This window comes from Gracilibacillus sp. HCP3S3_G5_2, assembly GCF_052063305.1.
Taxonomy (GTDB): Bacteria; Bacillota; Bacilli; order Bacillales; family Amphibacillaceae; genus Gracilibacillus.
Genome location: NZ_JBQHXU010000015.1, coordinates 1 through 57671, shown reverse-complemented (window position 1 = coordinate 57671; position 57671 = coordinate 1). Strand labels below are relative to the sequence as shown.

Below are 57671 nucleotides of genomic sequence, written 5' to 3'. Positions count from 1 at the left end.
CCAATTATTTGCCAAATCACTCATGTGGAAAAGATCACCAAAGCAAAAATACATGCTTTTGCCTGCTCGATGCCAAGCGTCCATAACTGACGAACGGTTAAATTTCCACTACGTAGCTGATAATTTCTTTTATTTTTCCGTCTTTATGCTTATTTAACTTATAAATATCACAGAAACTGTAATGACGTTGTTCACCACTTTTATCAGTTGAATGAATAATACCATTTACGGCTGCTTCTTTTCCGTGGGTAATTAAATGCTCTATTTCCAGTTCGAACTGGTTGCCGTTATCCATCCCTGTCAGCGCCTGCTCTAACGTTTCGATCCCTTTTATCGTATCGTTTCCTTCCATACGCCAAACGATATCATCGGTCACACTTTTCAATATTTTTTCACTGTTACCTTTTACAAAGGCTTCATTAAATTCCCGGAAAAACTGTTGATTTTTCGTTTCCATATACCACACTCTCCTTATCTAGAGTTAGTATACCACAGCCCTATGCTTATGTTATTGTTATAATAGACCGGAAAAATTTAGTAAAGGAGAGGATTAATTGATTCTAAAACCCCCAGAGAAAACGGGACAACTTCAACAATTAGAAGTGATGGTCCAACGTTATCTCCAGCCGCCACAGGATGTTACGGAAGCACACGGTCGCGCTTCTTGCAACTTTATCTATTATCATAACTATTGACCGTTAATCCATCTGATTCGGACCATTCGGCGTAGTATATATTCGATATGGTTTCATAACCACTTTTCTTCAACAGATCTCTTAACCATTTCTCGTCCTTTTTTAAAGAATCTAAAGTTGATTGCTCTATTTCTCCTTCATCTATTACTAAGTAAGAAAGTGTTTGCTCCTCTGGCTTTATTTTCAGCATTTTCGGAGTGACAACTGATTCTTGTTCTTTCTCCATCACACTTAAATCACCACTTGGTTCTAATATGGCATACTTGACATCTTTGATTGAAAATATCCCTTGAAGCCTTAACATAGACCTTAGTTGTTCTGACTCTAATTTGTTTTTCCTTAAGTTTTGTATATTTAATACACCATTTTCGATAATAATTGTCGCTTGCCCCTTTACTATGGGACGTAGCCATTCAAAATTACGAACGAGTAGCTCAAAAATATAAATGAGAAGAGACCACAAAGCTACTGCATATATTACCTCCCAGATAGAGATGGTATCGTCATATACAGCATTCTCCATTAGTCCACCCAGAACCAGCAAATAAACAAAATCGACCGGTGTTATTTGCGTTAATTCTTTTTTCCCCATTACACGCAGAACGATCATTAGTACAAGAAAACCAATCAATATTTTCGTTGTAATCGTTGCATCCATTCGTTTTTGTTCCTTCCTGTCTTTTTGTTTTATTTACCCGATTCGACCAAGGAAAAACATCCTTCTTGTTTAGCATTTTATTTATGTGGTATTTCACTACTGTATCTAAAAATGTAAACTGCAGGAGAGTGATTATGTTGAAACATTATGCAAGTAATCGAGGTTGGCGATTGATCGATTACCGAATTTTTCTTCCTTCATTACTTATTATCATCGCTATTAGCATTCCTTTTTCGCTCTTTGAATCTGAATCTTTACAGGTATTAAATGCTATTTTTAATAAAATTGTGGAGGTTTTTTAGTTGGGGATATATTTGGTATGCGCTAATTTTAGTTGGCGCTGGATTATACTTATCCTTTTCCAAATACGGTAAAATCGTACTTGGTAATCCAAATGAGAAGCCGAGATTTACCATGTTTGAATATGCATCGATTTTGATTGCAATGGGTGTCGGCTCCACCATTATGAGAACTGGAATGGTGCAATGGACAGAAGTAGCACTTGACCCACCATTTGGAGTAGCACCTGAATCACAGGAAGCTTTATTATGGGGAAATGCCTACAGTATGTTTTTATGGAGCTTTCAGGTATTTGCGATTTTTGTAATGGCTGCTCCTGCAATGGCCTATATTATTCATGTTAAAAAAAGACCGCTGATGCGAATTTCTGAAGCATGCCGCTGTATTTTTGGCGATAAATTCACAGATGGTATCGGCGGGAAAGTGTTAGATGTCCTTTTCTTGGTTAGTATTTTATCTGGAGCAGCAGTAACACTAGGATTAGGAACCCCGATAATCACCTACAATGTTGCCGCACTCCTAAATATGGAGGTAACCTTTGGGCTGACATTCATCATCACCATTATTTGGGTAATTTTATTTTCCGTTAGTGCCTATTTAGGTATTGAAAAAGGGATTAAACGGCTAAGTACGTTTAATATGTATTTAGCTGCTGGAATAGCTATATTTATTTTAATTGCCGGACCTGGTATTTTTATTTTAGACTATTTTACCGATACAGTTGGGCACTTACTTCAGCATTATCTGCAACTATCTTTTTATACTGATTCTGTCTCAATGGCAACAGCAACACATGTGCAAAGCCATATGGTTTTCTGGTTTGCTTATAGTGCAACATGGGCGATGCTACACAGTATTTTTGCTGCCAAAATATCAAAAGGTCGCACCGTAAAGGAAATGATTTTAACCTATTTATTAGCACCTACAATGCTGTCTTGGGTTGCAACAGGTATTTTAGGTGGATTTGGTGTAGAACGCTACCTTACAGGTAAAGTACCTGTTTTGGACATTGTCGCAGGTAGCGATCCAATGAACGCCATACCTGAGATTCTTCTTTCCTTACCTTGGGCGAGCATTGCGATTATTGCATTTGTGATCGTATCAATGATTTTCTTAACCACAACCTTGGATTCAACAACCTACACGATCGCAGCCTATACTAGTAAACGAGATATGAGTAAAATGGAACCGTCAAGAAGCCTCAGGATTATTGTGGCAGCAATTATTACCGGACTGGCATTAGTTTTAATGCAGATTGGTGGACTTGCTCCACTAGAAGTAATCTCCGGATTAATGGGATTACCGATTATCGTCATTCAATTCTTAACGATCTATGCCGCTAAAAAAATGATGGATGAGGATAAGGCTTGGAAGTATAATATTCGGAAATAGTGCATCATTGCCTGTAGTAAATAAAACATTAGACTTTTTGTAAAATTAAGGTATGATTACTGTACGGAGGTGTTTCAAATGGCAATGTCGAGATTATTGCCTTACTTTATGCTTACCCATGCAAAGCCTGGCAAATAAGGCGATACTTTGTATGGGGGATGTAAATATCGCCTTTTCTGCGCATGCTTTGCCCTTATAGAAAGATGAAAATAAGGAGCTGGCAAGTATGAAAACGACAAAAGCGCAAGAGATACTTCCTGAAGAACTGTTACTTGCTTTACAGGAATATGTTCAAGGTGAAAGCATCTATATTCCAAAGCAAGGAAAAAGAAAATGGGGAGTCCTCTCTGGTAATAGACACTATTATGATCAACGAAACCAAGAAATCCAAGAATTATTTCAAGAAGGAACAACAATCGAACAACTAGCGAATAGCTTTTGTTTATCAATAGAAACGATAAAAAAAATTGTCTATAAAGTGAGACGATGATCAGGGTGCTAGCGTCTGTTATCCCAAAACTTATCCTTGTCTGGAAGTGGGGGCTTACAGACGTTTTGCACTGTGATAAAGTTTGACTACCCTAAGTGGAACGAATTTACGGACAACATAATAAATGATTATATGGCAAGAATAGTTGGAAAACGTTCTTGCCATATCTTTTTGTGGAGAATTTGTTACACTAGGAAGGTAAGGAGTGTGAACAATGGAAGCATTTATTCAGCCCTATCAATTTAATCATATGAAACAACAAGCTAAAAAAATTGTCAGTGCGCAATCCAGTTCTAGTGATAAAGATGTCATACAAGCTGTAAAAGAAATAGCTGTCGAGGAACTGGAAAAACAATTACATGACATAACAGAAGAGCAGAAGCAGACACTATCCTCTCTTCAAACTATTAAGGACAAAGAAGACATAGCTCTTTTTATTCAGCAAATCAAGCAATATGTTATTCCATTTCCGATGGTTAGTGGAAATCAGATTCAAAAAGCATTTCCGAAAGTAAGGAAACTTCAAATGCCAGAACTCGACCAAATCGATAGAAAAGAAACTGTTTATTTAAGATGGTATGACTTAGGATCAGGCAAAACGTATATGCTTATCCCTAAAGAATCGAAACTAATCGGTATCCAAGGATATTTAGAAACCTCGCAGCAAAAAGGAATATGTACAATATGTAACGGCTTGGGAGATGTTGCATTATTTACATCAGAGAAAAAAGGGCAAATGCGTGGAACCTATACGAAACGGGGAAACTATATTTGTAAAGATCCGGTCGACTGTAATCAACAAATAATCGATATACAGCCACTCCACAATTTTATAGCTCACCTGAAAACATGAATCTTTAAATAGATTCATGTTTTTTTATCTTACAAAAATGTAAGGCAGATGAAAGAAAAATCGATAGGTAGTTTTGGTGTCTTCTCTTACACTATACACAGTAAAACAAATTTGGAGGTATGAAAACATGACTAAACCAGTTGTTAATGTAGAAAACGTTCAAAAAGTATTTGGTAAAAAATCAGAAAATCAATATAAAGCGCTCGATAATGTTACCTTCACCATCGAAGAAGGAGAATTCGTCGGTATTATGGGACCATCAGGTGCAGGTAAGACAACATTGCTAAATGTCGTTTCCACCTTAGATAAAGCTACTTCAGGCAAAATTGAAATCGCCGGTCAGGATATTACGGATATGAAACAGAATGCATTAGCAGATTTTCGTGCGGAGCAATTAGGCTTTATCTTCCAAGATTTTAATCTACTCGAAAATTTAACCATTTATGAAAATATCGCTTTACCACTTTCACTGAAAGGCGTTAGCTCTAAGAAAATCAAACCACTCGTCACACAAGTGGCAGAGAAACTAGGAATTAAGTCGATTCTTCCTAAATATCCGGTGACCGTTTCGGGTGGTCAAAAGCAGCGTGCTGCAGCTGCCAGAGCATTAGTTCACAATCCGGCAATTATTCTTGCAGATGAGCCAACAGGTGCACTCGATTCGAAAAATGCACACAGCTTGATGAAAACTATGGAACATTTAAATCAATTTCACGATGTCTCCATTATGCTCGTTACGCATGACCCCTTAAGTGCCAGTTATTGTGAACGGATTTTAGTTATACAGGACGGGACGCTTTATAAAGAAATTAAGAAATCCGGAGACCAACAACAATTTCACCAACAAATTTTAAATGTGCTTGCTGAATTAACAAGCATTCAATCGTCATAAGGAAAGGAGGTAAAGATCATGTTAGTGAAACTTCTATCTGGTAGTATGAAAAAAATGTGGAAGGATTATCTTGTATTATTATTTGGTTTAACCATATCGATTGCCATTTTCTACATGTTTGAAACATTGGCACAGAATAGAGCCTTTTTGGAAGCGAACGCCCTAATTAGTTCCATTGTATTTGTCTTCCATGTCGGAACATTTATTTTAGGGATGGTCACCATTTTTTACATTTTCTATGCAACATCGTTTATTCTGTCGCTTCGTCAAAAGGAACTCGGCATGTATATGACTTTGGGAGCGAAAAAAGGAAAGGTTACCCAAATGATGTTTCTGGAAACATTGGTAATTGGGATTACCTCTTTAGTAATTGGTCTCGTATTTGGCGTAGGACTTTCAGAAGGAATCGGGAGACTTTTGATGGCAAGACTGGATTTTTCCGGTGAAGGGTTCCATTCTTTCTATCCTTCTTCGCTTCTGACAACGATTATTTTCTATCTTATCTTGTTTCTTTTAACAGCAATTGTTAATGCCATAAGAGTAGCACGAAAATCAGTACTGGAACTGTTACATGCCGATCAAAAAGCAGAAACAAAAATAATCAAAGGCTGGAAAACTTTTATAGGAACCATATTCGCGATCATTTTAATTACTATCGGTTACTTTGCCATGATCAATATGGATAAACTCGCAATGTTTGGTGTAATCATTGCTGCAGCGACTATCACACCAGGGACATACTTCTTCTTTATGGCTCTGTTACCATTTCTGATCAAAAGAATCAAAGCAATCCGGGCGATTAATGAGAAAGGACTCAACGCTTTTACCTATGGACAGCTTGATTTCCGTGTCAGTCAATTATCTAAAGTACTTGGGACAGTTGCAATGTTGATTGCACTAGGATTAGGAGCAATGACTGCTGGTTTATCGTTTTATCATAATATTGAAATACAATCTTCGATGATGCATGCTTACGATGTGAAAGTACTCGAGCCAACAGAGGACGAATTAGCAGAAATGAGAAATTGGGAATTCGAGGAGAAACAGCTTTATTCCTATCGTGTGACAGATGATGGCGTCTATTTCTCCAAACATGACTTACAAGCAAATCCACCAATTATCAAAGAGTTTACCGGTAATCTTGATGAGTTGTCTAGAGAAGTGCGTGTAGCAGATGATTTGACTGCTCCAATTTACTCAACAGAGGAAACGGATGAAGCCGAAAGAATGTCTGAGCACTGGCAAACAGCATTAAGAACCGAATTGATGGCAAATTATTATATGTTCGGTGATCGTTCATTATATATTTTGGACCAGGATAAATTTGAAGAAATTAATGCAGCAACCCAAACTATTTTAATTGGTAAAGTAGAAGATTTCACTGATTACTCAGATACACTGGCAACAATCGATGAACGCCACTACCAGTTAGCAGTAGATTATACAGGGGAAGAGCCTACAATGACTGGAAGTAAATATGAAAATTATATCGCCTTAAAAAGTCTAGCGAATGGGACTATTTTTATGGGATTGTTTCTTGGGGTTGCTTTCTTAATGATGATGGCGAGTGTACTTATGTTCAAGCTACTCTCCAGTGCGACCGTCGATATTGAGCGCTATCAGATGCTTAGAAAAATAGGGGTACGTCAAGAAAAACTAAAAAGGTCGATTTATAAGGAACTATTTCTTGTTTTCCTTTTTCCAGGTATTATCGGTCTTGTCCATGTACTTATCGGTATGGAGATGTTCGCTTTTATTTTGATCGAACCATATACTAAAATATGGATCCCGATCACCCTGTTCCTCGTCATTTATGGATTGTACTATGTGTTAACTGTCAAAATGTATCAACGAATTGTGTTACCAAAAGCATAGGTTTCTGTGGACATAACATGATAACTATTCTCGTCTAGAGGGTGGTTATCATGTTTTTAAATTGATTTAGCTACGAGGTTAGTTTGCTGATAAAACAGTAATAATTATTGTAATTACAAAGATGATCAAGAAGACAGAAATAATTCCATAAAAACCCTTTCTCGTCAGTTCATTCTGATCATTACGGGCTTTTTTTGATATAAAATAAGTGGCAATCACTCCTGACAAAATTAGAACTATTCCATACCAACTATTCATATTGTATCTCCTCCTTACTAATATCGTTTAGATAATACAACCATTGATAAGAAAACTGTCATAATGGTTAAAGCTGCTAATATTGCAATTGCTTGTGAGGCTGTTATGGCTAATAAATTAAATTGTAATAGCGTAAGCAATAAAATCATATAGCCTAGATTAATAAAATAACTGTAAAACATACTGCGTTCTTTAATGGTTTTTGTACGTTCATCATTCTGGATAAATTGTGGTGCCAAATAAGCATTACAAAAACATATCACCGTCATAGCGATCAACATTAGATCATGGCCTACAGGAAACACACCTGTACTTATGGTTGCCCAATTAAATAATCCACTCATTAATAGAAACATTACACCAAAAATAATAAATAGTCTTCGGTCATATTGCTTTTTCACTCTCATCTTCCTTTCTATTTGATATCTTTCTCATCCAAAATAAATACTTCCTCTACACTCCGATTAAATAGCCTTGCAATTTGCATAGCTAATGGAAGCGAAGGATTATACTTTCCTTTTTCGATTGAAATAATGGTCTGACGAGAAACGTTCAATTTCATTGCCATTTTTTCTTGCGAGATGCTTTGCGACTTTCTTAGTTCCCTGATTCGGTTTTTCACACATAAATCACCCTTTCCATTTATTAGTATAATGTAAAGCTTCCTTTACTGTCAAGTTAACTTTACATTTTAGAAGTGAGTGGATCTCTTAGCGAGGAGTCTTTAAGGAGGATGTGCGCCTGCTATATTTATGAATTGATTATTTATTTCCATTTATTGAACAAATCTGAATTCTTCCCAAGATGATTTGTTCATTATCTCCGTTTATTCTACAAATCCTTACTACTCCCTATTAGATTTGTTGAAAATTCCCATTAATGACTCATTTGATCTAAAACATAAAAAACACTGGATGCTTATCACTCACCCAGTGCTGGCTTTTACTTTAAGAGAACCATCCCTTTATCGTATCGATAATTTTTTGAAAAAAGTTGCGCTCTTCCTCTTGCTCTTCCTCCTGCAGTTCTTGTTGAGTTGTTACCTCTATATCATTTTCCATGTCAGCTTCGAATGTTGTCATCTCTAACGTTGTTGCCTGCTCACCTTCTACAATTTCCACTAATTCTTCTCCATATTTATCATAAAGAAACTGCCTGTTATCCTCATTCAATGCATCAATTCCAATAACTACCTTACCGTTAATGATGTCTATGCTTGTATGATAAATGGTAAAGTTATCATATTCAAAGCCAGCATCGTCTATCTCTTTTTGCTTCTCGATTAATTGATCTTCTGTATAATCTACTTCTCTTATCTTGATATCTTCCGGCTGTTCAGCAAAGCCTTCCAATGCTTGTTGATGTTCCTCAGCAATAGGCTCGGTAAACATCAACACGACAACACCTGATAGTTGCCCCTCACGGTCAATATAGAGCCCAGCAAAACGGTCAGCTAAATATTCCTCGATATATTGTTGGGCTTTTTCGATCGTTTCAGTATGATTCACATCTTCTTCCAATTCGATCATCGATCTTTCCAGTTCTTCTACTTCTGCATCAGCCAAAACCACCGTTGGTAAAAAAAGTGTAACGCCTAGGATCACACTACAAATCCATGTTTTATTTTTCATGCTCATCCCTCCATTCTTATCTTTAATTGATTAGTCGTCCCTCTTTAGTAAAAGTTACAATTTTATATGACTATTTATTTCAATATTTTCTAAAGCCTTTGTAGCTAGCTGATGAGCTTCACGATTATCTTTTCTGGTGATATCCTGATAGAGCGGTTCAATTCCGATTGTCTCCAGTTTTTGTTCAATTCTATCAGCCCACTCATTTAATGTTTGCTCCATACACGGCCACTCTCCCAACAATTGGTTGATCACTACTTTAGAGTCTCCTTTAAATGTTACCTGCTGATGATGAACATTCAAATCTTCTAACTGTTTAATCCCTTCAAATAATGCGGCATACTCAGCCTCATTATTAGACGTCAACTCTGATACAGTTATATTTTTCCTGATGCGGTAATGCTGATGGTTTTGTGTGTAATATATCGCGAATCCTAACCCTGCTTTATTTGTTTGTAGATTAAAACCCGCATCGAAAAACACAGTAACATGATTGGGCTCCGTCACTATTTCCTCTGTGTAGGTGATCAACTCTTTTTTATTCCAGTGGTTGCCACGGTGATCTACAAATTCAATCGACTCCGTACGTTTCCATTGTTCCAAATCATTGGCAATTTCGAGCGCTTGTTCAGCTTCGATTTCATCAGAAGTAAATGTCGTCTGCAATCCTTTTGGCGAAGAATATACGATTTTGATCGTTACATACATAAGTTATCTCTCCTTTAGCTCATATCTCTACATTTTGTAAATAGAATAGTAATGGTACAAGCTTTTATTAGTTAGGGGGAGTGAAGACAATTGACTATTTTTCTTAGTTACATGTTTCTCGGTTTATCTTTAGCTGCGCCACTTGGTCCGATCAATGCGGCACAAATTAACCAAGGAATTAAAAATGGATTCCTGCATTCATGGATGATTGGATTAGGTTCTATTATAGCAGAGTTATTTTTTATCCTTGCTGTCTACTTTGGGGTTGTCCATTTTTTAGATACTCCTTTTATGAAGACGTTTTTATGGTCATTCGGTGCATTTGTTCTCTTGTATACAGGGATCGAAAGTATGGTTTCAACCCAAACCTTTCAGGAAAGAGGTGAACGTGATTCCTTACTCAAAACCTTTACTTCCGGATTTCTGATTTCGATTAGTAATCCACTCTCGATCCTGTTCTGGTTAGGCATTTACGGATCTGTACTGGCAAATACCATTCATAAATACGATACACTTCATTTGTTCTGGTACAGCTCAGCAATTATTCTCGGTGTGATGATATGGGATCTCTCCATGGCTCTTATTTCTAGTGGCTCTCGTCATTTACTTTCAGAGAAAACATTAAAAATCATCTCTGTTGTTACAGGAATTTCCTTAATTGGTTTTGCTATTTATTTTGGGTATCAAGCCATTACACTCATATTTTAGATCAGCTTATCCAATACTAAACATGGTTTAGTTCAAAAGGATAAGGAGAATGCTGTGTGAGTGAATCATCATCTGCATCAGAAAAGAAAATCGCCTGGTGGCAATTAGCATTAACAGGTGTCGGATGTACGATTGGGACGGGCTATTTTCTTGGTTCAAGTATTGGGATCAAACTTACCGGTCCTTCGATCGTATTTTCTTTTTTGATGGCGGCTATCGGCACCTATATTGTGTTTAATTTATTAGCAAAAATGTCCGCAGCCGATCCCCAGGAGGGTTCTTTTTGCTATTATGCTGAGAAAGCTTTTGGTAAATGGGCTGGCTTTAGCTGTGGATGGAACTATTGGTGTTCGAGTATTTTAATTATGGGCAGCCAATTAATTGCTTTGGCGATTTTAACAAAAACATGGTTCCCAGATATTCCGCTATGGGTTTTTGCTGCCATTTATGCCACCTTATCGATTTTTGTCATATTACTTGGCACAAGAGGATTTGACCGCATCGAGGATTTTTTAGCAGTTATCAAAACTGCAGCAATTATCATGTTTATTATTATTGCCATTGTAGCATTAGCAGGTGGGATAAATGGTGGTTCAAACGATGAACCAGGCATTCCAACTAATATAGGTGACACTTTTACGGGAGGGTACAAAGGCTTTTGGGCATCACTGATCTATGCTTTCTATGCTTTTGGTGGGATCGAAGTAATTGGATTAATGGCAATCCGGTTAAAGAAAAAAGAAGATGCACCGAAAACAGGAAAGGTGATGCTAGGGTTACTCGCTGTTATCTATATTGCTTCTCTTTGTTTAGCAGTAATGATGGCACCAGTTAATAAATTTGATCCAAATGAGAGTCCATTTGTAACAGCTTTAGCTGACTATTCACTACCTTTTTTTCCACATGTCTTTAACGCTGCTATCATTGTTGCTGGTTTTTCTACGATGACTGCAGCATTATTTGGGGTGGTCACCTTATTAGTAACCTTAGCAAAAGACGGCGATGCACCGAAACTGTTCTCAAAGAAAATAAAGAAGTTTAAAGAGTTACCTCTCCCTTCTTTATTACTTGCTACCATTGGGTTGATTGCTTCGGTGATTACTGCATTACTTTTACCCGAAAAGATTTATGAGTATATTACAACCGCAGCAGGGATTTTACTACTGTTCAATTGGGCATTTATCATCCTTTCCTCGTGGAGGGTATTGGAGGGAATAAAATTATTAAACAAGATGATTGCATGTGTTGGTCTTTTATTCATTATAGCAGCCGTATCGGGAACCTTAATGGAAGAAAGTATTCGTCCTGGATTTTGGATAAGTTTATTGCTAGTAGGCATAATTGGTGGTGTCACCTTACTAATGATCCGCCATTGGAAAAAGGTTGAGTAAGTATTGGCTTACTCAACCAGTTCATTATCCAAATACTTGCCCGCCATTAACATGAAGTGTTTGACCTGTCACAAATCGAGAATCATCTGAGGCAAGATAGACAAAAGCTGGGGCAATTTCAAATGGTTGGGCTTGACGATCCATTGGGTTACCTGCTAACGTCACTTCATCAGCAGAAAAACTGGAAGGGATTAATGGAGTCCAAAACCTTCCTGGAGCAATCGCATTTACTCGAATGCCTTTTTTGACTAGGTTTCTGGCAAGTGCACGTGTGAATCCGATGTTTGCTCCTTTTGTCGCTGTATAATCAATTAATTGATCAAATCCGTAAAAAGTCACAACAGAAGAAGTGTTTATAATAGAGCTGCCTGCTTTTAAGTATTTTAGTGCTGCTCTAGTTGTATAAAAATGGGAATAGATATTCACCTTAAATGTATCATCGAACTGTTCATCCGTTATATCTTCTAAATTTAATTGTTGAAATTGAATGCCGACATGATTACATAAAACGTCAAGCTGTCCAAACACTTCTACTGTCTTTTCAACTATATGAATACATTGTTGTTTATCCCTTAAATCTCCTGGTAATAACAGACACCTTTTTCCTAATTCTTCAATTCTATTTTTGGTTCGGTGTGCATCATCATGTTCATCTAAATAAGCAATGGCCACATTTGCTCCTTCTTTAGCGAATGCAATAGCAGCTGCTGCCCCCATTCCACTATCCCCACCTGTAATAAGTGCGACTTTATCTTTTAATTTTCCACTACCTTTATAATTGGGATTTTCAATAATCGGTTTTGGTACCATTAAATCTTCTACTCCGGGTTGGCGATATTGGCGTTGTTCTGGCACAGTCAGGGCTACCTCTTCATACTGCGTTATCTTTCCGTAATTAGGATGCATAGGGTACTTGTCATCATCTCGTCTATTATCAGACATGTGTAAGCCTCCTTTTAACTTTCGCTAGAAGTACTCTATGTTTCATAGGCGAATATCGTGTTTGTCTATCTAAGAAAATGCGTAAGTCAAAGGATCTGCAAAGGTCGTTGACCACTTTCTAAAAAGTGAACTAGCTCGTTGAGTAAAAGGGATGCATAGTCTACTAGCAGGGGGTGAAACGATGCGTTATTATTACAATCCGGAAGTTAAATACTTATTGATTCGCGAATCTCAAAAAAAGGAAAAAGTGTTGTACGCTAATAATCCGTCCTTTTGGCTGTTGCCTGCAATCGGACCTAGACCACCTTATTTCACGAATCCAAGGTACCAACCGTATTACCCTATCATCTAATAGGATGATGATCCACGCCATTCTTTATCTGAAGGGATGGCTTTTTTTATGACATATGCTCTCTATCAAAAAAATTCAAATAATCGTCAATCATTCTACATACTAATTAACTAGAAGGAGGGATAAAAAAATGACGGATGATCCTAAAATAAACAGTAACAAAAAAGACCATCAATTGGACCTGTTTCGAGTTGATGATAAAGGGAAAAAGCTGACTACAAATCAAGGATTAAAGGTATCAGTGGATGAGTTTTCACTCAAAGCAGGTAAACGGGGTCCCACATTAATGGAGGATTTTCATTTCCGTGAAAAAATGACCCATTTCGATCATGAGCGTATTCCCGAACGAGTTGTACATGCACGAGGATTTGCTGCTCATGGTGAATTCCAATTATATGAAAGTATGAAACATTTTACGAGAGCCAAGTTTTTACAAGATGTAACGATCAAAACCCCTGTTTTTGTCCGATTTTCAACGGTAGTTGGTTCACGAGGATCTGCTGATAGCGTTCGGGATGTACGAGGTTTCGCAACAAAATTCTATACAGATGAAGGCAACTTTGACTTAGTCGGTAATAATATCCCAGTGTTTTTTATTCAAGACGGCATAAAATTCCCAGATATCGTACATGCAATTAAACCGGAGCCCCACAATGAAATGCCACAAGCTTCCTCAGCACATGATACATTTTGGGACTTTGTCGCTAACAATCAAGAAACCGCTCATATGATTATGTGGCTGATGTCTGACCGGGCAATACCGAGAAGCTTTCGAATGATGGAAGGGTTTGGTGTGCATACGTTTCGTTTTGTAAATGAGCAAGGCAAGGCCTTCTTTGTCAAGTTTCACTGGAAGCCTATACTTGGTAGCCACTCTCTTATATGGGATGAGGCTCATGAACTAGCAGGTAGAGATCCTGACTTCCATCGCCGTGATCTATGGGAAGCAATTGAAAATGGCTTCTATCCAGAGTTTGAGTTAGGTGTTCAAATTATTAATGAGGAAGATGAATTTGCATTTGATTTCGACATTTTGGATTCGACAAAGATTTGGCCCGAGGAAGATGTACCAGTAAAGATCATTGGAAAAATGACATTGAACCGCAATGTCGATAATGTATTTGCTGAAACAGAGCAGGTCGCATTTCACCCTGGCCATGTAGTGCCTGGAATCGATTTTACCAATGATCCGTTATTACAAGCAAGGTTATTTTCTTATACAGACACACAGCTTATCCGTCTCGGCGGCCCAAATTTCCATGAAATACCGATCAACCGGCCAGTTTGTCCGTTTCATAACAATCAGCGTGACGGATATCACAGACAAACGATTAATCTTGGAAAAGTAAGCTATCACAGAAACTCTTTGGCAGGAAATACCCCCTCAGAAGCGAGTGTTGCAGAAGGTGGATATCAGCACTATCAGGAAAAAGTAGAAGGACGTAAAATACAAGGGCGAAGTGAAAGCTTTAATGATCACTTTTCTCAGGCGACTTTATTTTGGAACAGCATGAGTGAAACAGAAAAAAAACATATTATGGATGCATTTAGATTTGAACTAGGAAACGTGAAAAGTAAGTCTGTCAAACAACAAGTCGTCGACATGTTTGCTCACGTCAATTTAGATTTAGCGATTGCTATCGCTGTCGACATTGGTGTCGTACCTCCCAAAACTGGTGGTTCCAATGTTACAAAAGCTTCTCCAGCACTTAGTCAGATGAATACCACATATAGCGCCTTTTCACGTTCGGTTGCAGTTATTGTAACGGATGGCTTTAATGATGCGGATGTAAAGTATGTACTGTCCTCACTAAAAGCTTCTGGTCTACAGCCTAAAATTATTAGTGAGAAACTCGGTATTATCTCTGGCGTTAGAGGTACACACCTAGAAGTTGACTATACTAATTTAACAGCTGATTCTGTGTTATTTGATGCGGTTTATATAATTAGAGGAAGCAATACAAATAAGCAATTTAACAAGGATGTGGCATACTTTATTGACGAAGCATTTTCTCATTTTAAGACGATTGGTGCTACACATGAAGGTATAAAATGGTTAGAAGTATATCAATTTGATAGCAAGCCAGGTGTGGTGACTGGTAATAATATGAACACATTTACACCAGCATTTATAAAGGCAATCGCAAAGCATCGTCATTGGGATCGCCAAGTAGTGTAATCTTAGATGAGAAAATTCGATTCTCCTCCACTGCTAACATTCCAACTAGTATATATCTCCAATATAAGATATACGGAGCCAGAGATAATTATCTCTGGCTCTTTATTTTTATGGGAGATTCTTTCTCTCTGTACCCTCGAACATTTGTATAGAAACAGATAAAGTGGGGAAACAAAAAGAATAAGGATCGTGCAAATGTGGGGTGATTAAAATACACAAAAACTCATTTTTAAATCGTCATAAAAAAAAGGAAAGGAAGAAAAAGGACCAAACGATCATCCGATTAGTAAACAATTTGGATACAAACCTAGATAACTTAAAGAAATTATTAGATGAACCAAACGATTTAGTCATCCGAGAATTTACCATTCGGGGTTCCAATCACCGTTGTGCCACAGCTTATATTGATGGATTAGCAGATGGGGCATATGTTCGCAATAATATAATAGATAATATACAGCTTGAAACGGAAAGAATCCAAATACCTACTAATAAACAAGAACTTTTTGATGTGTTAAATATGGATATTCTCTCCACTTCTTCACTTAAAATAGGAGATTCATTAGATGACGTATCAAACGAAATTTTAAATGGAAGTACCGTTCTATATTTAGATGGGATAGATAAGGTATTCATTATTGGTACACAAGGATGGGACAAACGTGAAATCCAGGAACCTGTAACAGAATCATTAATTCGTGGCCCAAGAGATGGCTTTGTAGAAGATTTGCGTACCAATATAGTCCTAATACGCCGTTATATTCAAGATCCAAATTTACGATTCAAGACGTACCAAATTGGTAGACGATCCAAAAAAGATCTAGTCGTAACCTATATAGCCGATGTTATTCATCCGGATATACTAAAGGAAATTAACAGAAGACTTGAGTCTATTGACATGGATGATGCACCAGAATCTGGTTTTATCGAGCAATGGATTGAAGATAATTTCCTTTCTCCTTTTCCACAAATCCTAAATACAGAGAGACCCGACAAAGCCTCGGCCGCTCTTTTACAGGGGAAAGTTGTCATTATTCTTGATGGAAGTCCGTTTGTATTAATTGCACCAACAACATTAGCAAATGCTATGCAATCCCCAGAGGATTACTATGAACGATGGACAATTGGAACTTTACTTAGAATCTTACGATACATAGCTGCTTTTATCGCAATATTCTTACCATCATTATATATAGCATTAGTCTCCTTCCATCCTGGAATGATTCCATCCGATTTAGCATTCTCGATCGCAGCATCAAGGGAAGGTGTACCATTTACACCTTTAATAGAAGCATTTCTGATGGCGGTCACCATGGAATTATTACGAGAAGCAGGAGCACGCTTACCTAAGACGATTGGACAAACGATTGGAATTGTAGGTGGACTCGTTATCGGAGACGCTGCAGTACAAGCAGGGGTTGTTAGCCCTATCATGGTTATTGTCATTGCCCTTAATGCCATTGCATCATTTGCATTACCAGCATATAGTGTTGCGATTGCTTTTAGAATTATTTTGTTTGGGTTTATCTTCTTAGCTGGAACATTTGGGCTCTATGGAATCATTATCGGTTACATCATGGTAAACATTCATATTGTTAATCTTAAAAGCATCGGAGTTCCTTATTCTGTTCCTTTTGCACCTACCTTCTTTAAGGATTGGGAGGATCTTATTTTCCGTAAACCAATTCCACAGTTAACGAAAAGACCAACTTATATGCAAACAACTGATAAGCAAAAAACTGATAAGGAGAATAGGTAATGAAAACATTTGAATACGCTGATGAGAAAATTTCTGATAAGCAAATTTTGATTGCTGTACCTGCCTTTGTAATCGGTATAGGTATCCTTTCTTTACCACATAGCATTGCCTCCGTAACAATGGCATCTGACGGGTGGGTATCGTTACTATCCGGAGGATTGGTAACCATTCTCATCACATGGTCTGTTGCAAAACTTTCAGCAAGTTTTCCAAATCAGTCTTTTATTACCTATTCATCCGTAATAGTTTCAAGGCCCTTAGCAATCCTTTTAACATTTATGTTCGGAATTTTATCAATGTTTGTAACTGCATTGCAGATTCGCCAAATTGCTGACATTTCCAATCATTATTTGTTAATAGAAACACCGATTGAAATCATTTCCTTTACGTTTCTATTATTGATCATTTATGCGGTAGCCGGTTCAAGAATTGGCCTTTTTCGATTAAATACATTGTTCTTGCCTTTTGTATTATTTATTGCCGTAGTCGTGATGGTCTTTAATATTAATCTGTTTAATCCAAACTTCTTATTGCCCATGTTTCAAACGGATTTTAACGGATATGTGGAAGGATTCAAAAATGGCATATTATCTTATACGGGATTTGGTATTCTGTGGTTTTATATCACACTTGTAAGAAAGCCCGAAAAAGCACCACGAATGGCTGTTTTCGGTATATGTGTCACGATTGTATTATATTTATCACTTTACCTTACCTGTATCATGGTTTTCGGAAATGCGGTTACCTCCAATTTACAGTACCCTACTATAGAGCTTGCTAAAATTGTAGAAATTCCAGGCGGTGTTTTAGAAAGGTTTGAGTCGTTATTCTTTGTTATTTGGATAATGGCCATATTTAACACAACCGCAATGGCATTCGATATCACTGTTCTCGCAATTAATTCTATTTTCACAAATATGGTTAAAATCAAACTCATTTTAATCATTGCACCAATTATATACGTAACGAGTATGTACCCTCAAGATTTAATACAGGTTTCTACCTTTGCATCGTATATTGGTTATAGCTCCACCTTCTACACTTCATTTGTTGTGATTTTATTATTTGTCATTGCCAAAATAAGGAGAGTTATCTAACATGAAACGCGTTCTTACCATAATATCTTGCTCTATTGTACTATTACTTACAGGTTGCTGGGATGAATTACCAATCGATGATAGAGGCTTTGTTATTGGAAGTGCACTCGATATGGCAGAAGAACAAAAAGAAGGTACCTATAACATAACATTGACCAGTCAATTTGTAATACCAGGGAACTTACCGAACCCTAATCAAACGGGAGGTGGAGAACAGACAGCATTCACAAACTTATCAGCTACTGGTCAAAGTTCGTTTCAAATTTCCAGAGAGATGTTAAGCCTTACTAATTTGATCCCTAATTATGAGCATTTAAAAATTTTAATCGTTTCCCATGAAATTGCCAGTCAGCCTGATGTATTTTCTAGTGTATTAGACGGGTTTATTCGAGATCATGAAATGCGTAGAGGAATAAAAGTAATGATATCGGAAGGAAGCGCAAAAGAAATACTCGAAATTAAACCAAAAACAGATGAACTTCCTTCCCGAATCATCGATACTATAATGGAAAATAATATAAAATCTCTAGAATTAATTGAACCAGTTCCGGTTGGAAGACTACATCAATATTTGTTAAATAAAGAAAGCTACGTTCTCCCACTTATTTCCTTATCAGGGGATAATATCAGGTATAATGGTGTGGCAGTATTTGACGGACTAACAGATCATCAGGTTGGAGCACTTTCTGGTGATGACGTTAAAGGCTTTAGACTGATAGAAGGGGATATTAAAAATGGAATAATACCTTTTTATATAGATGGGGAACTTATGATATATGAGATAAATAATGCAAAGAGTTCCATCAACATAAATACTAACAATCCGGCTAATATAAAAATATCGATAGCTATTGATACAGAAGGAGCTATTGCCGAAATGTTCGGCAGTAAGTCACTTTTAGATCAAGCATATATGAAGAAAATAGAAAAGAATATAAATGAGAAAATGGAACAAATCGTTCTCAATACGGTGGAGAAGGCCCAGCAAGAGTTAGAAGTGGATTTTCTAGGGTTCAGTAACATTTTAAAACAAAGGCACTATAATGTCTGGAAAAAGATTGAAAACGATTGGGAGCAAGGAGAGAAATTATTTTCGCAAAGTACAGTAGAAGTAACAGCAAACGCCGCCGTACGAAATATAGGAGCTTCAGACAAAGCAAAAGATAATAGAATGGAGAGATAAATATGTGGGAAATTATCATTGGGAAATTACCTGATAAGTTAATTTTGATTGTCACCATATTAACTGTGCTTGTGCCTTATGTTATTTATAAAGCAAATCAAAAACTACACAAAAACGGCGACCCACCATGGAAAAAAAAGGGCTAGTTTACAAATTAGCGGGCTTTATTGAATTACCTTTCCTATATAATGAAATCTATCCAAAAAACAGCTAAGTATGATAAATCTTTATTATCTGACCTATCCTTAACGACCAATTTAAGAAGGTGTAAAAGTGACTTACCATATTAAACCAGCGTCTTTGCAAATAAGATACTCCCCCTGTTTCTTGATGACCCTATATTATTTTCTTACATTACTCAAAAAAAAAGGTGCAAGTGAAACGTGAAGCCATCTGAAGTATTGTTATGGAGCATTGCACTGCCTGGATTTGGTCAGTTACTTAATGGGAAAATAATTAAAGGGATTATCTTAATTGGATTAGAATTTATCATTAATGTACAAGCAAATTTAAACGAAATACTTATTTTTAGTTTTTATGGCCAAATGGAAATGGCTATTGACAAAGCAGACTACCAATGGCTTCTGTTCTATCCTTGTTTATACTTTTTTGCGATGTGGGATGCTTATCGAGATGCTGGCGGTGGTGGCAAGCCCTATTCTTCCTTGCCATTTGTTTTTTCCGCTTATTTTGTAACAGTGGGAACGATCTTTTCCTCAAGTTTTACGTTGTTCGGCGTATTATTAGGTCCTATTTGGCTACCAATAGTAAGTGTATTACCAGGGGTGCTTGTAGGGTTGCTTTTGCAAAAGCTCATCAGAAAAGCGCAGGGCAAAGATAAAAAATCATCCTGACGAAGGATGAGAAGCTGTTTTAAATCCAACCAATCTTTCTTCAACGATATCAAAGGAAAGAACATAAAATAATAAAGCTGGTATCAAGAAAAAGTTATGTAATTGCATGAGCATTTTTCCTTGTATATGGTGCTTTCATTTCTTTTACTCCTCCTCATTCTAATAACTTTGTGGTCTCTAGAATAGTTAATTAAAAAGTAGTTCATTTTGGTAAGCCTGCTCCAAAATTGAACTACTTTTTTTACTGATCAGTTTTCTTTATTTTCAGCTAATTTCTCACGATCTTCTGTTCCTGGTGGTTCCTCTAACCAATTGTTTTTAATCATAATATCCGCTCCACTTTTTGCAAGCTTAGACACTTCTAAAGATAGACGTTCATAATTCGCCATCAAATCACTTCGTTGACTGGCAGCAGCAGCAGTAGCATAATTGCCAATTCCAGCTGCCATGAGGAGTGACATATGAAACATCATTAACTTATCAGAAAATGTTGGAGTAGTCGAGTTACTTACTGCAACATCAGGAACTTGTGGAGCTTCTGTATCATTTTCTAATAGAGTATCAACAAAAACCTTAATATGTTTCTTGGCCACTTCTTTCCCCCGTAACATAAATTCTTGTACTTCTGGTGTTGGGGACGTTTGAGCAAATGATATACATAGCTTTAACCCTATGGAATTTGTCTGAATGTTCGTATATAAATGAGAAATCTCGGTAGCATTTAATGGTCTTTTTTGATTTAAAGGATTTAAGCCACTCATGTACTTTTTACTATCGACATAAGTTGATTCTTTTGGAACTCCAATATACGGATGCCTTGCATTTACTCCTTTGGATAGGCCGGTTTCGGTTGATTGAGTAAAAAGCTTTATTGACTCGTTAAGTCCTTGTATAAAGTAATCTCGTATATCCTCCCTAGCACTCATAGAGACAAATCCACTATAAGTTATCATTCCTACTTTCGCTATATGATTAATATAGCTTAAACAAAATAAATCTGTATAAAGCCACGGAGCATCCATGTTCACATCTTGATCAGTAAACCCGTTAGGTTTGGAATAATTATCTTGTTCAAAGATAGTGAGTAATGTATCAAGATTGTTAACGGAAATGTTATACGCAGACTGTACAACTGGCTTTATATCGGGATCCTCAACATGTTGCAGCATAAAACTTAATACTTTCGTCGTCATACTGTCATTCATATATCCCATCCATAATGAAGAAATTTCACCGGCTGTAAGGTGTATCTTCTTTTCACACATTATGCAAACCTCCTACATAAAATTAAACATACTTCTATTATGTACAAGATTAAGCATATTATGTTCAACATCTAAATAGTTTTTGCTTTTGATAACCGTAATGATAAGAAAATTAATGCTGCTAAAATTAGCAATAAACCTAATAATATTTGTAAAGTAATAGCTTCCTTTACAACCACAATTCCAAGAACAGATGCTGTTAGTGGCTCTGCAAGTGAAAGCGTTACGGCAGTTGATGCTGAGGTTCCTAATAACCCACGTGCAAAGAATAAGTACGCAATCGCTGTTGCTAATATCCCTAAATGTAAGGCCACTATTATACCATTGATCTGTAATAACCAGGAAAAATCATACAATAATAGCAGTGGTGACAAAAGAATAGCAGCACACGTAAACACAACCGCTACAACGTTTTCGGAACGATGGTTTTCCAATAACTTTTTACTAAATAGCGTATATGCAGCAAAGGATAAACCTGCGCCAACAGCCATTAAGATACCTAATGACGAAATCGTGACTGCTTGATCATTGGAAACTAACAATGAACATCCTATAACCGCTAGAATTGTAGCAACTAACCAACGCTTGTCTGGCGTTTTTCGGTATAATAACCATTCCAGTAATCCGGCTAATATTGGCGCACTCCCAATGGCTACCACTGTTCCAACTGCTACCCCTGTCCATGATACAGCTGAGAAAAACAGCGGTTGGTAAGCTGCCATCGCTAATGCAGCTAAAAATGTCGTCCGTTTTGGCCAACTTCTGATATAAAACTTTCCCTGTATGATGACAAATACTAATAAAGTTATTCCACCGATAGCTAAACGAATTGCACCTATTGCTACTGGATGTGCCGATAATGGCGCAAAGCTTTGAGCTGTTCCAGTTGTCCCCCAAAGTACTGCTGCAATTAATATAAACAAAATAGCATTTCGACTGCCCATCCAAACTCGCTCCCATTCTACATCTTTTATCATTCTCTATTTGGGTATCAGATTTCTATTATATACTAGATGGAAAAATCTTTTAAATGATCGCTTCCACAACATAAAGTGAAATAGACAAAATTCCTTTCTTATCTGTAAAAAAACAACGAGGCTGGGACAAAAGAAATGTATAAGCACAAAAAACCAAACGATTATTCAAATAGACCTTGAAATCGTTTGGTTTTTCCTATTTAGTAGGAACATACTACGCACTAACTTCTGTTGCTTCGTCGTAATTTTTGAGAGGCTATAGTTGCGTAACAATCGCTCCGGCTATCCACTTTCCTTTCCACAGTTTTTTGGCCCCTCAGTATAGGAAACACTGTGAAAGCTTGCTTGAACAGATGTTGACTTATGCCCTAAGGGTAAAAGCGAAACGAACAGCCAGAGCGGATGCATTGCCTTAAGTTGTCCCTTCTATTCTTTGCTTGGGAACGATATTCGCTTTTTCCTCACGTACAAACCTGCTAGACCCGATCCATGCCGCAAATGCAAATAGTAAATAAATTGCCTGTGTAGCATGTGCTCCCTGAAGAATAACCTGCAAACCCATTCCGAATCCGAGCGCGGGAATGACAATTAAGAATGTTCGAAAAACCCGCTCAAAACCTTTTTCAAGTGGTAGTGGCCAAATTCGAGAAAAGAATACTCCTAAACCGACACCAAACCCTGATACAACAAAGAACTGTAACAGAACAATCGGTGTAGGAAAGGGCCATTTCATCAGATAATGACCTGTTAGATAAAAGATCTCAAAAAATAAAGTAATCCCTATTACCTTTTGAAAAGTTCGTAAATTCAGCCATGGATGGAAAAGATACACCATTACTAATAGCCCAGCTAAAATCAATGTCGCATTCATCTTTTTCCTCCTTTATGATTCTCACTTATCTATCTCTGGCGCGCGCACATTTTCTATTAACTCCTGAATCTCCTTAGGCGGTTCAGGGGTCATTCGTGAAACGATAAAGCTGACAATAAAGTTCAATATCATTCCTACTACTCCGACACCTTGAGCGTTAATACCAAAGAAACTGTCTAAAATCGGTTCATCCGTTCCTAAAATAGTCGGGGACAGGATCGCACCGATCATGATCAACGTGAAACCTAAACCGGTCAAAATACCTGCGATCGCTCCCTCCTTATTCATCCGCTTGTCGAAGATACCTAAGAGAATAACCGGGAACAAACTTGCTGCACCTAAACCAAAGGCAAGTGCTACCACTTCTCCTGCAAACCCTGGAGGGTTAATACCGACATATGCTGCCAAAGCTAACGCAATCAGCAATGTAATTCGGCCTACTCGCAGCCTTTGTGATTCTGAGGCTTCTTTATTAAAAATCCGATAATAGATGTCATGTGATACTGCACTCGTCATCGTAATTAATAACCCTGAAGCCGTGGATAATGCAGCTGCCAGTCCTCCAGCTGCAACCAATGCAATAATAAAAGGTGCAAGGTTAGCTACTTCTGGTGTGGACAAAACGATAATGTCTCCGTCAATCACCACCTCATTGTCATCACCGCCAGTAAAATTAACCATACCGTCACCATTCTTATCCTCTAATTGCAATAATCCTGTCGTTTCCCATTTGTTTACCCAATCAATATTCCGCACTTCTTCCAATGGCTGGTCTGCTATCGTATCAATTAAATTATATTTGGCAAACGCACCAACTGCAGGGGCAGTTAAATAAAGCAGTCCGATAAAGATGATTGCCCAAACCGCTGACCAACGTGCCGCACGTACACTTTTGACCGTATAAAAACGGACAATAACGTGTGGAAGTCCAGCAGTTCCTGCCATTAAGGCTAGGGTAACCATAAAGACATTAATCATCGATAAGTTAGTGAACGGAGCCATATATTCCGTCATACCCAGATCCACTTGAATCTGTCCCAAACGATCGACAATATCACTGCTTGTTATAGCAAGCTGTGGAATAGGATTACCGGTTAACTGAAACGAAATAGCAAATGCAGGGATTAAAAAGGCGATAATGATAACAAAATATTGGATAGCCTGCGTCCACGTTACCCCTTTCATCCCACCTAGTAATGCAAAAAACCCGACAACCGCCATTCCTATCAGAACCCCGATAATAATATCAACCTGAAGGTAACGACTGAAAACAATTCCGACTCCACGCATTTGACCGGAGATATAAGTAAGTGAGATAAAAATCGTCGCAACAGCAGCTACTGCACGTGCACTGCTCGAATAAAAACGGTCACCAATAAAATCAGGTACCGTAAACTTACCGAATTTACGTAAATAAGGAGCAAGTAGTAATGCTAAAAGAACATATCCACCAGTCCAACCCATTAAATAAATCGTTCCGTCATAGCCTAAAAATGCTACTAATCCTGCCATCGATATAAAAGATGCAGCAGACATCCAATCGGCAGCAATTGCAGCTCCATTTGCTACAGTGGGAACACCCTGCCCTGCAACATAAAAATTAGAGGTATCTCGAACTCTTGACCACCAACCAATTCCTGTGTAAACAGCAAACGTAATTAGAACAAGAATAATCGTAATAGCTTCAACACTCATGAAAACCCCTCCTTAAACCTGCTTTCCTATTTCTAATCCCCATTCTTTAACATCTCTTTATATTGCTTATCAAGTTTATCCATACGAACTGCATAAATGAGTATGAGGAAGATAAATACCAAGATCGCTCCCTGATGCGCAAACCAAAACGATAATGAAACCTTCAGAAACGACACGTTAGAAAGGGGTTCAGCAAACAGAACGCCCGCACCAAGGCCAACCAGAAACCAAACGATAAGCAAACCTACGATTAATTGGATATTTTTCTTCCAATACCATCTTTGTTTTTCATTGAGTGTTTGATTCATTGACTCTTCCTTCCTTTCCTACTAAATTATTAATGTAGAGTATTCAAGAAACAGTAAACGCTTACAATTGTAAGAAAGCATTTTGTACTCTTTGAAAAGTTTATCTGATTTATAGGATCAAAGCCCATCCTCTTTGAACGCATAAAAAAAACTAAATACTCTAACACTTGTATTTAGTATATAAAATATAATTAATTCAATTTCGAGATTTTCATAAAATGCCAAACTGACTGTTTAAATTGTTGACTTTTATGTCTGAATGGTTAATTTAATCCTTGTAATACATCAAAAAATTCCTTCGCTACCGTCCTGCTCATCGGAATTTGGGATTTATTTTTATCTTTTAATACAATGTTATAGGCTCCATTAAACCATGGTGTGATTTCTTCGATCGCATCAAGGTTTACAAGATAACTTCGATGTGATCTGTAAAAAGGGAATGCGAATAGCTTTTCCTCTAGCTCTTTCAAATTCATTCTCGTTTCAATTACTTCGTTCGTTAACGTATGCAAGAGTAGTTGTCTTCCTTCACGGACTGCATAACCGATCTGAGATGGATCGATTACCACCATTTTATTATCAGTCGAAATAATCAGCTTTTCAATTTTTAGTTTTTTGTTTTGTTTTTTCATTAGTACTTCTCGCACCCGTTTCATCGCAATATCAAAGCGGGTTTGGTCAAACGGCTTCAGTAAGTAATCCGTAGCTTGAAGATCAAAGGCCTGCACAGCGTAAGTGTCATAGGCAGTTGTAAATACAATTACCGGCTCGTGTTCTTCTTGTTTACGCAAAATCTCCGCTGCTTCTAAACCAGAGATACTAGGCATATGAATATCCAAAAATAATACATCTGGCTTATATTCATGATAATACTGGATTAACTGCTTGCCATTCTCTGCACTCGGACAAAGGATCACATCCTCTTCCTGTGCAAGTAAATATGTCAGCTCTTCACGACCTAAACGCTCATCCTCTGCAATCATCACATGCATCTTCATTCATCTCGCTCCTCTGTTCCGACTAGAATTTTGAATGAAACCGAACTTCCATTTTCGGAAAGGTTGTGAAAGTGTAATCGACTTTCTTCTCCCAAAATTCCTTTCAACCGCTCATTAATATTATATAAGGCTGTTCCATTACCATTCTTCGGATCTACTGGTTTCGTTCCGAGCAAGGTGAGAATATCATGAGCAAAACCTTTACCGTTGTCCCGCACTTCAATATACACCCAGTCTTTTTTTCTAGTAATCGTTAGATCGATTCTTCCCTTCATTTGTTGATCCTTTAATCCGTGCTGAATACAATTTTCAATAAGAGGCTGTAATGTGGCCGGAGGTATCAATACATCTCCAACATTCTGATCAATAAGTTTTTGAATGATTAACTGATCCATGAAACGGGCTGTAACAATCTCCACATAGGCGTTAACGTGTGCGAGTTCATCTTTCAAGGGAATCAGGGTTTTACTAGCAATGGTTAGATTTGCCCTCATATAATGACTGAGCTGTATTAAAATATGACGTGCTTTCTCCTGATTAACCCGCATCAAGGAATGAAGCAAATTAAAAGTGTTGAATAGAAAATGTGGATTAATTTGTGCCTGCAGATTTCTTATTTCTGCTTCCTTTAGAAGCTCTTTCATTCGTTCCGCTTCAAACCCACTGATTTGATTGGAAATAATCGTCCCCAGCCCTTTAGCAAGCTCAATTTCAACAGCGCGAATCTGCTGGGAATGGCGAAAATATAAATTAATCAGACCAATTATTTCCCCAGAACGATATATCGGTACCATGATTGCCGTTTTCAGCGGACATACTTCAACACGACACTGAATTCCTTCACGATCATACGCAACCTGAAGCTCCCCCGTAGCAAGCGCTTTATGCGAAAGTCTCATTTTTAGCGGTTCTCCTAAGCGATGATGATCATCTCCGAGGCCTACATGACTTAGCACCTTCTGTTTATCTGTAATCGCAATAGCTGCAACATCAAGCTCATTATACAGAAGCTTTGCCATTCTGTCTGCATTAGAGATGATCGATGCATCCTGAAGAATAGGTAATGCTTTTTCGGCAATTGACAGAGCTCTGTTTGTTTCAATTGCTGCTTCCCGTTCCGTCTCGTTAAGTGCTGCTCGTATTACCATCGTAAAAATCGCAAGAGCAATAGCATTCGTAATGACAAGTGGTATACCTATTGTATTAACAAGCTCTACCCCTTTTTCCTGATCAGAGATAAAAATCAGCAGCATTCCCATATGCAATACCGGTGGAAACATACCGATAAACAATGCTTTTCCCGGCGCAATAACTCGTTCATCTGAAAAAAACCGACCGGTCCATCCGGTCATTAAACCAGCTAAAGGGTTAATGACACTGTTCGCAACCCAAGCATCTCCCCCCATGAAGGCGAGATAAACACCAGTGATCATACCAGTTCCAAGCCCGACATACGGGCCGCCAAGTAATCCGGCAATCATGACCACTACCATACTGAAGCCGATCAGCACTTCACTGGATGTGACCTCTGTAAATCTTGATGCAAGTTCCAATGTGTCCATATGTATCAGTACACCGGTATGCGTACCTAGAACTCCGATAGAACCAAATACAAGCGCAAGATAAATAACGGTGTCAATGGCAATATCTCTGTCCAAAAGTGACCGAAAGCCCGGAATTTGGGTTAACATGAAGGCTGCCAGAAGCAATAAGCCAATTCGTTCAAACAAAACAATCGTGAGGTCAATCATACGAAGCAACCTCCTGTTTTTCCCTGGACATTTTTATCAATAAATCTTGATAGCTTTTTTCATCCTTTTTTGCTACTAAGGCACCAATCACTCCTCCCGCAAAGCCAGCTGGGATGGAGAGAATCCCTGGATTAGCTAGCGGGAAAAGGCCGTATCCCTCTGGTCCTAAAACTACAAGGATAAGAGAGAGTAAAAATCCAGTTAATAATGTGGTATAGGCACCCACTGCATTATACCGTTTCCAGTAAAAGGTTAGTATAAGTAAGGGAAACAGTGTGGAAGCAGCTACCGCAAAAGTAATGGAGACGAGAAATGCTACATTACTCTCTTCCATCTCTATCGATAAGAGGATCGACAATATTCCAATTACTCCAGCTACAATCCTCGCTACCTGAAGCTGTTTTTTCTCATCCACCTTATTTTTCTTCCAAAGATGAAAATAGATATCATGTGCAAATGAAGAGGTGGCCGCAAAAACGAGACCAGTTACAACTGCAATGATGGTAGCAAAGGCGACAGCCATTACAAAAGCAATAAGAAAGTCACCGCCGACAGCCTCTGCCAACAATAAAGCAGACAAATTCCCACTTACATCTGCCTCTACTAGTATTTCACTTCCAACAAGTGCAATCGCCCCCACTCCCAGAATAAGTGTCATTAAATAAAACAAACCAATTATCCAGGAAGCAGACATGGCAGATAACCTTGCTTGCCTCGCGTTTTTCACTGTCAAAAAGCGAATAAGTATATGGGGAAGACCAGAAGTTCCCAAAATCAACGTAATGGTTAGGGAAACTTTTTCCACTGGATGAGTGAACAGATTACCAGGTTGAAAAAACGCTGTCCCATAAGAACTTTGTAGTGTTGCTTCATTTATTAAGCTGAAGAAATCCCAATTCAACCAGGAAAGCAGGATAAATACCACTAGTAATGTTCCTCCCATAAGGAGCACCGTTTTGATAATCTGTACCCAAGATGTTGCTAACATTCCACCAAATGCTACATACACCGTCATTAACACCCCGATAATACACACTGCTACGCGAAAATCGACTCCAAGCAAAAGACGAATCAATAAACCCGAAGCTACAAGCTGTGGGATCATATACAAAACCGAAATACATATACCACTAATGGCAACGGACGCACGCATCTTGTTTCCCGGAAATCGGGCAGTAACTACATCTGCAATAGAATAAGTACCAAGCCGATGGATCGGTTCCACGATTAATAACAGCAATATCACATAAGAAACAAGAAAGCCTGTAGCATATAAAAATCCGTCATAACCATAGAGCGCAATTAATCCTGTAATGCCTAAAAATGAAGCAGCACTGATAAAATCACCTGCAATAGCCATCCCATTTTGCAAACCAGACAGACTGCCTGCTGCCACATAAAATTGATGAGCGGTTCTACTCCTCTCTGCTGCCCAATGGGTAATGACGAGCGTTCCAATTACGATAACGACGAAAAAAATAAAATAGGTAAAATTCATTGGCCATCTCCTGCATTGGTCTGTTTCCATCTTGTCTCGAGCTTTCGATTACATGATTTTATGAAAAAGTAATGCCAGACCCCTACTCCCCAAGTCATTAGAAATAATACAAGAACATATCCCCATGCCAAAGGGAGAAAATATGTATTTTGTTCTGATATAAAACTAATTAAAGCAAGGGGAAACAATAGATAAAAAAGAATAATGACAGCAGCAGTAACAATCAGAGTACGATGTTTTTTTCTAATTTGGTCCTCAATGACGTAAGCGGTTTCATTTGTTTGGTTATGTTGCATGAACATCCTCCTCTCTGAAGGAATCACTATAATTAGACTTTCTCTATTAGAGGGAATTTTCACCTCAATTGATGGTCAAGGAGTTAGCACCCGTGATCCCTCGCTACTTATCTCGTTGCAATGCTTGAAGTATGAAATGGGGCTTATAGACGGTTAGCACCGTGATTTAATGGTCTTTATCGTATGCAATTATAATGGAGTATGTATAAATATGTCAATTTTGTGAACAGCTATGCAAAGAAGTCATTCCACCAATCCATTCCCACCTTTTCCCATATAGTACTTTGTAAGCTATCGTTCGAGGCGTTTTTCTTTTCTAAGGTTAACTGAAGAGCCGTCCGTTGGTATAGAAAACACTGTGAACGCCATTTGTGCTTGAGTAGATGCTGCACTTGCACCTTATCGTGAGAACGAAGTATTTTGCCGAAGCGGTGAGTGTGTCCAGCTGTTAAGATTCGAATTTTTGTTTACAAATCTTTTGTCCTAGCCTCTTTTGATATAAATTGGCTTAATTGGCACTCATTCTATAAATGAATCCATGGTTATAGTTCTTTTTTACTAAATATATACATAGATTTAACATGAACTTAATATTGTTTTGTTACAATTTGTCAGTGCAAGGATAATCTAAAAATGGAGGATTACAAATTGAAGTTTTTTTTCAGCAAGTCAGGTAAAAAGCCAATGAAAGAAAAGAAATCTAATCAAAGCTTGCTATCAAAGGTTAATTTACAAACTAGATTACTAGTTTTATTTTTTGTTCTCTTCATCGTTTCCATTAGTGTTGTCGGTGTAAGTTCCTATCTCAATGCAAAAGAGACAACAATGGAAACAATTGAAAACCGATTAACACGTGAAGGAGAGTTGATGGCATACATAGCTGACAATCTGAAATTTTTATATGTTAGTGACGATGAATATTTTATGCAGCAGCTGGAAGCAGAAATACGATCACAAACAGAAAGGCTTAAAGAAGAAGGAATCAGTTCTGATATTTACTCTATTGTCAATGGCAATGTCACACCGTTCCAAGTTAGCAGTGACAGTAACATTACTATTCCCGATACCTTGGTAGATAAACTGGTAGAATTAAACAAAGGTGTCATTCATGAGGAGATAGATGGAACCAATTATACATTGGTTGTCGAGAATTTACATGAGCAAATTGATGGTTTATATGTATTGGCTGTTCCTACCCAATCCTATATGGGGGCTGTTAATGATATGGCTCAAACGATTATTACCGTCATTATCGTTAGCCTAATCGTCTCTTTTTTCATTATATTATTTTTCGTTAGAAGTTTAACCAAACCATTAATGAAACTAAAAGATGCAATGAGAGAGGCACGGAACGGAAACCTAAAAGATACGGTAGAAGTGGTTACATCCATACCGGAAATTATCTCCCTTCATAAAAGTTATGACGCTATGATCAACCAAATGCGGCAAATGCTGAAGGAACTCACTGATACTACTTCCCAACTTGAGACAACTGGTGATCTGCTAAAAGATTCTTCTGGCAGTACGTTATCAGCAAGTCACCAATTAATTGAGTCTATTAATGTCGTCAAGGAAGGTGCCGAGCATACCGCTAGCAGTTCAGAGAAAAGTGCCAATAGTTTCAGCGAAATGAAAGAGAAGGTTTTTTCGTTATTAGAAAACATGAAGATGGTTCATAGCAGTTCAGAGAATATGAATCAATCTGCAGCATCTGGTGAGAAAAATATGACGACCCTCATCGAAATGATTACTGCATTTGGACAAGGTTTTGAGCAACTGAATCAAACGATCCAACAAGTACATGCACACTCATCGTCGATTACTAGCTTAGTAGACTTAATTAAAGGAGTAGCAGAGCAAACGAAGCTTTTGGCACTAAACGCTGCCATTGAGGCTGCTCGAGCCGGTGAATCTGGTAAAGGATTTGCTGTCGTAGCAAATGAAGTAAGGAAGTTGGCAGAGCAATCCGCAAATGCAACAGAGGAAATAACCTACTCTATCTCAGAAATGGACAATGTGACGAAACAAGCATCTCTTGAATTTGATCAAATGCATACAAACATCACTTCAAACTTAACGATCGCTAATGACACGAAGTTATCAATTGATGAATTAATGAGGCAAATTGAGATCGTTAGCAGTCGCATCAACAATATGGAAGGTGAACTGCAAAACGTGCACCATATTCTCCCTGAGCTCGAACAAGCAACGATTAGCTTTGCATCTGTTTCGCAGGAAACTTTAGCAAGTGCAGAAGAAATGTATACTACAAGTGAGGAACAAATTCATCAAATGGAGAGAACACATGAAATCGGCTTACAATTAACTAATTTATCACAGTCTCTTGCTAAATTGACAAAACGGTTTCGAATACATTAAAAGGATTGCACATAACTATGCATTTCTTTGTAATGAATCTTGGGCGCTATTCTTTTTACTAGACATAGCGCCATCAGATAAACTGCCCAAAAATAATAAGGAGAGTCTTTCCCACTGTATTCTTCCCTTACTAAAAACCACTATGGTGATGATGTTCCTCAGCAGCAATTGCATCAGCTTTCGTAGCATGAACTGTTCCAAATGGGTGGTTAGGTGGTGCGTAAATCGAATAAAGCTTAAGTGGAACATTGCCAGTATTGATCAGATTATGCCATGTACCAGCTGGAATGATAATAGCAAAATCATCATAAACACGCCTCTCAAAACTCAAGTTATTCAAATCCTTACCCATTTGTACCAGTCCTTGACCTTGTTCTATACGTAAAAACTGGTCCACATCTCGATGCATTTCTAACCCGATATCTTCACCCACACCAATACTCATTAAAGTAACTTGGAATTGTGACCCAGTCCATATAGCAGTCCGAAAAGTGTTATTTTGTTTTGTTGCTTCGTTAATATTTAACACAAATGGGTTTGAGCCACTATCTGTTAACGCCATTTCATGACCTCTTAAAGGATATGGCGAACGGAGGTGGTTAACGTATTGGGGTTGGACTGTTTGCATGCCATTGTTATACACTGATTGATTAGCATAATGAGGATATGCATACATATAAGGAGCATAGAACATCTTTTCCACCCTTTCATTGTTGTTAAAATATCCTATGCATCTATTGGGAGAATGTACTTATTTTACATACCCTTGCCAAAAGTATTACGCTCTATATTCTTTTCACCTTAATAGCTTCACGCATTTAATGCTTCTCGTCCCTCTTCACCGCTGTTCATCAATACATTCACATACAATAAATCAATCAATGTAAGCTGAGCAATACGGGAAGAAAATGCTTCAGTTCTAAAATCGGTTTCTCCTGAACTTGTGTAAAGCGGGATATGTACGGCTGTACTTAATGTCGTTTTGGCAAAGTTAGTAATCGCAATCGTTTTTACTTTCTGTTTCTTTAAAACATTTACGATATGTAAAATATCTTTAGATGACCCAGAATGTGAAATAAGCACTGCACAATCCTTCTCATCAAGCTGTGAAGCAGCCATCAACTGGAAATAGCAGTTGAGCAAAATGCTCTGCTGCCTTTCGTTTATATAGATGATAATTGGGAATTCCTCCTCTTTTATTTTTCCCTACTCTCTTCCAATCTCATATTTCAATTTCGTTACAATTCCAATAAAAATAAAAACGAAAGTTTATTTATAAAATATCGAGGTATGAAAGTAATGAGAGTAATAACTCTCACAAAAAATCTTTGATAGGAGGTAGATAGAATGGCTCAAAGCAACAATAACAACAATGGGAACATGAGTAGAGAAGAAGCTGGACGTAAAGGTGGTGAAAAAGTAAAACGAAAATACGGTGAAGATTACTTTGAAGAAATCGGAAAAAAAGGCGGCCGTAATTCTAGTGGAAACAACAATAATAATTCCTAGTTACAATTAATTAATATCTCTCCCTATCCCAACATCGCTATAAAGGTAAAAGGTTTAATCTATGACAAACTTTTGAAAAGATAGTTTAGTAAACCATTTATCGAGGAATGAGAGTAATGTGAGTCAGCCACTCACAAAAAAATAACCATTAGGAGGTAGTTAAAATGGCACGAAACAATAATAACAACAATGGAAACATGAGCAGAGAAGAAGCTGGACGTAAAGGTGGCGAAAAGGTTAGCCAAAAATACGGTCAAGATCACTTCGAAGAGATCGGGAAAAAAGGTGGTCAAACTACTAGCGACAAATACGATCGAGAGCACTTCCAAGAAATCGGTCAAAAAGGCGGCGAAAAAGTTAGTCGTGAATATGGTCAAGAACACTTTGAAGAAATTGGAGAAAAAGGTGGCCGTAATTCCAGCCGAAACAACAATAACAACTCTTAATTCAATCAAGTAAAATACTAATAAAAATAGCGCTGTAATGAATAAAACTACGCTAAAAACAAAAACTTTAATAGGAGGTAGTTCCACAATGGCTCAAAACAACAACAGGAAAATGAGCAGAGAAGAAGCCGGTCGTAAAGGTGGCGAAAAGGTCAGCCAAAAATACGGACAAGATCACTTCGAGGAAATCGGGAAAAAAGGCGGAGAAACTACTAGCGACAAATACGATCAAGAACATTTCCAAGAAATTGGAAAAAAAGGCGGCCGTAATTCTAGAGGAAATAACAATAACTCCTAATTACGACCGTAGAAAAAATGTTCGATATATAAATTAACCTCTACTAACAAAATATAATAAAAAAGCAAAAATAGCAAACGATAGAGTGTGTCATTAGGAGAAATGATTACACACTTCTCCTAGTAACACATTCACAAGTTGCAGAAGCCTCTCTCAAGAAAGGGAGGTTTTCTGTCTATTATATAATTAGAAAGGAGCCTTTTTCGATGTTCTTCCACAAGAAAGAATTACAATTTCATGCGAAACCGGAACGTCCAGATCCCCTTTTCGCAAAAAAACTGCAAGAAATACTCGGGGGACAATTTGGTGAAATATCCGTTGCGATGCAATACTTATTCCAAGGATGGAACGCAAGAGGAGAAGAGAAATATAAAGACCTGATTTTAGATACAGGAACCGAAGAATTAGGTCATGTGGAAATGATCTCGACAATGATTGCCCGATTACTTGAAGGTGCTCCCGTAAAAGAGCAGGAGGAAGCTGCAGAAAATCCAGTCATTGAAGCAATATTAGGAGGCATGAATCCCCATCATGCTATTGTCTCTGGACTAGGTGCAATGCCCGAAAACAGTACGGGAGTTCCATGGAATGCCGGCTATATTATTGCCAGTGGAAATTTAGTAGCAGATATGCGAGCAAATTTAAATGCTGAATCTCAAGGAAGATTGCAAGTGGCGAGATTATATGAGATGACAGATGATAGAGGAGTACAAGAGATGCTTTCCTTCCTTCTAGCACGTGATACCATGCATCAAAATCAATGGATTGCAGCTCTGGAGGAACTGGAGGACAAATTTGGTACAACCGTTCCTGGCACAGTTCCAAAAGAATGGGAAGCAACGGATTTCTCATACGATTTACTTAACTTCTCAGAGGGTGAGGAAAGTAAGGATGGTAAGTGGACTTCTGGAAAAACTCCAGATGGCAATGGAAAATTTGGTTACGTTAAAGAGCCAAAAGCTCATGGCGATAAACCTCAATTAAAGCCCGCCCCTTCTTATATGCATGGTACCTCACCTGCAGAATCATAACATATATGGAAGCAACAGAAGTGCAGCATCCTCGCTATTAATGCATGATGCTGCTAACTTCTGGAGCATATGATTTCATAGAAAAATGTATAGATTATAAAATAGTTGTAAGCGTAACCGTCCCCTTTCAAAATGATTCTTACCATAACTACTTTTACATCTATGTATATACATAAAGTACTGTTTTAACTAAAAACCAATGCTTGTTAGCTAAAATCATAGGCCTTATTTTAATATATTATGGAGCATAGTGCAGGAGATGAATAATATGAAAAACGAATATAAAATCACATTACTAAATGAACAAAATGAAATTAAGGAACAATGGTACAAACAATTTAGACAAAGGGATATTTCCATCTGGAGTGCTCAATTATCAGAGAAATTAATAGATGAAATCAATCAAAAATATGGAAAAATTATTTTTTCTCACCTCGAAGAAATAGAAATAAAGGACGAATTAAATCAATTCAGTGAGCAAATTGTTAACCTAGGCTGGCCATTAGAGTATCTGACAGAAGGTATTCAGATTTTAAGGGCGATCTGTCTCCATAGATTGATAGAAAAAACAGAGAATGTAAGTAAATATGAATTTATTAATATGATGGAAGAAATAAACGGATGGGTGGACCCGATCAAAAATGAATTAATTCGTACATACTCCACTCATTGGATGGATATGGTTTCCAAGCAAAAAGTCGTACTTGAAGAATTATCTTCTCCATTAATACCCGTTGTGGAAGGGATTACGATTATGCCTTTAATAGGAACCATTGATGAAGAAAGAGGACAACTTATCAATCAGAAACTACTAACCGGTGTCGTCGAACATCGATCTGAAGTTGTTCTAGTAGATATTACCGGAGTTCCTACGGTAGATACAATGGTTGCTCATTATATTGTGCAAGCAGCAGAAGCAGTTCGTCTGATCGGTGCTACCTGTATTTTGGTTGGTATTCGTCCGGAAATTTCCCAAACCCTTTCTACTCTTGGGATCGATCTAAGTAAATTTATAACGAAAAGCTCCCTAAAACAAGGATTCGAAAAGGCGCTAAAAATAACCAATCGGGATATTCTTTCTAATAAGCAACAAACGACCAACACCGTAAAAGAAATCATTCAATCAATCAAAAACTCTTCTTGATTAGGAAAATATTTAATCTATATTTCAGAAAAAAGGACTCATCGATTTTAAACCTTATATGGAAAAGCCAAATGAAAGACCACTTAGACACAAGTGGTCTTTCTTGTTTGAAGAAGCGCGCTTTCAGCTATTCACCTTATTACTTCCATTTGGATAAAATCCTTCATTACTTTTACATACTCTTTTAATGAATGAATATAGACCATTTCATTTTTTCCATGCCAATCAGCCCCTACCGGCCCAAATTCGATGGCATCACAACCATACTTCGCAAAAAATTGGCCATCAGAAGAACCGTGCTGTCCAAAAATATTTACTTCCTCTAGCTGGGTGTTTCGTTTAATCGCTTTACAAAGCTTTTTCACATAGGGATTATCTGCTTCCGTCTTGACTGGGTCATTGCAAATATGGATACTTACATCGCCATCTGTAATTTGGTTTATTTGCTGATAAATACTATCAGGAGACTGATTAGGCAAGTACCGTATATCTAAAGCCATTTTACATACTTCCGGTACTTTATTGTAAACTGTCCCACCCGAAAGTTTAGCAAGGTTTATCGAAGGCTTGTCATACAAAGGGGGATAAGTCTCTTCTGCAAATGGTAATTTTAGTATATCTTCATACAAATTAGTTGCTTTTAAAATAGCATTTACACCTTCCCACGGTCTACTGCCGTGAGCCGGTTCACCTCGTATTTTAAAATCAAGTTGGAGTACACCTTTTGATTGAATACCAATTCCAAGGCTTGTAGGCTCCCCACAGATAATAAAATCTCCACAATATCCTTGATCAGCTAAATACTTACTACCATATATGCCTCCTGTTTCTTCATCAGGGACAAGTTGTAGCATCACTTTAGTAGAGAGCTGCTGATCCTTTAATTGGACTATCGTCTCCATCATAGCCACTACTCCTGCTTTCATATCAACAGAACCACGACCATACATTTTACCGTCCACCACATAAGGCTCGAATTGCTGTTCTTCTGCTTCAACTACATCCACATGACCATTTAACACAATCGTTTGATTGCCTTGACCAATTTCGCATACTAAAGATTGATAGCCTTCATTATTAATTTCTGTTACTTCCAAACCGTGTTGTTTTAACCAATTCGCACAATAATCTATTGCTTGGTTTGCCCCGCTTCTAGTAGAGCTATCAATTTTGATTAGCTCATGTAACAATAGGACAACCCGATCCTCCATTCTATCCCTCCTGAAATACAATTGTTGAAAAAAGAGAATCCTTCACAACACCTTTCTTATAACTACTTCCCTAGCAGTAGTTACTCAAAACCCTAGATATTAGGATGAATAGGTTTTGAGATTGTCTTTATTTATTTCAACAACTGTATCATGACGAGAAAGTTCGACACCATCTTTTTGTGTCAGCCATTCTTCTTTTATTTCTTTCCCTAGTGTTATCGCAATAATTGCTGACGGTATATTAGCACCAGCTCTATGGGAGAATGCATACCCTCCTCCAAATCGCGGGTTTATATCAATTACATAATAATCCTTCCCATTGTAATAAACATCTGCATTAATGTAGCCGACGTGCCCTAAATTTTCTCCAATTTTCCGACCAATTTCCATTAATTCTGGCGTATTCACGGTAATACAACGGTCAATATCGCCACCACGCATAGACAATTGCTTACGAACAAATGAGGTAACAAAATTTCCTTCTAAATCATTAAAAATATCTAGACTGAACTTATCTCCTTCAATTACCTCCTGAATAATGACATTATCTTCGGGCTCTTTTGAACTATCCTCATCTAATGGAGAGTCTAGAATTTCTCTTACCGCACTATCATATGCATACTGTAAATCATCTAAATTATAGGCAAATTCTACTCCCATCGATGCTGAACCGTTACGCGGCTTAACGATCAAAGGATATTCTACCTCTTTTTTCTCCAGTCCTTGCGTTGCCTCTTCTACGTTCATATAAGAAATCGGGGCTTTTACATCGAAAGGAGCCAGTAATTCTCTATATTTTGCTTTATCTCGAAGCTTTTCAACAATTGTTAAATCAGGGGAAAACAGGCAAATATCCATATCATCAAACTTTTCCTTATATTCTGATAGAGAAGGCACTTCCCAATCATTTAGTGCGATAATACACTTAATATCTTCTTTTTTACAGATACTTAAAATAGAATCTATATAATTGTCCTCTGTCTGATGAGGTATAACGTAATTTTTATCACCAGCCTGTAATGAAGGCGCATTATCATCTGGGTCTGCAACAATGACATTCCCGTTGATACCGGCATCTTTTACTGCGTGTTTAAAAAACCCTACAAAATCAATTCGTCTTGCACCTGAAGTTATTAAAATATTCATTATCGATCATCTCCTTGAGCATTTATTTTTTGCAATCGAGCTATACTTTACTTTTACTATTCCTAAGGTGTAATGCTTATACCCCGATAATCTGGAGCAAAACTTACCATGTAAAACTGTAATAAATATGTAAAACAATCGAAAAGAGTCATTTTAGTTGGTTTAAGCTCATTCTTATGATTATGTTAGTAAAAAAATACTATTTAATAGAAGAATTCTTCACCATAATAAAGAAAGAGGCTTCTCAAAAGTTAGGATAACTAATGAAAAGCCTCTTTAAATATTATATAATGTTAGTATTTTGCATGTAAATCTAGGTTATTACATCATGCCACCCATAAAATGTTAACATTTTTTAGGAAAATTTAATTACATTATTCACTTTCAATTGGGTTAATTATCTCCTCTACGATTTCATCCTAAAGCCTAAGAAGAACATTAGTGTAGAAATAATAATCATCAATTGTCTGTTAACCCGGTCATAATCAAATAACGGAGGGGAATACATCTTTTTTCTCTGTTATTCAGCTAACCATGAAGTAAATCAAACATTCTTTACCTTCCATATAGTTAGGATAGATAGACGGATCTCCCTATTTTTTTAAAACAATGAAAATCCGTCTATCTCTTTCTTTCAGTTAACTCACCTTTGAATCAACTTTGATGTATTTTTCATTCTTCGTATAGATTGTAAGACCAGTAATATTCTTGTTATATTTAGAAAACAGCAAACTTATCAAATATCCATAAATAAAGGAACTAAAGAACGACATCATACTTACAGCAAAAGGAGTTAAGTCGGTTTTGGATACAAAGTAAGAAGTTAAGGCACTTAAAAATAAACCAATTAATACCCCTGGAGCATTCGCTCGCTTAGTAAAGATCCCTAAAGCAAAAATACCTGCAATTGGAACGCCAAACAATCCTGTTAGACTTAGGAACAAGTTCCAGGTTTCCGCTTGATTCGTGGAGATTAAATACAATGCTGCTGACATCCCGAGTATACCTGCCACGACAACCACAATTCTTGCCCACCATACATCACCTTTGCTACCGCCTTCACCAAAAAATCTCTGTTTAAAGTCGACCGTTACACAAGCAGAAATACTATTTAAGCTAGATGAAATCGTAGACTGGCAGGCAGCGAATATAGCTGCAATTAATAGTCCTGCTACACCAGCAGGTAAGTTAGTGACAATGAAATAGGGTACAATGGCTGATGTGTTAAACCCATCTGGAAGTACTTCTACATGGTTATAATAACTATAGAAAATAGTTCCCATTCCAAAAAAGATTGGTATCGTAATTAAAGCCAAAATTCCATTTGTCCATAAGGATTTGTTCGTTTCTTTGATAGAACTAGTTGTTTGATAACGCTGAACAACATCTTGGCTTGCCGTGTATTGATGTAAATTATTAAAGATAGCACCTAAGAATATAATCGGTATGGCAGCACTAGCAGTACCGAATTGGAAATTCTTGCTGCTAACTAACTTATCATTGCTGATAGCATCTGTCATGATGGTAGCAAGTCCCCCATCAATGGCATTAATCCCAAGAAATAGTAATACAATAGCTCCCACTAATAGAATGATACCTTGGATAACATCACTCCAAATAACACCACGCATTCCCCCTAAGAACGTATAAATAATACAAAGGATTCCTACGATAGATGCCACAATAATGGGATCAATGTCGGTAACAATCGTAATTGCTAAAGTTGGCAAGTAAATAACAATAGCAATTCGACCAATATGGTAGAGAATAAATAGCAAACTACTTAACACACGAAGAGAAACCCCAAATCTTTCTTCCAAATATTCATAAGCAGTTGTTACATTTAATTTTCGGAAAAAAGGTACATAAAAGTAAATTAATACAGGAATAATAGCAAAAATAGTTAGATTTTGAAAAGCATATGACCAATCCGTTAAAAATGCTTGTTCAGGAGTTGACATATAGGTAATAGCACTTAACGTAGTTGCATATATACTGAATCCTGCTGCCCATGCTGGAATTTTACCTCCAGCCGTAAAATATGCGTCTGTATCTTCTCCAGATTTTTTCATAAAATATACACCGATAACCAGCATGGCCAATAGATAAATAACTAACACAATCCAGTTACCAGTACCAAAACCTACCTTTTCCATTCAAACTCCTCCTTTAGTATCTAATTCTTTTTTAGCGATCATGCTTATAGATCAAACGTATCAACTAATTGTTTTACTTCTTCTATTTTATGTGAATCAAATTCTCTCAAAGGTTTCTTCACCGTTCCTGCATCAATTCCCTTTACCTTTAAAATTTCTTTTAAGGTTTGGTGTAATCCTAACTCTAAAATGCTTTCAATCAAATCATTCATTTGATGTTGAACGTCATAAGCCTCGTTCACCTTCCCAATCTTACATAAGTCGATTAACTTTCTCGCCATTCGTCCATTTATATTAAATGTACTGCCAATGGCACCATCGACTCCAGAGATTACACCATAGATAAGCATTTCATCGAACCCAGAGTAGATAAGTTTATCTGGGTACCTTTTTCTAAGACGTTCTAGCAGATAGAAATTACCATCCGTATATTTTAGTCCAATGACCTTTTCATTTTGAAAAAGTTCATCAAATTGATCTAGGGACATAGAAACTCCCGTGAGAGAAGGAATTGCATAAATAATCATATTATTTCCTGTTGCTTCAATGATAGCTTCATAGTAATCTTTTATTTCATCAAAAGAAAACTTGTAATAGAACGGGGTAACTGCTGATAAACTATCATACCCAAGTTCTGTAGCATATTTCGCTAACTCTATCGACTCGTTTAAATTAACAGAACCAACTTGAGCAATTAGTTTCACTTGTTTTTTATTTTCTTCACTTACGATTTTGAAAACAGCTTTCTTCTGTTCTGTAGAAAGTATAAAATTCTCACCAGAACTACCATTTACATACAAACCATCTACTTGTTGGTTATCTATATTTTGTCTAACTACTTGACGTAACCCCTCTTCCTTTATGTTTCCGTTTTCATCAAATGGTACAAGTAATGCTGAAAATAAACCTTTCATTTCATTTCCTCCTAAACAACAACCTGTATGATTGTCAGACCAATTTTTTTACAGTTTTATCTTACATGCTATAATTATCATTGTCAATCGTTTTTATGATAGTTTTAAGAATAAATAATATGGTATTATATGTTTATTAGAGGTGATAAGATGGTGATCCAGAAACCTTCCTTAGTGGATGTTGTAATAGAAAGAATAAAAGGCTATATTATAGAACATGACTTGAAACCCAATGATAGATTCCTATCTGAGAAGGAATTGATGGACAAACTGCAAGTAAGCCGTACCGTTGTCCGAGAGGCATTAAAGTCCCTGCAAGCAGTTGGACTATTGTATGTGAAATCAGGTGGAGGCATATATATCACGGACAACCAATTGGACTCTATCAATATCATATTAAAACACCACTATGAAACCTATGGTGTGAAAATTAAGGAATTAATAGAAATTCGTGAAATCCTAGAATTAGGTGCCTTACGATTAATTATTGAAAAGAATATTGACTTAGATTTCGATGAGCTTCGTAACATTAATCATCGTTATTTGGAAACAATGAATAAACGAGAAAACAAAAAATATGATCAATTATTTCATGAAAATCTAATAAAAGGGACAGCCAATAAAACCTATCTTAATTTCAGCAAAATTATCAACGAGTATTTTTCACACACAAAGATTGAACTAATAGAGAATGAAGAATCCCATGTAAGATCTTTTAAACAACATGAAGCAATAATTACAGCCTTAGAAAGCAAAGAATTATATACTGCTCAGCATGTAATGAAAGAACACTTTAAACCAATTTTCAACTATATTAATCAAATGGAGGAAGATTCCTCAAATGAAACCAATTGATGTAACAGAAAGAAAGTCTCTAAAAATAAGTGTGATTCATGAGATAAAGAAATATATCACCGATAATCAATTAAAAGCAGGTGACCAGCTGCCTACAGAAAGGAATTTCATGGAAATGTTTGGCGTGAGCCGCTCTGTCATCAGAGAAGCACTCAGTTACCTAGAAAACACAGAAGTTATACGTGTCAAACAAGGACAAGGAGCCTTTTTGAACGAGTCTAACATAACTAGTCTTTTAGACAATTATTTTTTCTTATGGCAAATTAATGGGGGAAAATTAGAGGACATATTAAGCCTACGAGCCATATTTGAGACTAGCGCCATTGACGAGATTCTTAAAGAAAATGACAAACAATCATTAGAAGGACTAATGAGAACAGTAGAAGATAGTAGAAAGGCTACGAATCAAGAAGAATACAGAGAAGCAGATGTTCAATTTCATAAGCAATTACTTACATTAACCAATAACCATTTATTTATACAACTAACAAATATGATTACCAGTTATTTCTTCCAAGTACAACATTTACAAATAACAGCAGAGAAATATGCTGAGATTATTAAAGAACATACAGAAATCGTCCAAGCCCTCATGGAGGAGAACTCAGATAAAGCAAAATCCCTGATTACTCATCATATCAAAAAAACAGATGTGTAGCAAAGAGGGGATAGATTTTGTTCCAGTTTTGCACGCCTTAGTGCCCTCAAAGAAAGAAACTTGTCATATCTTCAGGAGTAAAAATATTTTGTATAAACGGGAATTGCACTCAACTAACAGCTAAAGACTTTACGTGAAGATAACTAATGTAAGAAAACCAGATCTCATTTGAACTTTTCTAGTGATATAAATAAATACCTAGTAATGACATGACGCCAATTGTATAACTGCAGTAAGTATCGATTATATGATTTCTCGAGCTGTTCCCCCCGTTTCCAATAATAAAGAAAGAGGCTTTTCAAAAGTTTGGTTAACTAATGAAAAGCCTCTTTAAATATTATATGATGTTGTTATTTTGCTTGTAAATCAAGGGTTTGAGCAGCTATTACATCATGCCGCCCATTCCGCCCATGCCACCCATGTCAGGTGCTGCGCCGCCAGCATTTTCTTCTGGAATCTCTGCTACTACTGCTTCAGTAGTTAAGAACATCGCAGATACAGATGCAGCGTTTTGCAGTGCAGAACGAGTAACTTTTGTAGGATCAACAATACCTGCGTCGATCATATTTACCCATTCACCAGTTGCAGCGTTGAATCCTACACCAACCTCTTCACCTTTTAGACGTTCTACAATAATAGAACCTTCAAGTCCTGCATTCTCTGCAATTTGACGAACTGGTGCTTCTAATGCGCGAAGAACGATATTAACACCAGTTGCTTCGTCTCCTTCAAGTCCTAGCTCTGCAACTTGGTTGTATACGTTAAGTAATGCAGTACCACCACCAGAAACGATACCTTCTTGAACTGCTGCACGAGTTGAGTTCAATGCGTCCTCAATACGTAGCTTACGTTCTTTAAGCTCCGTTTCAGTTGCCGCACCAACTTTAACTACTGCTACACCACCAGCAAGTTTAGCTAGGCGTTCTTGTAGTTTTTCTTTATCAAACTCTGAAGTAGTTTCTTCTACTTGTGCACGGATTTGAGCTACGCGAGAAGCGATTTGTTCTGAGTCACCAGATCCTTCTACGATAGTTGTATTTTCTTTTGTTACAACTACTTTAGAAGCGCGACCTAATTGCTCAATAGTAGTGTTTTTAAGGTCTAATCCAAGATCTTCTGTAATAACTTCAGCACCAGTTAATACAGCGATATCTTCTAGCATTGCTTTACGACGGTCACCGAATCCAGGAGCTTTTACAGCTACTGCATTAAATGTACCACGAAGTTTGTTCACTACTAATGTAGCAAGTGCTTCACCTTCAACGTCTTCCGCAATTAATAGAAGTGGTTTACCTTGTTGTACAACTTGCTCTAGTACTGGTAATACTTCTTGGATATTATTGATTTTCTTATCTGTAATTAAGATGTATGGATCTTCAAGTTCTGCTTCCATTTTATCTTGGTCTGTAACCATGTATGGAGAAGCATAACCACGATCAAATTGCATACCTTCTACCACTTCTAGTTCTGTTGAGAAGCCTTTAGATTCTTCAATAGTGATAACACCGTCGTTACCAACGCGTTCCATTGCTTCAGCAATAAGCTTACCTACTTCTTCATCAGCAGCAGAGATAGCTGCAACTTGTGCAATGGAATCCTTGCTTTCAATTGGGTTAGAGATTTTACGTAGTTCTTCTGTAGCTACTTCTACCGCTTTTTCGATACCGCGGCGTACACCTACTGGATTTGCACCAGATGCAACGTTTTTCAATCCTTCTTGGATCATTGCCTGTGCAAGAACAGTTGCAGTAGTAGTACCGTCGCCAGCTACATCATTTGTTTGAGATGCCACTTCAGATACTAATTGTGCACCCATGTTTTCGAATTTATCTTCTAATTCGATTTCTTTCGCGATTGTTACACCATCATTTGTAATAAGTGGTGAACCGAATTTTTTATCTAAAACAACGTTACGACCTTTTGGTCCTAATGTTACTTTTACTGCATTTGCAAGTGTATCAACCCCACGTAACATTGCGCGACGTGCATCTTCACTAAATTTTAATTCTTTAGCCATTGTAAAAAAACCTCCTTAGAATTTGGAAAATGTTATGTTTATTTATCGTTCATACTCTTCGTTCAACTTAGCCTACAACTGCTAGAATGTCACTTTCACGAAGAATTAAGTATTCTTTGCCTTCATATTTTACTTCTGTACCTGCAAACTTAGAGAAAATAATGGTGCTACCTTCTTCAACTTCAAGTGCAACTTTTTCTCCATTATCTGTTACACGACCAGAGCCAACAGCTACAACCTTACCTTCCTGTGGTTTTTCTTTCGCAGAATCTGGAAGAACAATTCCACTCGCTGTTTTTTCTTCTTGTTCTACAAGCTCAATAATGACACGATCACCTAATGGTTTAAGCATCTTTGTTACCTCCTTGGATTTCTCATTCATTATTTTGTTGATTATTAGCACTCGTTCAAGAGGAGTGCTAACACAATTATTATAATAATGAAATCTATATTTTTTTGCAAGTATTTTAATAACGTTTTTTTAAAATTTTTTATGCAAAATAAGCACATACTTTTTAGATGTAGACGAAGTATTTCAATTTCATTCTAAATTTATGTTAAAATACGTATCATGACAGTAAAAAGAATTTAAGGGAGTCGTTCTACTTTGCCGAGAAAATACATTTATTTGATCATAACGTATGTTGTCATGCAGTTTTCCAGTTTATTAGCCCTACCGTTTCTACCTTTCATTGAAAACCGGGAAGCATTTTCTGTAGCATGGTCAGTGATGAGTTTCACAGTGGCACTCATTATTTCAATGATATTATTACGCGATGAAATGAAGGATTTCTTTCAGTCAAGGGATAAAAAAATAGGTGCGATCATATTGTGGTCATTCCTTGGTTTTATTTTAGTTTTAATTACACAATATGTTTCGATTATTATTGAAACATTTGTGCTTGGCATACCGCCAGGATCAGAAAATACGATGGATTTAATGAATATTGCTAGGCAAGCACCTATTTTTATAGTCATTATTTCTGTATTAGGTCCCATTTTGGAGGAACTGGTATTTCGAAAAGCTATTTTCGGATCACTGTATAAAAGAATGAACTTCTTTTTTGCTGCGTTACTATCAGGAGTGATCTTTGCTGCAGTCCATATGGATTTCGAGCATCTGTTAACATATACTGCAATAGGAATGGTATTTGCCTTCCTATATGTAGAGACAAAACGAATCATCGTCCCTATAATTGCACATATGTCGATTAATACTTTCGCTGTGATTGGTCAATTATCCGTCGATCCAGAAGAAATAGAACAACAAATGGAACAACTGGAGCAATTAATGATGATTCTCATTGGAGGACAATAGTATTATGCGTATTTCACCGTTACGTTCTGCCTTTTTTTACATTGCATTAGGAGCGTTATTCACCTATATCGCAATCCAATCGGCAGAAGAAACTGTTTTTAATTTTTTCACCATTTTATTAGCTACATTTGCTACGATTGACTTTGTCGTTGCTGTAAGACTGATAAATTTACATTTTCGCATTAAAAAAGCAAATGAAGACAAGAAAAAATAGACTCAGCTTTGTTAGCTGAGTCTATTTTTATGAAAGACTCTTTCCTTGAGTTTTCTTCTTTTTTGTCCTTCATCGCTCTTTTGAAAGACTCTTTCCTTGAGTTTTCTTCTTTTTTGTCCCTCATCACTCTTATGAAAGACTCTTTCCTTGGGTTTTCTTCTTTTTTGTCCTTCATCACTCTTATGAAAGACTCTTTCCTTGGGTTTTCTTCTTTTTTGTCCTTCATCACTCTTATGAAAGACTCTTTCCTTGGGTTTTTCTTCTTTTTTGTCCTTCATCACTCTTATGAAAGACTCTTTCCTTGGGTTTTCTTCTTTTTTGTCCTTCATTGACCTTTATAAATCAACTATAACTCAGAAGATAAGATCGAACTACCTTGAGGTTGTCTTTCATTCTTCTCCATTCTCTAACGGATAATGCTTCATAAAATAAGCGAGTGATTGTAATTCTACTGCTAAGTCAATATGATGTACACGTACATTTTCTGGTACAGTAATTCTTGCTGGAGTAAAATTTAATATCCCGCTTATCCCTGCTTTCACCAGACGGTCGGTAATACTCTGTGCTTCTGAGACAGGTACTGTTAAAATAGCTACCGTTATATTTTCTAGATTATCCTCTAGATCGTCAATGTGATGTACCTGAATATTTCCAATCGTTTTACCGACCTTACGTTTATCTGCATCAAAAGCGACTTCAATTTTTGTATTATTGTTTTTAGTAAAATTATAATTTAAAAAAGCGGTTCCCAAATTACCAACACCAATTAGAGCTACAGGCGTATTTTCATCCTGATCTAATGTTTTTCGGAAAAAGCCAAGCAAATATTCGACATTGTAACCATATCCTTTTTTTCCTAAGGCGCCAAAATAAGAGAAATCTCGTCTGATCGTAGCAGAATCCACTTTAATCGCATCACTTAATTCTTTCGACGATACTCGTGATTTTCCTTGGATATGAAGATTATTTAAAAAACGGTAATATAATGGTAAGCGTTTTGCCGTAGCTTGTGGTATCTTATTCTGATTCATTATCATTCATTCCCCTTACTATTGTTCGGTTTGGATTTGTGAATGTTTATACTTATTTTTTATTCTATCAGAAAAACGGATAAATGTCGTGAAATAATTCACTTAAGCCTAATCAACCGTGCTTGCAGTGGTATCTGCTTTCCGATACACTAAACATATTAGAGGTGAAAAGCAGATGATTTATTTACAAGTAAACAATTTAACAAAAAGATTTGGTGCAGAACTGATCTTGTCTAATATAAAACTAGAGATAAAAAGTAACGACCGTATTGCCATTGTAGGACGTAACGGTGCTGGTAAATCGACACTTTTAAATATTATTTCCAATCAACTTAGTTATGATGAAGGGGAAATTCATAAACCAAAAGAGGTATCATTGGGGTACCTTGCCCAACATTCCGGCCTAGACTCCAATGAAACAATTTGGGAAGAGATGCTCAAAATATTTGCGCATTTTCAAAAGGAAGAAAGCACATTGCGCCAGATGGAGCAACAAATGGGTGATCCTGATTTGATTGCTGATAGTGAACGCTATGAGCAGCTACTTACTAGCTATGATCAAAAACAGGAAAATTTTAAGCTTGCCGGCGGATATCAGTATGAAGCGGACATCAAAGCAGTGTTAAATGGTCTTGATTTTCCTGAAACCATGTGGACAACCTCCATCGCTACACTAAGTGGCGGGCAGAAAACAAGGCTGGCATTAGGGAAACTGTTATTAACGAAGCCTGATATTCTCATTCTAGATGAGCCTACCAACCATTTGGATATTCAAACCTTGACCTGGTTAGAAGGTTATTTAAACAATTATCAGGGTGCTGTCGTCATCGTATCCCACGACCGTTACTTCCTTGATAAAACCGTGAATATTGTCTATGAAATCTCTCGGCATCATTCTACTAAGTATCACGGAAATTATAGTGACTATTTACAACAAAAAGCGGCAAACTATGAGCGCGACCTTAAGCTGTATGAAAAACAACAAAATGAAATGAAAAGAATGGAAGAGTTTATTCAGAAAAATATTGTACGTGCTTCCACTACTAAACGTGCCCAAAGCAGACGAAAGCAATTAGAAAAAATGGAAGTCATGGACAAACCTGCAGGAGATGAAAACTCGGCAAAGTTCTCTTTTACGATTGATCGTAGAAGTGGCAATGACGTATTAAAAATGAATGATCTATCCTTTCGCTATCGTGAAACAGATCCTTTCATTTTTTCCAACCTTAACTTGCACATGGAACGTGGAGATAGTATTGCATTGGTCGGACCAAATGGTGTTGGAAAATCAACCTTATTAAAAACGATTATCGGACAGCTAGATCCTGCTTCAGGTGAGATTCAACTTGGCACAAATGTACAAATTGGCTATTATGATCAAGAACAAACACAATTACATCCAAAGAAAACGGTATTGAATGAATTATGGGATGAATATCCGATGATGAATGAAAGGGACATTCGTACGATTCTAGGTAACTTCCTTTTCACCGGAGATGATGTCTTACGGACCGTTTCTGCTTTAAGTGGTGGTGAGAAAGCACGACTCGCTTTGGCAAAATTAATGATGGAGAAAGCTAACTTCCTGTTACTAGACGAGCCAACCAACCATTTAGATCTGGATAGTAAAGAAGTGTTAGAAGCTGCCTTGATCGACTATCCTGGCTCGATATTATTTGTTTCCCACGATCGTTACTTTATTAATAGAATAGCTACTCATGTACTAGAGATGCAAGCAGACAAAACAACGCTCTATTTAGGTGACTATGATTATTATGTAGAGAAAAAACAAGAAGAGCGAGAGCTTGCTGAACTTAAAATGGTAGAAACGAAAACAGTAGAGAAATCCGATCATACCAAATCTAATTATGAAAAAGAAAAGCAATTAAAGAAAGAACAACGAAAAAAAGAACGTAGAATTAAGGAAATTGAAGATGAAATTGACCAACTCGAGTTAGAAATGGAAGAAATTGACCAAATGTTATGTGATCCTGATGTTTTTCAAGATCATGAAAAAGCATTGGAACTAACTAATCAAAATGATTCCTTAAAGGCAAGATTAGAATCATTAATGGAAGAATGGGAAACATTACACGAATAACCTATAACAGTAAAAGAGAAAGAGGTGAAAAAAAGTCTTGGTTATCAATGCTCTTTTAAGAGGTGGGATACCCTTTATTATTATGAGTGGAATCGCTTTACTACTTAATTATCAAGAAAAATATTCAGATGCTAAAAGCACATTTTTTGCAAGTTTAATCGCTTTTTTTGTTGGTGCAACAACCGTAATTTATAATATAGACCATTGGAGTTTAACTAAGCAAAGTGTTGTTCATTTTTTAATCATGCTAATAACTGTTTATCCTATATTGCTATTAAGTGGATGGTTTACAATAGTTTCTGTATTTGATGCGTTAAAAGTATTTCTTGTTTTTATTTTGGTTGGTGTGATTTTATGGCTGGTTATGTTTATATTAGCAATAGTTTTTTCATGGTGATAAATAGGTGCTCCATTAACGGGCGCGATTGTTGAATAAAAGATACGAGAGATCTCTCTTGTATCTTTTTTTATTTTTAGTGGTCAAGAGCATTCTCCATGTCAAGAATGCTCTTTGTTAACACGCCACTATATCAAAACCAAAAGAAAACATACCATGGAGCATATGGAACTCACTGTCCGAACATGATTCCATTTTGTCCAGTGTTGTAGATAGTAATCCCATATTTTGTTCGCATCACTCGCACTTGCTTCGGATTTATCCAATTTTTCGTTTAATGGTACATTATAAAACATTGTTACTGCAATAGTTCCTATCAGGAAGAGAAAGCTTCCTATCAATATAATGATCGAAACTGATCCATTCCATGTAAAAATTGTAATGATCCCTAGTAGAATACATAGAAAACTCGATCCCCCAAAAACTATTCCGAACCAGACATTAAGAATATGAATGTTTATCAACTTCATAGTAGTAATCGCTTTTTCAGGGGATGTTTGTGACAAAGCGTTCATAATGAATGTAGAAAAGGCAAAATATATCCCTGCATTTATCCCAATTCCGATAATCGTAACCACAATCAGAAGAACATGGATATGGTCCAATATATTGATCATTATTCACCCCATACTCCCGTTTTGACTGTTTTTTGAACATACTCTGTAAAATCTATTGGCTCACGTCCTAGCACCTGTTGTACTCCATCTCCTAAAAAAGAATTTCTTCCATCAAGCACAGATGTAAATAATTCCATCAGCAGTTCTATTGTAGGTGCAGGTGTCTCAGCTTCATATAATCCTTCTTTAAATTGCTGATTAGTTAACTTCATATAACTGATATTGCTTTGTATAACAGCAGATATCTCATTTGTTGCTTCTTGGAATGTCATTAATCTTGGCCCTGTTAATTCATATAGTTTTCCTATGTGTCCATCTTCTGTTAGCACCTTTACAGCAACTTCCGCAAGATCATCTATATCTATGAATGGTTCCGTAACCTTACCCACAGGTAATGCAATAATACCTTCTCTGATTTGGTCAAGCAAAAAAGCTTCACTAAAGTTTTGATTGAACCAGCCTGATCTCAATATTGTCCAATCAGCATCTGAATTTTTTAGTTCATTTTCACTTTTTACCGCTCCTTCTTCACCACGGCCAGATAGTAATACAAGGCGTTTTACATTATTTTGTAAAGCTATCTTTGTAAACTTCTTAATATCCTCGGCAGCACATGGTACAGCAAGATCAGGACTATACACAATGTACACAGCAGCTACATCTTCTAATACTTTTTGCCATGTTGATTTATCTTCCCAGTAAAAAGGTTGTTCACTATGCCTTGATCCGATTCTTACAGGAAGGCCCATCGATAATAAACGTTCCGCAACACGCTTTCCGGTTTTTCCGTTACCACCTAAAACTAAAATTGGCTTTTGCTTTTCATTCATTTGTCTTTGTAACATCATTTCTCCTCCTTCTATTCTTTTCCTCAGATTTATGTGTTTTCTAATTTTCTCTTTTACTCATCAATCACCCCCACAAAATACTTGTTTGCACAAGCAACTATTTTTCTATAAGAAAATGGTTGAAGAAAATTCAACCACTATAATTTTTCTAACTCATCGCTCATACGTTCTAGCTGAACTGAGAGTTCATCCGCTGTTTCTCGTCCTAGTATTTCGGCATAGCGGTCACGTAATCTCATCCAACAATCATAGATCGTTGCCTCCAGTTCTTTTCCTTCCTCCGTGGTATAAATATAGGATGTGCGTCCCTCAACTTTATTGTAAACCAATCCTTTCATCTTCAGTTTTTCACAAATACGTGTAACAGTTGAGGGTCGTAAATGTAATATTTCGCCAATTTCTTTTTGTGACAGCCCTTGATTCTCATATAGAACCATTAATAAATAGGCTGCAGTTGGTGATAAGCCGCTTCGGGTAAATTCTTCCTCAGCCATCTTCGTTATAATTCTCGTAAAACGACTTGATGTAAAATATAAACATTCTTTCAAATATACATTTAACATAATATAATTCCTCTTTTATTTTATTTGTTTGTGCAACTAAATAATACACATATTCTTCTGATTTGTAAAGTGTTAATGAATGATTATCAAAATATATTTGTTATTATTTATACACATGCTTATCCACTTATTCACTCCTTGCAAATCAATTATCAAGAACTTTGTCCACATTATCCACATTTAGAGTGTGTTTTATCCACATTTTTAAAGCGTTATAAATCCTTGATATCATAAGGATTAAGCAATCATCCACATTTGCTTTGAATGAGCTGTGGATAAAAATCCGATTTACTGTTAAGACATTTCTCTTTTTCTTAGCAGTAAGAAAAACCGGGAAAGCCCACCCGGTCCTGTCCAAAGAGTTATTTTGACATAAATAATAGGCGTAACAACCGCTGTGGCTTGCCCACTTCGCTAAATAACGATCTACATTTTTTACCGTTCGGACATTACGTCTTTAATTTTACATTGTATAAAACCTCAAAAAGTTAGCTGTCACTTACGTTGTAGAGCTGCTTTATAGCGGAAGTCGCCCGCTTCAACTCCTGTGGAAACTGTTTTACCTGAAGATCCACTTTTTCAAGCAGTTTTTGCTTGGAAAAGTTAGCTGAAGGTAAAACCCCACGGAAAGGGAAGCGGACAGCTGGAGCGATGCTTTCCGTCTACATATCATTTCAAACTACTTCTAACCGGAGCGTTGCAAATCTACATCATACATTTCAAAATCTACTTCGTTAACACGGTCATTACGCTGATTTTATACTTTCTTTCCAAATGAAAAAAGCTAGAACTTATTAGCGTTCTAGCTTCGATCTACTAGCATACCTTTCTAGGTTTAACCCCGGATTAGCATTTAAATCCCATTGTGCGCGATGTCCTTGCTTGAAAGCAATAGATCCTGCTGCTGCAATCATTGCTGCATTATCTGTACATAGCGATAATGATGGAAATAGTAATTCTACAGCTTCTTCCGGCTCAAACTTAGCTTGCATCGCTGCTCGCAACCCTTTGTTAGCCGCAACACCGCCTGCAACAATCACTTGTTTCACACCATATTGTTTGGCAGCTTGAAAGGTTTTCTCTGTTAAGACCTCTACAACACTTGCTTGAAAACTTGCTGCTACATCTTCTTGTTTTAACGTTTCACCTTTTTGTTTGGCATTGTGCAATGTATTAATAACAGCTGATTTTAATCCACTAAAACTAAAATCATAGGAATCCTCTTCTAGCCATGCACGCGGGAATTCAATGTTAGCTTCTCCTCGATGTGCTAACTGATCAATCTTAGGGCCACCTGGATAAGGTAATTCCAAAGTTCGCGCCACTTTATCATATGCTTCACCTGCAGCATCGTCTCTTGTTTCCCCAATAATTTCGAAATCACCATGTTCTTTCATCAGTATCAGTTCAGTATGTCCACCGGAAACGACTAAAGCTAACAGTGGAAATGCAAATTCCTTTTCCAATCGGTTAGCATAAATATGACCAGCAATATGGTGAACACCGACTAATGGTTTTTGATGAGCATAGGCTAATCCCTTCGCAGCATTGACACCTACCAAAAGTGCACCGACTAAACCAGGTCCCTCCGTTACGGCAACTGCATCTATATCCTTCATAGTTAAATTTGCCTTTGCAAATGTTTCTTCTAAAACGATCGTCATCTGCTCTACATGATGTCGGGAAGCTATTTCAGGGACTACGCCACCAAAACGTTTATGGCTCTCGATTTGAGATGCTACTACATTAGAAACTATTTCTCGACCGTCTTTTATAATGGCTGCAGCTGTTTCATCACAGCTTGTTTCAATACCTACAATATATTCACTCATAAATTCACCCACAATACTAAAGCATCTTCTTGGTTATCACTATAATAATTTTTTCGGATTCCCCCAGGTTGCATTCCAAACTTTTTGTACATTTGCTGGGCCGTTAGATTAGAAACTCTAACTTCCAATGATAAATGGCGAATGCCATGTGCAACAGCATAATTAATAACATATTGAAATAATCCTTGTCCGTATCCTTTTCCTCTATAATCCGGATCAATCGCAATATTGGTTATTTGCGCTTCATCGATCACCATCCATGAACCACAAAAACCTATTATCTTTTCATCTAGGGTTGCGACAAAATACTGTGCATATTGGTTCTTGGTTAATTCTTCTTCATATATATCCTTTGGCCAAGGGATCGGAAAGGAGCGTTTATCTATCTCTTGCACTGCATCTATATCAGATGCTTTCATTTTACGAAATTGAATCTTAACCATTTTGTTCTTGTTCCTTTAACCATTTTGCTTCTGCTTCTACTAACCGAATATAGTTCGGTGTTAGTTCATGTATATTCTCTTCATTACGCTGTTCACCTAACAATGCTAATTGACCTGGACGAGGAAGATGATCGATAGCAGGAGGGAAATTGGCGAATTTCCCTAATTTGTCTTTAATTATCCCTTGATGTTGTTTCATATCCTGACTTAAAAACAGAACAGGCTTTTGATAGCTTTTCAGTTCATCCAACCATTGTTCTAATAAAATGTTTTGATCTTCCTTTTTCACATGAATCCGGTCATAGTTATTTTCATATAAGCCTGTGTATACTAAACCTCTACGTGCATCAAAAAAAGGAGAAATAAGTACATTTTGTTGACGCACATTATGCGCTAATAATTCTAAACTCGAGATAGCAACTATTGGAATGTTCAATGTCCATGCCATGGTTTTTGCAGTGGCTAAACCGATACGTACACCCGTATAAGAGCCTGGACCTTTCGCAACAACAATCCTGTCTAACTGGTCAGGTGTTGTCTCCGTTTGGCGCATCACATAGTCTATTGCTGGCATTAAGCCAATCGAGTGATTTCTCTTTATATTGGTAATATATTCTCCTTTTACTTCACCATCTTTACTTACGGCAACTCCTAATACTTGATTAGAAGTATCAATTGCTAATACAATCATTAATATAGCTCCTTACATACTGAATCAAAGTGATCACCAATTGGATCAAAAATTATTTTCCTTGTATGTTCATCGACTCTTTTTATTTGAATTTGTAATCGTTCATCTGGAAGAAATTCTTCAATAAATCTAGCCCATTCCACTACAGTAATACCATCACCATTGAAATATTCATCAAAGCCGATATCCTCTTCACTGTTCTCTAAACGATAAACATCCATATGATATAACGGAATTTCTCCCATATATTCCTTTACAATAGTAAATGTCGGACTGTTGATAGTTCTGGTGACCCCTAAACCAGCTCCAAGTCCTTTGGTAAATGTAGTTTTTCCTGCACCTAAATCACCTTCTAGTGTCAAGACATCGCCAGGCTGCAGAAGTATTGCTAATTTATTTGCTAAACGTCTAGTTTCTTCTTCCGTTTTTGCTTCGAAGATATATAGACTCATTATTTCACCTTCTTAGATGTGTATAACCCGATTTTTCCAACTTTTTTAATTCATCATGATGACGTAACCATACTGTACCATTCTTCTTCTTATCATTTTGCACTACACCAATTGCCGAAATATCGATATCGGTTTGTTGTGCTATTTTCCTTACTTGCTCCCAATCTCTTTCTGATACAGTGCCAATCAATTCAAAGTCCTCTCCACCTGACATTACCCAGTTGAAACGTTGTTCAGGTGAAAAATCAGATAGTTGTGGATGGCTTGGCACCTTATGATAATCAATAATCAAAGTTTTATCAGAAGCCTTTGCTATTTCGTTTGCTTCATTCGCAATTCCATCACTGACATCATTTAAAGCCATTCGCTTTATATGGCTACACTGATTGATAAAAGAAACCCTTGGCATTGGCATCTGATGTCGATTAATAAAATATCGATAGTGATCATAATCTGTTTGAGAGCCATTTAATAGCATATGTAAACCACAAGCTGCATCACCAAGTGTTCCGGTTACAAAGATTATATCATTTTCTTGTGCATCACTGCGATATCTAGCCTTTCCTTTTAAAACAGTTCCTAATACGGTAATGGAAAGGACTAACTGCTTGCCTGATACTGTGTCACCACCAATTAGATCCATATTAAATACTCTTGCTAAACCGTCCATACCGTGATAAATTTCGCGTAAATCTTCTGAGGACCAGTTGTCTGGTATGACAATCGAAACAACATAAGATACTGGCTTACCACCCATTGCCGCAATATCGCTTATATTAGCAGCTAAGGCACGATAACCAATGTGATAGGGTTCCGTTGTCTTAGAGGAAAAATGAACACCCTCCACCATCGTATCAACCGTCATGATAACATCTTCATTAGTATGCCTTACTATCGCTGCATCATCACCAATCCCCTTAATTACGGAAGATTGTCGATAAAAATCAGGCTGAATGGAATTAATAAAATCAAATTCCTCCAACAACCTCACCTCCAAACATAACAACATACACACATCATATCAAATCATAAGGCATGGTGACAGAAGAAATACCTCTATTTCACTGTTTCGTTCTTATCTATTATAATCGTTTTAAACAAACAAAAAAACCTTAAGTATCAAAACTTAAGGTTTACTATTTGTTAGTCATAAAATGGCGGTCCGGACGGGACTCGAACCCGCGACCTCCTGCGTGACAGGCAGGCATTCTAACCAACTGAACTACCGGACCTTGTTAAAACAATAATATTTTAGTATTCAACGTAGTAAGAAAATTTGGTTGCGGGGGCAAGATTTGAACTTGCGACCTTCGGGTTATGAGCCCGACGAGCTACCAGACTGCTCCACCCCGCGATAATAATAATAGAATAAACATGAATTAATAATATAGTCTATTTCTTTTTAAAGATACAAGCCTGGCAACGTCCTACTCTCGCAGGGGCGCGAGCCCCAACTACCATGGGCGCTGGAGAGCTTAACTACTGTGTTCGGCATGGGAACAGGTGTGACCTCTCCGCTATCGC

Annotated in this window: 61 protein-coding genes, 2 tRNA genes, 1 rRNA gene and 1 pseudogene; 27 read left to right on the top strand and 38 right to left on the bottom strand. The window is 37.1% G+C overall.

The genetic code is table 11. The features are described from left to right. Window positions 1-97: 97 nt before the first annotated feature. Window positions 98-457 (bottom strand): nuclear transport factor 2 family protein, encoded by a 360-nt coding sequence (locus tag ACTNEP_RS18340; RefSeq protein WP_441163426.1) that lies wholly within the window; start codon window positions 455-457, stop codon window positions 98-100. Window positions 458-554: 97 nt separating this feature from the next. Between ACTNEP_RS18340 and ACTNEP_RS18335 the strand changes: the two genes are divergently transcribed. Continuing rightward, window positions 555-695, top strand: a complete 141-nt coding sequence (locus tag ACTNEP_RS18335; protein ID WP_441163425.1) for a hypothetical protein — start codon at window positions 555-557, stop codon at window positions 693-695. Here the strand turns inward: ACTNEP_RS18335 and ACTNEP_RS18330 are convergent. Next, the gene (locus ACTNEP_RS18330; protein ID WP_441163424.1) at window positions 673-1353 is read right to left on the bottom strand and encodes a DUF421 domain-containing protein; all 681 of its coding nucleotides are present in this window, start codon (window positions 1351-1353) and stop codon (window positions 673-675) included. The genes ACTNEP_RS18335 and ACTNEP_RS18330 overlap by 23 nt on opposite strands. A 134-nt stretch (window positions 1354-1487) precedes the next feature. Here ACTNEP_RS18330 and ACTNEP_RS18325 point away from each other — a divergent pair. The 5 genes and pseudogenes from ACTNEP_RS18325 to ACTNEP_RS18305 all read left to right on the top strand — a co-directional run bounded on the left by ACTNEP_RS18325 (window position 1488) and on the right by ACTNEP_RS18305 (window position 7155). Continuing rightward, window positions 1488-3045: pseudogene (locus ACTNEP_RS18325) on the top strand (BCCT family transporter). Between the two features lie 226 nt (window positions 3046-3271). After that, complete coding sequence (locus tag ACTNEP_RS18320; protein WP_441163423.1) at window positions 3272-3535, top strand: CD3324 family protein; 264 nt, start codon at window positions 3272-3274, stop codon at window positions 3533-3535. 214 nt (window positions 3536-3749) lie between these two features. Then, window positions 3750-4388 carry a FusB/FusC family EF-G-binding protein gene (locus tag ACTNEP_RS18315; protein WP_441163422.1) on the top strand — a complete coding sequence of 213 codons (639 nt, stop codon included), beginning with the start codon at window positions 3750-3752 and terminating at the stop codon, window positions 4386-4388. A 127-nt stretch (window positions 4389-4515) separates the two neighbouring features. Beyond that, window positions 4516-5280 (top strand): ABC transporter ATP-binding protein, encoded by a 765-nt coding sequence (locus tag ACTNEP_RS18310; RefSeq protein WP_441163421.1) that lies wholly within the window; start codon window positions 4516-4518, stop codon window positions 5278-5280. Window positions 5281-5298: 18 nt separating this feature from the next. After that, on the top strand, window positions 5299-7155 hold the full coding sequence (locus ACTNEP_RS18305; protein WP_441163420.1) for an FtsX-like permease family protein: 1857 nt from the start codon (window positions 5299-5301) through the stop codon (window positions 7153-7155). A 78-nt stretch (window positions 7156-7233) separates the two neighbouring features. On the opposite strand, the gene ACTNEP_RS18300 is transcribed toward ACTNEP_RS18305, so the two are convergent. The 5 genes from ACTNEP_RS18300 to ACTNEP_RS18280 form a co-directional block, all read right to left on the bottom strand. Beyond that, window positions 7234-7413, bottom strand: a complete 180-nt coding sequence (locus tag ACTNEP_RS18300) for a hypothetical protein (protein WP_441163419.1) — start codon at window positions 7411-7413, stop codon at window positions 7234-7236. A 17-nt stretch (window positions 7414-7430) separates the two neighbouring features. After that, complete coding sequence (locus tag ACTNEP_RS18295; RefSeq protein WP_441163418.1) at window positions 7431-7820, bottom strand: hypothetical protein; 390 nt, start codon at window positions 7818-7820, stop codon at window positions 7431-7433. A gap of 8 nt (window positions 7821-7828) precedes the next feature. After that, window positions 7829-8035: a helix-turn-helix transcriptional regulator gene (locus tag ACTNEP_RS18290; protein WP_441163417.1), complete on the bottom strand. Its 207-nt coding sequence runs from the start codon at window positions 8033-8035 to the stop codon at window positions 7829-7831. Between the two features lie 325 nt (window positions 8036-8360). Then, window positions 8361-9044 carry a hypothetical protein gene (locus ACTNEP_RS18285; RefSeq protein WP_441163416.1) on the bottom strand — a complete coding sequence of 228 codons (684 nt, stop codon included), beginning with the start codon at window positions 9042-9044 and terminating at the stop codon, window positions 8361-8363. A 54-nt stretch (window positions 9045-9098) separates the two neighbouring features. Continuing rightward, window positions 9099-9752, bottom strand: a complete 654-nt coding sequence (locus ACTNEP_RS18280; RefSeq protein ID WP_441163415.1) for a reverse transcriptase-like protein — start codon at window positions 9750-9752, stop codon at window positions 9099-9101. A gap of 90 nt (window positions 9753-9842) precedes the next feature. Between ACTNEP_RS18280 and ACTNEP_RS18275 the strand changes: the two genes are divergently transcribed. Beyond that, the gene (locus ACTNEP_RS18275) at window positions 9843-10460 is read left to right on the top strand and encodes a LysE family transporter (protein ID WP_441163414.1); all 618 of its coding nucleotides are present in this window, start codon (window positions 9843-9845) and stop codon (window positions 10458-10460) included. Window positions 10461-10516: 56 nt separating this feature from the next. Then, window positions 10517-11851 (top strand): amino acid permease, encoded by a 1335-nt coding sequence (locus ACTNEP_RS18270; RefSeq protein WP_441163413.1) that lies wholly within the window; start codon window positions 10517-10519, stop codon window positions 11849-11851. Between the two features lie 24 nt (window positions 11852-11875). On the opposite strand, the gene ACTNEP_RS18265 is transcribed toward ACTNEP_RS18270, so the two are convergent. Further along, on the bottom strand, window positions 11876-12793 hold the full coding sequence (locus tag ACTNEP_RS18265) for an SDR family oxidoreductase (protein WP_441163412.1): 918 nt from the start codon (window positions 12791-12793) through the stop codon (window positions 11876-11878). A gap of 181 nt (window positions 12794-12974) precedes the next feature. On the opposite strand from ACTNEP_RS18265, the gene ACTNEP_RS18260 reads away from it, so the two are divergent. The 7 genes from ACTNEP_RS18260 to ACTNEP_RS18230 all read left to right on the top strand — a co-directional run bounded on the left by ACTNEP_RS18260 (window position 12975) and on the right by ACTNEP_RS18230 (window position 20217). After that, a complete protein-coding gene (locus tag ACTNEP_RS18260) occupies window positions 12975-13145 on the top strand; it encodes a hypothetical protein (protein ID WP_441163411.1) in 171 nt (56 codons plus the stop codon). 130 nt (window positions 13146-13275) lie between these two features. Then, window positions 13276-15324: a catalase gene (locus ACTNEP_RS18255; RefSeq protein WP_441163410.1), complete on the top strand. Its 2049-nt coding sequence runs from the start codon at window positions 13276-13278 to the stop codon at window positions 15322-15324. A 202-nt stretch (window positions 15325-15526) separates the two neighbouring features. Beyond that, the gene (locus tag ACTNEP_RS18250) at window positions 15527-17083 is read left to right on the top strand and encodes a spore germination protein (protein ID WP_441163409.1); all 1557 of its coding nucleotides are present in this window, start codon (window positions 15527-15529) and stop codon (window positions 17081-17083) included. Continuing rightward, the gene (locus ACTNEP_RS18245) at window positions 17083-18180 is read left to right on the top strand and encodes a GerAB/ArcD/ProY family transporter (RefSeq protein WP_441163408.1); all 1098 of its coding nucleotides are present in this window, start codon (window positions 17083-17085) and stop codon (window positions 18178-18180) included. Before ACTNEP_RS18250 ends, ACTNEP_RS18245 begins: the two co-directional genes overlap by 1 nt. A 1-nt stretch (window position 18181) precedes the next feature. After that, window positions 18182-19363 carry a Ger(x)C family spore germination protein gene (locus ACTNEP_RS18240; RefSeq protein ID WP_441163407.1) on the top strand — a complete coding sequence of 394 codons (1182 nt, stop codon included), beginning with the start codon at window positions 18182-18184 and terminating at the stop codon, window positions 19361-19363. Window positions 19364-19365: 2 nt separating this feature from the next. Continuing rightward, a complete protein-coding gene (locus ACTNEP_RS18235) occupies window positions 19366-19509 on the top strand; it encodes a hypothetical protein (RefSeq protein WP_441163406.1) in 144 nt (47 codons plus the stop codon). Window positions 19510-19746: 237 nt separating this feature from the next. Continuing rightward, a complete protein-coding gene (locus ACTNEP_RS18230) occupies window positions 19747-20217 on the top strand; it encodes a hypothetical protein (RefSeq protein ID WP_441163405.1) in 471 nt (156 codons plus the stop codon). A gap of 248 nt (window positions 20218-20465) precedes the next feature. Here ACTNEP_RS18230 and ACTNEP_RS18225 read toward each other — a convergent pair whose 3' ends face one another. The 9 genes from ACTNEP_RS18225 to ACTNEP_RS18185 form a co-directional block, all read right to left on the bottom strand. Then, on the bottom strand, window positions 20466-21482 hold the full coding sequence (locus tag ACTNEP_RS18225; protein WP_441163404.1) for a DUF3231 family protein: 1017 nt from the start codon (window positions 21480-21482) through the stop codon (window positions 20466-20468). 71 nt (window positions 21483-21553) lie between these two features. Next, on the bottom strand, window positions 21554-22426 hold the full coding sequence (locus ACTNEP_RS18220; protein ID WP_441163403.1) for an EamA family transporter: 873 nt from the start codon (window positions 22424-22426) through the stop codon (window positions 21554-21556). A 445-nt stretch (window positions 22427-22871) separates the two neighbouring features. Continuing rightward, entirely contained in the window at window positions 22872-23330 is a 459-nt protein-coding gene (locus tag ACTNEP_RS18215; RefSeq protein WP_441163402.1) for a hypothetical protein, read from the bottom strand. A 21-nt stretch (window positions 23331-23351) separates the two neighbouring features. Beyond that, window positions 23352-25025, bottom strand: a complete 1674-nt coding sequence (locus ACTNEP_RS18210) for a sodium:solute symporter family protein (protein WP_441163401.1) — start codon at window positions 25023-25025, stop codon at window positions 23352-23354. Between the two features lie 32 nt (window positions 25026-25057). Next, window positions 25058-25333 carry a DUF4212 domain-containing protein gene (locus ACTNEP_RS18205; RefSeq protein WP_441163400.1) on the bottom strand — a complete coding sequence of 92 codons (276 nt, stop codon included), beginning with the start codon at window positions 25331-25333 and terminating at the stop codon, window positions 25058-25060. Between the two features lie 263 nt (window positions 25334-25596). Then, entirely contained in the window at window positions 25597-26331 is a 735-nt protein-coding gene (locus ACTNEP_RS18200) for a LytR/AlgR family response regulator transcription factor (protein WP_441163399.1), read from the bottom strand. Continuing rightward, window positions 26328-28082, bottom strand: coding sequence for a LytS/YhcK type 5TM receptor domain-containing protein (locus ACTNEP_RS18195; protein ID WP_441163398.1), 1755 nt, complete (start codon window positions 28080-28082; stop codon window positions 26328-26330). The genes ACTNEP_RS18200 and ACTNEP_RS18195 overlap by 4 nt, the downstream gene beginning before the upstream one ends. Beyond that, on the bottom strand, window positions 28075-29580 hold the full coding sequence (locus ACTNEP_RS18190; protein ID WP_441163397.1) for a solute symporter family protein: 1506 nt from the start codon (window positions 29578-29580) through the stop codon (window positions 28075-28077). Before ACTNEP_RS18190 ends, ACTNEP_RS18195 begins: the two co-directional genes overlap by 8 nt. Further along, window positions 29577-29876, bottom strand: a complete 300-nt coding sequence (locus ACTNEP_RS18185; RefSeq protein ID WP_441163396.1) for a hypothetical protein — start codon at window positions 29874-29876, stop codon at window positions 29577-29579. Before ACTNEP_RS18185 ends, ACTNEP_RS18190 begins: the two co-directional genes overlap by 4 nt. Before the next feature lie 648 nt (window positions 29877-30524). On the opposite strand from ACTNEP_RS18185, the gene ACTNEP_RS18180 reads away from it, so the two are divergent. Next, window positions 30525-32255, top strand: a complete 1731-nt coding sequence (locus ACTNEP_RS18180; protein WP_441163395.1) for a methyl-accepting chemotaxis protein — start codon at window positions 30525-30527, stop codon at window positions 32253-32255. A 130-nt stretch (window positions 32256-32385) separates the two neighbouring features. On the opposite strand, the gene ACTNEP_RS18175 is transcribed toward ACTNEP_RS18180, so the two are convergent. Together ACTNEP_RS18175 and ACTNEP_RS18170 are read right to left on the bottom strand one after the other, a co-directional pair. Continuing rightward, entirely contained in the window at window positions 32386-32949 is a 564-nt protein-coding gene (locus tag ACTNEP_RS18175; protein WP_441163394.1) for a cupin domain-containing protein, read from the bottom strand. Window positions 32950-33065: 116 nt separating this feature from the next. After that, a complete protein-coding gene (locus ACTNEP_RS18170) occupies window positions 33066-33338 on the bottom strand; it encodes a MurR/RpiR family transcriptional regulator (RefSeq protein ID WP_441163393.1) in 273 nt (90 codons plus the stop codon). A 264-nt stretch (window positions 33339-33602) separates the two neighbouring features. On the opposite strand from ACTNEP_RS18170, the gene ACTNEP_RS18165 reads away from it, so the two are divergent. From ACTNEP_RS18165 to ACTNEP_RS18145, 5 genes are all read left to right on the top strand, one after another. Next, window positions 33603-33764, top strand: a complete 162-nt coding sequence (locus tag ACTNEP_RS18165) for a hypothetical protein (protein ID WP_441163392.1) — start codon at window positions 33603-33605, stop codon at window positions 33762-33764. Window positions 33765-33928: 164 nt separating this feature from the next. After that, window positions 33929-34210 carry a general stress protein gene (locus ACTNEP_RS18160; RefSeq protein WP_441163391.1) on the top strand — a complete coding sequence of 94 codons (282 nt, stop codon included), beginning with the start codon at window positions 33929-33931 and terminating at the stop codon, window positions 34208-34210. 88 nt (window positions 34211-34298) lie between these two features. Then, window positions 34299-34508, top strand: coding sequence for a stress-induced protein, KGG, repeat-containing protein (locus ACTNEP_RS18155; RefSeq protein ID WP_441163390.1), 210 nt, complete (start codon window positions 34299-34301; stop codon window positions 34506-34508). Between the two features lie 206 nt (window positions 34509-34714). Then, window positions 34715-35539: a manganese catalase family protein gene (locus ACTNEP_RS18150; protein WP_441163389.1), complete on the top strand. Its 825-nt coding sequence runs from the start codon at window positions 34715-34717 to the stop codon at window positions 35537-35539. A 268-nt stretch (window positions 35540-35807) separates the two neighbouring features. Further along, a complete protein-coding gene (locus tag ACTNEP_RS18145; RefSeq protein WP_441163388.1) occupies window positions 35808-36683 on the top strand; it encodes an STAS domain-containing protein in 876 nt (291 codons plus the stop codon). Window positions 36684-36814: 131 nt separating this feature from the next. On the opposite strand, the gene ACTNEP_RS18140 is transcribed toward ACTNEP_RS18145, so the two are convergent. The 4 genes from ACTNEP_RS18140 to ACTNEP_RS18125 form a co-directional block, all read right to left on the bottom strand. Continuing rightward, entirely contained in the window at window positions 36815-37894 is a 1080-nt protein-coding gene (locus tag ACTNEP_RS18140) for a M20 family metallopeptidase (RefSeq protein ID WP_441163387.1), read from the bottom strand. A gap of 99 nt (window positions 37895-37993) precedes the next feature. After that, window positions 37994-39040, bottom strand: a complete 1047-nt coding sequence (locus ACTNEP_RS18135; RefSeq protein ID WP_441163386.1) for an ATP-grasp domain-containing protein — start codon at window positions 39038-39040, stop codon at window positions 37994-37996. Window positions 39041-39678: 638 nt separating this feature from the next. Continuing rightward, window positions 39679-41196 (bottom strand): sodium:solute symporter, encoded by a 1518-nt coding sequence (locus tag ACTNEP_RS18130; protein WP_441163385.1) that lies wholly within the window; start codon window positions 41194-41196, stop codon window positions 39679-39681. A gap of 44 nt (window positions 41197-41240) precedes the next feature. Next, window positions 41241-42110, bottom strand: coding sequence for an N-acetylneuraminate lyase (locus ACTNEP_RS18125; RefSeq protein ID WP_441163384.1), 870 nt, complete (start codon window positions 42108-42110; stop codon window positions 41241-41243). Between the two features lie 150 nt (window positions 42111-42260). Between ACTNEP_RS18125 and ACTNEP_RS18120 the strand changes: the two genes are divergently transcribed. Both ACTNEP_RS18120 and ACTNEP_RS18115 read left to right on the top strand, forming a co-directional pair. Beyond that, window positions 42261-42965 (top strand): FadR/GntR family transcriptional regulator, encoded by a 705-nt coding sequence (locus tag ACTNEP_RS18120; protein WP_441163383.1) that lies wholly within the window; start codon window positions 42261-42263, stop codon window positions 42963-42965. After that, window positions 42952-43623, top strand: a complete 672-nt coding sequence (locus ACTNEP_RS18115; protein WP_441163382.1) for a FadR/GntR family transcriptional regulator — start codon at window positions 42952-42954, stop codon at window positions 43621-43623. The genes ACTNEP_RS18120 and ACTNEP_RS18115 overlap by 14 nt, the downstream gene beginning before the upstream one ends. 385 nt (window positions 43624-44008) lie before the next feature. Here ACTNEP_RS18115 and groL read toward each other — a convergent pair whose 3' ends face one another. Next, window positions 44009-45640, bottom strand: coding sequence for a chaperonin GroEL (gene groL / locus ACTNEP_RS18110; protein WP_441163381.1), 1632 nt, complete (start codon window positions 45638-45640; stop codon window positions 44009-44011). 67 nt (window positions 45641-45707) lie between these two features. Beyond that, on the bottom strand, window positions 45708-45992 hold the full coding sequence (groES, locus tag ACTNEP_RS18105; RefSeq protein WP_441163380.1) for a co-chaperone GroES: 285 nt from the start codon (window positions 45990-45992) through the stop codon (window positions 45708-45710). A gap of 255 nt (window positions 45993-46247) precedes the next feature. Between groES and ACTNEP_RS18100 the strand changes: the two genes are divergently transcribed. Next, window positions 46248-46958, top strand: a complete 711-nt coding sequence (locus tag ACTNEP_RS18100) for a lysostaphin resistance A-like protein (RefSeq protein ID WP_441163379.1) — start codon at window positions 46248-46250, stop codon at window positions 46956-46958. 4 nt (window positions 46959-46962) lie between these two features. Continuing rightward, a complete protein-coding gene (locus ACTNEP_RS18095; RefSeq protein WP_441163378.1) occupies window positions 46963-47172 on the top strand; it encodes a YdiK family protein in 210 nt (69 codons plus the stop codon). 11 nt (window positions 47173-47183) lie between these two features. Here ACTNEP_RS18095 and ACTNEP_RS18090 read toward each other — a convergent pair whose 3' ends face one another. Together ACTNEP_RS18090 and ACTNEP_RS18085 are read right to left on the bottom strand one after the other, a co-directional pair. Further along, window positions 47184-47501, bottom strand: a complete 318-nt coding sequence (locus ACTNEP_RS18090; protein WP_441163377.1) for a hypothetical protein — start codon at window positions 47499-47501, stop codon at window positions 47184-47186. 60 nt (window positions 47502-47561) lie between these two features. Further along, window positions 47562-48209, bottom strand: a complete 648-nt coding sequence (locus ACTNEP_RS18085) for a redox-sensing transcriptional repressor Rex (protein ID WP_441163376.1) — start codon at window positions 48207-48209, stop codon at window positions 47562-47564. A 169-nt stretch (window positions 48210-48378) separates the two neighbouring features. On the opposite strand from ACTNEP_RS18085, the gene ACTNEP_RS18080 reads away from it, so the two are divergent. Beyond that, a complete protein-coding gene (locus tag ACTNEP_RS18080; protein WP_441163375.1) occupies window positions 48379-50304 on the top strand; it encodes an ABC-F family ATP-binding cassette domain-containing protein in 1926 nt (641 codons plus the stop codon). Between the two features lie 37 nt (window positions 50305-50341). Next, a complete protein-coding gene (locus ACTNEP_RS18075; protein WP_441163374.1) occupies window positions 50342-50701 on the top strand; it encodes a DUF3021 family protein in 360 nt (119 codons plus the stop codon). A 128-nt stretch (window positions 50702-50829) separates the two neighbouring features. On the opposite strand, the gene ACTNEP_RS18070 is transcribed toward ACTNEP_RS18075, so the two are convergent. The 11 genes from ACTNEP_RS18070 to rrf all read right to left on the bottom strand — a co-directional run. Beyond that, the gene (locus ACTNEP_RS18070) at window positions 50830-51318 is read right to left on the bottom strand and encodes an anthrone oxygenase family protein (protein WP_441163373.1); all 489 of its coding nucleotides are present in this window, start codon (window positions 51316-51318) and stop codon (window positions 50830-50832) included. Further along, window positions 51318-52163 carry an NAD(P)H-binding protein gene (locus ACTNEP_RS18065; RefSeq protein ID WP_441163372.1) on the bottom strand — a complete coding sequence of 282 codons (846 nt, stop codon included), beginning with the start codon at window positions 52161-52163 and terminating at the stop codon, window positions 51318-51320. The genes ACTNEP_RS18070 and ACTNEP_RS18065 overlap by 1 nt, the downstream gene beginning before the upstream one ends. Window positions 52164-52303: 140 nt before the next feature. Continuing rightward, on the bottom strand, window positions 52304-52729 hold the full coding sequence (locus ACTNEP_RS18060; RefSeq protein WP_441163371.1) for a MarR family winged helix-turn-helix transcriptional regulator: 426 nt from the start codon (window positions 52727-52729) through the stop codon (window positions 52304-52306). 794 nt (window positions 52730-53523) lie between these two features. Beyond that, window positions 53524-54561, bottom strand: coding sequence for a tRNA (adenosine(37)-N6)-threonylcarbamoyltransferase complex transferase subunit TsaD (tsaD, locus tag ACTNEP_RS18055; RefSeq protein ID WP_441163370.1), 1038 nt, complete (start codon window positions 54559-54561; stop codon window positions 53524-53526). Continuing rightward, entirely contained in the window at window positions 54558-55004 is a 447-nt protein-coding gene (gene rimI / locus ACTNEP_RS18050) for a ribosomal protein S18-alanine N-acetyltransferase (protein WP_441163369.1), read from the bottom strand. The genes tsaD and rimI overlap by 4 nt, the downstream gene beginning before the upstream one ends. Beyond that, window positions 54997-55695, bottom strand: coding sequence for a tRNA (adenosine(37)-N6)-threonylcarbamoyltransferase complex dimerization subunit type 1 TsaB (gene tsaB, locus ACTNEP_RS18045; RefSeq protein WP_441163368.1), 699 nt, complete (start codon window positions 55693-55695; stop codon window positions 54997-54999). The genes rimI and tsaB overlap by 8 nt, the downstream gene beginning before the upstream one ends. After that, entirely contained in the window at window positions 55695-56147 is a 453-nt protein-coding gene (gene tsaE, locus ACTNEP_RS18040; RefSeq protein WP_441163367.1) for a tRNA (adenosine(37)-N6)-threonylcarbamoyltransferase complex ATPase subunit type 1 TsaE, read from the bottom strand. Before tsaE ends, tsaB begins: the two co-directional genes overlap by 1 nt. A 4-nt stretch (window positions 56148-56151) precedes the next feature. Beyond that, window positions 56152-57138: a thiamine-phosphate kinase gene (gene thiL, locus ACTNEP_RS18035; RefSeq protein WP_441163446.1), complete on the bottom strand. Its 987-nt coding sequence runs from the start codon at window positions 57136-57138 to the stop codon at window positions 56152-56154. A gap of 164 nt (window positions 57139-57302) precedes the next feature. Next, window positions 57303-57379, bottom strand: a tRNA-Asp gene (locus ACTNEP_RS18030). 45 nt (window positions 57380-57424) lie between these two features. Continuing rightward, window positions 57425-57501 (bottom strand) — tRNA-Met (locus tag ACTNEP_RS18025). 60 nt (window positions 57502-57561) lie between these two features. Next, window positions 57562-57671 (bottom strand): 5S ribosomal RNA (rrf, locus tag ACTNEP_RS18020); the annotation flags it as partial.

Coding starts and splice junctions, on each gene's coding strand:
- ACTNEP_RS18340 (WP_441163426.1), bottom strand. CDS start 457: ATGGAAACGAAAAATCAACAGTTTTTCCGGGAATTTAATGAAGCCTTT.
- ACTNEP_RS18330 (WP_441163424.1), bottom strand. CDS start 1,353: ATGGATGCAACGATTACAACGAAAATATTGATTGGTTTTCTTGTACTA.
- ACTNEP_RS18320 (WP_441163423.1), top strand. CDS start 3,272: ATGAAAACGACAAAAGCGCAAGAGATACTTCCTGAAGAACTGTTACTT.
- ACTNEP_RS18315 (WP_441163422.1), top strand. CDS start 3,750: ATGGAAGCATTTATTCAGCCCTATCAATTTAATCATATGAAACAACAA.
- ACTNEP_RS18310 (WP_441163421.1), top strand. CDS start 4,516: ATGACTAAACCAGTTGTTAATGTAGAAAACGTTCAAAAAGTATTTGGT.
- ACTNEP_RS18305 (WP_441163420.1), top strand. CDS start 5,299: ATGTTAGTGAAACTTCTATCTGGTAGTATGAAAAAAATGTGGAAGGAT.
- ACTNEP_RS18300 (WP_441163419.1), bottom strand. CDS start 7,413: ATGAATAGTTGGTATGGAATAGTTCTAATTTTGTCAGGAGTGATTGCC.
- ACTNEP_RS18295 (WP_441163418.1), bottom strand. CDS start 7,820: ATGAGAGTGAAAAAGCAATATGACCGAAGACTATTTATTATTTTTGGT.
- ACTNEP_RS18285 (WP_441163416.1), bottom strand. CDS start 9,044: ATGAAAAATAAAACATGGATTTGTAGTGTGATCCTAGGCGTTACACTT.
- ACTNEP_RS18280 (WP_441163415.1), bottom strand. CDS start 9,752: ATGTATGTAACGATCAAAATCGTATATTCTTCGCCAAAAGGATTGCAG.
- ACTNEP_RS18265 (WP_441163412.1), bottom strand. CDS start 12,793: ATGTCTGATAATAGACGAGATGATGACAAGTACCCTATGCATCCTAAT.
- ACTNEP_RS18260 (WP_441163411.1), top strand. CDS start 12,975: ATGCGTTATTATTACAATCCGGAAGTTAAATACTTATTGATTCGCGAA.
- ACTNEP_RS18255 (WP_441163410.1), top strand. CDS start 13,276: ATGACGGATGATCCTAAAATAAACAGTAACAAAAAAGACCATCAATTG.
- ACTNEP_RS18245 (WP_441163408.1), top strand. CDS start 17,083: ATGAAAACATTTGAATACGCTGATGAGAAAATTTCTGATAAGCAAATT.
- ACTNEP_RS18240 (WP_441163407.1), top strand. CDS start 18,182: ATGAAACGCGTTCTTACCATAATATCTTGCTCTATTGTACTATTACTT.
- ACTNEP_RS18235 (WP_441163406.1), top strand. CDS start 19,366: ATGTGGGAAATTATCATTGGGAAATTACCTGATAAGTTAATTTTGATT.
- ACTNEP_RS18225 (WP_441163404.1), bottom strand. CDS start 21,482: ATGTGTGAAAAGAAGATACACCTTACAGCCGGTGAAATTTCTTCATTA.
- ACTNEP_RS18220 (WP_441163403.1), bottom strand. CDS start 22,426: ATGGGCAGTCGAAATGCTATTTTGTTTATATTAATTGCAGCAGTACTT.
- ACTNEP_RS18215 (WP_441163402.1), bottom strand. CDS start 23,330: ATGAATGCGACATTGATTTTAGCTGGGCTATTAGTAATGGTGTATCTT.
- ACTNEP_RS18210 (WP_441163401.1), bottom strand. CDS start 25,025: ATGAGTGTTGAAGCTATTACGATTATTCTTGTTCTAATTACGTTTGCT.
- ACTNEP_RS18205 (WP_441163400.1), bottom strand. CDS start 25,333: ATGAATCAAACACTCAATGAAAAACAAAGATGGTATTGGAAGAAAAAT.
- ACTNEP_RS18200 (WP_441163399.1), bottom strand. CDS start 26,331: ATGAAGATGCATGTGATGATTGCAGAGGATGAGCGTTTAGGTCGTGAA.
- ACTNEP_RS18195 (WP_441163398.1), bottom strand. CDS start 28,082: ATGATTGACCTCACGATTGTTTTGTTTGAACGAATTGGCTTATTGCTT.
- ACTNEP_RS18190 (WP_441163397.1), bottom strand. CDS start 29,580: ATGAATTTTACCTATTTTATTTTTTTCGTCGTTATCGTAATTGGAACG.
- ACTNEP_RS18185 (WP_441163396.1), bottom strand. CDS start 29,876: ATGCAACATAACCAAACAAATGAAACCGCTTACGTCATTGAGGACCAA.
- ACTNEP_RS18175 (WP_441163394.1), bottom strand. CDS start 32,949: ATGTTCTATGCTCCTTATATGTATGCATATCCTCATTATGCTAATCAA.
- ACTNEP_RS18165 (WP_441163392.1), top strand. CDS start 33,603: ATGGCTCAAAGCAACAATAACAACAATGGGAACATGAGTAGAGAAGAA.
- ACTNEP_RS18160 (WP_441163391.1), top strand. CDS start 33,929: ATGGCACGAAACAATAATAACAACAATGGAAACATGAGCAGAGAAGAA.
- ACTNEP_RS18155 (WP_441163390.1), top strand. CDS start 34,299: ATGGCTCAAAACAACAACAGGAAAATGAGCAGAGAAGAAGCCGGTCGT.
- ACTNEP_RS18150 (WP_441163389.1), top strand. CDS start 34,715: ATGTTCTTCCACAAGAAAGAATTACAATTTCATGCGAAACCGGAACGT.
- ACTNEP_RS18145 (WP_441163388.1), top strand. CDS start 35,808: ATGAAAAACGAATATAAAATCACATTACTAAATGAACAAAATGAAATT.
- ACTNEP_RS18140 (WP_441163387.1), bottom strand. CDS start 37,894: ATGGAGGATCGGGTTGTCCTATTGTTACATGAGCTAATCAAAATTGAT.
- ACTNEP_RS18135 (WP_441163386.1), bottom strand. CDS start 39,040: ATGAATATTTTAATAACTTCAGGTGCAAGACGAATTGATTTTGTAGGG.
- ACTNEP_RS18130 (WP_441163385.1), bottom strand. CDS start 41,196: ATGGAAAAGGTAGGTTTTGGTACTGGTAACTGGATTGTGTTAGTTATT.
- ACTNEP_RS18125 (WP_441163384.1), bottom strand. CDS start 42,110: ATGAAAGGTTTATTTTCAGCATTACTTGTACCATTTGATGAAAACGGA.
- ACTNEP_RS18120 (WP_441163383.1), top strand. CDS start 42,261: ATGGTGATCCAGAAACCTTCCTTAGTGGATGTTGTAATAGAAAGAATA.
- ACTNEP_RS18115 (WP_441163382.1), top strand. CDS start 42,952: ATGAAACCAATTGATGTAACAGAAAGAAAGTCTCTAAAAATAAGTGTG.
- groL (WP_441163381.1), bottom strand. CDS start 45,640: ATGGCTAAAGAATTAAAATTTAGTGAAGATGCACGTCGCGCAATGTTA.
- groES (WP_441163380.1), bottom strand. CDS start 45,992: ATGCTTAAACCATTAGGTGATCGTGTCATTATTGAGCTTGTAGAACAA.
- ACTNEP_RS18095 (WP_441163378.1), top strand. CDS start 46,963: ATGCGTATTTCACCGTTACGTTCTGCCTTTTTTTACATTGCATTAGGA.
- ACTNEP_RS18090 (WP_441163377.1), bottom strand. CDS start 47,501: ATGAAGGACAAAAAAGAAGAAAACCCAAGGAAAGAGTCTTTCATAAGA.
- ACTNEP_RS18085 (WP_441163376.1), bottom strand. CDS start 48,209: ATGATAATGAATCAGAATAAGATACCACAAGCTACGGCAAAACGCTTA.
- ACTNEP_RS18080 (WP_441163375.1), top strand. CDS start 48,379: ATGATTTATTTACAAGTAAACAATTTAACAAAAAGATTTGGTGCAGAA.
- ACTNEP_RS18070 (WP_441163373.1), bottom strand. CDS start 51,318: ATGATCAATATATTGGACCATATCCATGTTCTTCTGATTGTGGTTACG.
- ACTNEP_RS18065 (WP_441163372.1), bottom strand. CDS start 52,163: ATGTTACAAAGACAAATGAATGAAAAGCAAAAGCCAATTTTAGTTTTA.
- ACTNEP_RS18060 (WP_441163371.1), bottom strand. CDS start 52,729: ATGTTAAATGTATATTTGAAAGAATGTTTATATTTTACATCAAGTCGT.
- tsaD (WP_441163370.1), bottom strand. CDS start 54,561: ATGAGTGAATATATTGTAGGTATTGAAACAAGCTGTGATGAAACAGCT.
- rimI (WP_441163369.1), bottom strand. CDS start 55,004: ATGGTTAAGATTCAATTTCGTAAAATGAAAGCATCTGATATAGATGCA.
- tsaB (WP_441163368.1), bottom strand. CDS start 55,695: ATGATTGTATTAGCAATTGATACTTCTAATCAAGTATTAGGAGTTGCC.
- tsaE (WP_441163367.1), bottom strand. CDS start 56,147: ATGAGTCTATATATCTTCGAAGCAAAAACGGAAGAAGAAACTAGACGT.